Below are 57671 nucleotides of genomic sequence, written 5' to 3'. Positions count from 1 at the left end.
AATTAGACAAAGCGATCGAGAAAATGCTGGATGGTCTTCCCGGAGCYAAGTGCCTGAGATCCATTCCAGGCATCGATTTGGTCTATACTGCCGGTATTCTTTCAGAGATCGGCGACATTGAACGCTTCGATGACCAAGCCGCTGTGGCCAAGTATGCAGGCCTCACATGGCGTAGACACCAGTCTGGCCTTCCCAAGCACCAACACAAACGCGCCCTCGTCTTAACGGCAAGAAAACTTGTGCGTCTGGTCGATGTGCTGCTACGCAACGACCAACTTTATACGCCACGGAGGAAGGTGAACAACGCGAAGGGATAACGCCTCCTTTGTCAAAGTCCTTCATGGATTCCCAGTAAAATTCTGGTAAAAAATCGGATTTTAGGCTGGGTCTGATTTGATGCGTCCATTTTTCCTGACTGATCTACTTTACGGCCAAGAAAATTTCCAATTCGATTGAATCAGGGACTTGACATCATACCGCTGGACTTTTGAATGATCGGCTGCGCTTAACGAGCTCCCGGGAATCGTCAAAACAGCGTTCTATCCAGCACTTTCGCCCCTCTCAAGCTTTTGCCGCATCGACCTGCTTCGCCGTTTTTTGCGGCAGCTTCGCTTTTTTCAACGGCCAGTTCAACAGCAGCAGTCCGCCGATAAACATAAAGGTGCCGCAAATAATATAAACCGTGATCGGATCGCGGAAAAACAAATACGACCAAACAATTGTAAACAGCACGCCGCTGTTCCCGAAAATAACGAGCACGGAGAAGCTGACATGCTTCATCGCCTTCGCATACCAGTTAAAGCTGAGACCGGTGATAAGGCCGAGTAAAACCAGCGCCCCGAGCGACCATACATTGAACGGCCCGGTTGCATGAGCCTGAAATGGGAGCGGCAGCGCCAACAGCAGCGAGCACCAGAAAAAGATCGAAAAGTTCATATTTTCCGAGTCCATGGATTGGATCAGCACCTTTTGGCTTAAAATATGCAAGGTCGTGCCGATTGCGGAAATGACATACAGCAGTGTGGTCAAACCGTTGCTCGACAGCATCTGGCCCAGCGGCAGGCCATTCCAGCTGATGACGAGTACACCTGCGATGCAGATGGCGGCGGCAGCCCACCCCCGTTTGGAAACGTGCTCCTTCAAGAAGAAGGCGGACACAAGCAATAAAATGATCGTTTGAATCGGTCCGACCAATATGTTGCCGTACGAATAACCGATCGACAATGCTATGTTCTCCGTAAAATAATTGATGCTCTTGCCCAGCATGCCGATCCAAATCCATTTGTTGTTGAAATGGACGCGCAGCTTCTTATCTCTCCATAACAGCAAAATGCCCAAAAAAACAATGCCCAGCGAAAACCGGGCAAAGGTAATGGTCATGCTATCCACCGCAAGCGAAGCGGTTTTGACTAAAATTCCGACGAAACTCCATGATAAAATGGTCAGAAATAGCAGTGCGTATCCCACGATGTCTATGTTACCCCTTATGACGCGGCGAAAATCCCGACGATCGATTAACGTCTCGTTGTATATTTAGATGTGCGGTATGACAGCCGCAAAACGCGGCCCCAAAAACATAAAGCCATTGTAACATAGCTCATTGGGGAACTGTATGAAAAAATGAAAAGAGCAGCCGGCAACTTTTGTCGGAAAGCGGGCCAATCGCCAAAAAGCCTTGTCAGGACAGCCCTTAAGGACCGTGGCGGCAAGGCTCGAGCATCGGAAAGCCGGATGAGGGAGAGCCTCACGTCCGGTTTGATGAAGCTTTACTATGCGAACGCGGTGCAGCCGGTCGATCAAGCTTGTCCATGGCCGTGGAACACGGCACTTTGCTGTTCGGGAACAAACGGCGTATACCCCATGTCCGGCTCCGCTGCGCTCGCCTTGGCCGGACGGCTCGTCACACGGGCATTCGGCGCAACGACGGCGATCTCGTCTTCATGCCCTTCGACAACGGCCCCGTCCTCGATTACCGCGCCTTCTCCGACGATCGCATGGGCGATACGGGCATTGCGGCCAACCGTCACATTCGGCATAAGCACGCTGTCGTGAATGCGGCTGCCCGGATTCACCTGCACGCCGGCAAACAATACGGTGCGGTACAAGCCGCCCTTTACGTCGCAGCTGAGGTGAACCAGGCATTTCTTGATATGATGCTGCGGAAACGAGGAGCGCAACCCGTCCGTTCGGCGGGAACGGCTGTACATCGGCCAACCCGCCGTCTGCAGCCCGTTCGGAAGCGGGAGCCCGTCCAGCAGGTCCATATGTGCTTCCCACAAGCTGCTGACAGTGCCTACGTCGCGCCAATATCCGCTGAACCGGTAGGCATGCAGCTTACCGTTCAGACGAAGCATCCGCGGAATCAAATCTGTGCCGAAGTCATGACTGGAACGGGGGTTGCCGGCATCGTCCATCAGCTGCTCCCGCAAGTATGACCATCGGAACATATAAATACCCATGGAAGCGAGGTTGCTGTCCGGCATGGCGGGCTTTTCGACAAATGACGTAATACAGCCGTCCGCATCGGTCTGCATAATACCGAAACGGTGGGTCTCCGCCCATGGCACCTCCAGCACGGAGATCGTCGCATCCGCGTCATTGCTTTTATGTGTCTCCAGAAAAGAGCGGTAATCCATGCTGTAAATATGATCGCCCGACAAAATAAGCACATGCTCAGGGGCATATCGATCGATAAAGTCGATGTTTTTATAAATGGCGTCGGCTGTTCCCGAGTAAGGGCCTGTGCCGGCTGCTTCGGGCGACAGCAGAAAAATTCCGTTGTCGTCGCGGCTATTTCCGTGCAGCCCCCACGGCTCCCCGCCGCCGATATGCCGGTGAAGCGATTCAGATTCGTACTGAGTCAGCACGCCAACCGTACGGATGCCGGAATTGGCGCAATTGCTCAATGGAAAATCGATAATGCGGTACTGACCGCCAAACGGTACAGCCGGCTTGGCCAGCTTTTTCGTAAACGGGGATAATCTGCGGCCTTCTCCGCCAGCCAATACCATGGCAATGCATTCATTATTCATCATTTTGCGGTTGCCTCCCATCGTCCGTTGTACTCTATATTTAACCGCACGTGCCCGCAAATGAAACATTTTCCAATTGCACGCGCAGTTCTCCTCCTGCATCGCAGCCGAGGGGGAGACTGTTCAAAGCCCCGCTATCCCGGGTTCTTGCCCCCGATTTCGGCTAAACGGCAAAAAGACCTCCAGCTCCGTACAGAATACGGACTTGAAGGTCTTTCTTTGCTATACTTTAAACCGGCCTGCAGCCGATTTCAGCTGCTGGGCGGCTTCGCTCATCGTGCCGGACAGCGAGCCGGCTTCCTCCGCATCGCTCAGCTGCGCACGCGACGCTTCCGCCATGCGCCCCGCATGGTCCGACACCGTACCGGCGATCCGGGCCATTTCCTCGATACCGGCCGCCACCTCTTCGGTGCCTGCCGACATCTGCTCCGCTGCCGCCGATACTTCCTCCATCTGCCCGGATGCCTGATGCACCGAATCGAGCATCCGCTCAAGCGAGCTGCGCACGCGAGATACCTCCTGCACGCCATCCTTCACGTCCCGGCCGCCGGCCTGCATGGCCGCAACGGCCGCATTCATCGCCGTCTGAATGTCGCTTACCATCTCATTGATCCGTTGAGCGGACGCCTCGGACTGGTCGGCCAGCTTACGTACCTCGCTCGCTACGATCGCAAAGCCTTTTCCCTGCTCGCCGGCGCGCGCCGCCTCGATAGCCGCATTCAGCGCCAGCAGCCCGGTCTGCGATGCAATGCCCGATATCACCTGAGCCATTTCTCCTACCGTCTGCATCCCCGCCTCCAGCTTCTGGATTGCCGCTCCCGCTTCGCTGGCCGACTGGCTCAACGTAGCCATCTGATTCATCGCCTTCTCCGATGCCTCGTTTCCTTGCTCTACCTCCTGAACGAGATGCTGCGTCATTTCCATGACCTGGGCGGAGGCTGCGGCAATTCGCTGAATGCCGAGCGCCATCTCCTCGATCGCTTTGGCGCTGTCCCGCGCGCCTGTCGCCTGACTCTCCGCACCCGCTGCCATCTCCCCGACCGTTCGGGAAATGCCCGTTGCCGCAGCGGTCGAGCGCGCCGACTGTTCCGCCAAGCTTTGCGACGTATCGCCGACCTGGATGGACATCGCTTGAATCGAACCCATCATCGTTTGCAGGTGGCCGATGAACCGGTTGATCTCCTCGGACAGACCGGCTAATTCATCCTTGCCGCGGACGGGAATACGGTATGTTAAATCGGCCTCCCGCGAGTTTAAATTGACTGCGGCTTGCAGCACGAATCGAAGCTTTCTGGCCACAATCACACGGGAAAGTATGTACAGCATGACGAGCACGGCGATATACAAGAGAGCAAGCTCCAAGCCAATCTTCCAGCGCTGATTGGCAATCATCGCCTCCGAGGCTTGCTTGGACATCGCGATTCTCGCCGCTCCCCAATGCTTGCCGTCGATCATCAGCGGATAGGAGACGACCCAGCGCTCAATGACTTTGCCTTCGACAATTTGCGGATATTTTTGCAGCATCGCCTTCGACAAATCGGTGTTGGCTACGTCCGCATACCCTGTCGCATCGTTAAACACGCGTTTCCCGCGGTACTTTTGGCTCAACAGCCCCGTTGTCCCCCATGCATCCTTGGACGTCTCATCGGTTGCGCTGTACAACATATTGTGCGTGGCGACGTAACCGGCGAAATCCGGGTTATCCGAATAGGCCGCAGCTACAGAGAACACAATGCTATCGTCGGTCATGTAGCTGTCAATCACCTTCTGCCAGTGATCGTCCGTGTATATATCATAAGCGCTCGTATATTTTTGTTCGTACTGCGCTAACGGAATTTTCCGTCCGTCAAATAAAGTCTGCGTAGCTTGAGCATACGCTTGGTCCTGGGAGCGCTTCTTCAGTTCCTGCTCGCTGCCCGGCGCAGGCTGCAGCTTGTCGTTGAACAGATTGGCGCGCAGCTCGGCGCCGGTCCATTTGATTCCTCCCTTGATGAGAACGCCGTCGCGGATATCGTCCTCCGCTATGCTCTGCAGAGTCTTGGACATCGAAATAGCCAGGCTGCTGCCTTTTTGGTACAATTGATCCTCGGCATCCTTGCGGATTTCCTGCCACTGGTAGGCATAGATTCCGCCCATCAACACAAGCAGAACGAGGCCTGTAATCCACATAAATCTGACCGTAATCGAATGAATCCAACTGAACATCGAAAAGTGCCCCCCGCTTTGTAGGATAGTTTCAGCAGATTCATTATACACTGAAACCAACCGGACAGCTCCAGAATTATCCTCAAATTATGACAAATTCTTCTATAGATTCACAAAATCTGCACAAACCTGCTACAGCTTTATTAATGACGGCTCCCTATTGCCGTAGCAACAAGCGTAATCGCAATAATAATGCCGAGCACGATAAAAAAGGCTTTAAAAAAGCCGTACCAAAACGAGGGCTCCCCTCCGTCCGCAGGCGTTTTCCAAAAACGGTTATACAGCCATACCGCGGCAACCGTTCCCAAGGACAGCTTGATGGCGAAGCGCAGTACGGTCAATATATAGTCCCGCATCGGTACAGCCTCGATCGAATAACCGCCCCCGAAAGACGGATTCCTTATCGTATCCGGGCAAATCCAAATCGCAATAAACAGGCCTATGATAAAACCGTAAACCCCCGATTTGACCAGCAATCGTTCCATCGTTATGGTTAGCCCCTTTCGCGCCCTGGCGCCGGCAGCGGCTGCAGCTTATCGCCCAGCGCCCGCTCAAGGTACGGGTCCGCCTGCAAAAAGCTGCGGAATTCCACATAGCTGCGCGCCAATTCGGCCCGCTCCGCCGCATTGGGCTGCTTCCCTTTTACGGCACGGATCAGCACATTTTTCGGCGTATGCTCCATGTCAATAAACTCGAGCAGCTGCGTGCGGTAGCCGACGATGTCGAGCAGCTTCGCCCGGATCGCATCCGTCGCCAGCGCCGAGAAGCGCTCCTTCAATATGCCATGCTGCAGGAGCGGGGCAAGCACGTCGCTTTGGACCTGCCGGAACAGCTCATGCTGGCAGCAGGGCACCGACAAAATGACGTCCGCCTGCCAGCGGACCGCCTTCTCCAGCGCCGCATCCGTAGCCGTATCGCAAGCATGGAGGGTAACGACCATATCCACCTGCTGCAGCTCGTTGTAATCGGCGATATCGCCAACGAGAAACTGCAGCCGATCGTACCCGAAACGCTCGGCCAACGAGCTGCAGTGACGAATGACATCCTCCTTCAGATCCAAACCGGTGATCCGGATGTCCAGCCCCTGCAGCTCCTTCAAATAATAGTACAAGGCGAACGTCAAATACGATTTGCCGCAGCCGAAATCAACGATCTGGAGCGTCCGACCTTTTGGCAGGTACGGCACCACATCCGCAATCAGCTCGATAAACCGGTTGATCTGCTTAAACTTGTCGTATTTGGAAGCCAGCACCTTTCCTTCGGCATTCATGACGCCAAGCTCCACCAGAAACGGTACGGTCGTGCCTTCCTCTAGCAGGTAGTTTTTTTGGCGATTATGCGTCAGCACGGCAGGCCGTTTCTTCGTGGGCGGCTTTTTCAGAATACCCGCCTTGCCCTTCTTGCTGATCAGCACCTGATAGTCCGCTTCTTCCGACTGCAGCAGCGCCTGACGGAACGTATCCTCCAGCAGCCCGATCATCCGGGCGGCCGCTGCTTCCGGCAGCACATTATCGTGCAGCACCTTATTGCCGCAGAAGGAGCTGAATTGATAATGCAGCGTCCCCTTCAGCTCCAGCGGCTTGATCGTTACTTTGCTGCAGCCTTCGGGATCGCTGCGCCGCAGCTGGCTGAACGTCCCCTGAATTAATACTCCTTGACCGACCAAACCGTTTAACAGCGTATCCAATTCCAACGTTTGCATCCGTTACCATTCTCCGTTCCGTTTAGCTACTTGAAGGTCGGCTTCAGCCGGATCAACCGGTCATCCTCGGCTCCCGGCATCCCCCGGCCGTCGCGATTGTTGGTCATCATGTAAATCGAACCGTCCGGCCCTTCCGTCACATTGCGGATACGCCCCAGCTCGCCCTGAAACAACAGCTCAACCTGCTGAACCTTAGGCGGATCGCCGCTCAGGACTACCCTTTGCAGCTGTGTTCCCCGCAAATTCGCGATCAGCAGATTGCCCTGCCAAGGCCCTTTCGTGACAAATGCGATGCCCGACGGCGCCCAGGTCGTGCTGCCGCTGTGCAGCAGAGGCGCCTTCAGCGGGCCGGGCCCCTGCTTGCCGGCATCTTGAGACTTAATTTGCGTTTCGTCCCCTTGAACGAGCGGCCACCCGTAGTTTGCGCCAGGTTCTATCACATTCAGCTCATCGTGTGCGGATTGACCGTGCTCCGTGCTGAACAGCCGGCCTGTCGAGGGCTGCCAGGCCAAGCCCTGCGGATTGCGGTGGCCCAGGCTGTATACGGGCGAACCGGGAAACGGATTATCCGACGGTATCGTGCCATCCGTCTTGATTCGCAATATTTTGCCGCCCAGCTGTGCGGCATCCTGGGCGATCGACGATTGGGCCGCATCGCCGTTTGTAATATACAGCAGGCCGTCGGGGCCGATTTTCACCCGCCCGCCGTCGTGAATCCGGTCGCCGGGCAGCCGGTCCAGCAGTACCTTGTCCGGTTTCGCATAACCGCCGCTCTCCACCATGCGGATCAGCCGGTTGTAGGCTTGTCCGCCTTCCTGGTACGAATGATATACATACATGTAATGGTTGCTGCTAAAATCACGGTCCAGCGCGATACCCAGCAGGCCGGCCTCCGCTTCGTTGTACAGCGGCGGCTTCTCGAAGCGGAACACCGGCTCCTCGCGCAGCGCTCCCTTCTCAATGACGCGGATGGCACCGCCGCGCTCGGTGAAGAAGATACGGCCGTCCGGTGCAAAATCCATATCCCATGGGACGTCCAGCTTGGATGCGACCGTCTCCACGGTATAGGGAATCACACTTTTGGTCTCACCCGTCTCAGTCGCCTTGCCTTCGCTGCCGCGGCCAGGCGGTACATCGGGTGCCGGAGCCGTACCTTCGCCGACTGCGGCTGCCGGCGGGCTGCCGTTTTGCCCACTCTGCTTGCCGAAGCAGCCGGGAGCTGCAAACAGCAGGACGGCCGCGCCGGCAATGATCCATAGATTCAAGCCTGCCATAATCATCCTCCTCTATAATGGGTTCCGTATATGCGCCGTTTTCATGAACCGGTGAGCACACCCGAACGGACGGCGCTGAAAACAAAGTCATATGGACAATCGTTGTCCTCATTATACCTAATTCTCCGCGGCGAAAGCCAATTGCCGGCTCCAGAAAGCCGCGGTTCGGAGCCTCTTCAATGAAAATGCATGTGTAGTTTCAAAGACAGCATCCTTGAAACAAACCAAAGAAGCCGCATCATTCCAAACTGGCAATGATGCGGCTTTTACTCCGCTGCGACAGCCCGATTTGTCGGACCGCGGCCATATGGTCCCGGCGATCTGACCCTCGGTCCGCTTGACGGGCCTGGGGCTATGTAATCGCTGCGACGTCTTCGTCGGTGCGCTGATGCGATCCGCCGGTTACTTCGCTCTCTCTTTGAACAGGTCGACCAGCTGCTGCGCGACATCCGCACCCGGGCCTCCGCCCCTGGCTCCGCCTGGCGCCCCTTTGGCGCCTTCGTTTACGCCTCCGTTTGCGCTCTTGCCCGCGCTTCCGGCCACCGATCCATCGGCCGATCCCGAACTGCCGTTCTCGCCGCCCCTTCCTGCGCCGTTCGGACGGTTCTGGCCTTGCCCGCCGCCCTGCGCCGCGCGCTGCTCTTTCTGCTTATCCCGCTCTTCCTGAGTCATCGTTTTGGGCGCCCCGCCATCGGACGGGTTCATCCGCTGTTTCATTTGATCCGACCGGCTTTGATACTGCTTCGTCTGCTCCGGAGTAAGCAGCTTCAGCATGCTATCCTGCTGCTCCGCCGTCAGCTCCTTCTTCGCTACAGCCGCTTCCGCTAATGGCAGCAGCTGCTCGGCCTGCTGCTTCGTGAAGGCAAGACCTTCCCCCTTATCGATGGCGAGCAGCGATTGAGACAACATCCGCAGCCTTATTTCATTCTCGTTCATCTGCGGCCGATCCCCCCGTGCCTGCCGGCCGCCGGCCTGCGCATCGCCGCTCTGAGCCGATGCGGCTGACGACGACCCTTGCGTATTGGCAGCGGCCGCTTCATTGGCAGCCGGTTTGCTGCCGCAGCCGCTTAATAACAGCGGCACGAGAATAAGTCCCGCTACGAGCTGGTTACGTTTCATCGTAATCGTTACCTCCGTGATATTCCCCCGCAGGGAATCAAGCTGCGGACTGCTGCGTCACACAACACTCCACGCTCCTCCAGCATAAGGAAATAAAATGAAAAGTATCTGAAGATCACCTTAAAGATTACTGAAAATGAAAGCAGTTTTCGTTGCAATTCAAAGCGGGGCTTTGGCTTCGCTGCTTATTCCAGAAACTTTGCGGGAACCCCGTAAGCTAACTACATTACGAAAAAAGCCTCTGCCGCTTAATCACGACAGGGGCTTTTCCGTATGCATAAGGCGCAAGCTGCAGCCGCCCGGCCTCTCAAGGTATTTTTATCCCAGGAAGGAATTCAGCATCCATGTATGCTTGTCCAGACTGCCTTGAATAGCCAAGAACAGATCTCCGGTCGTTTCGTCGCCCGCTTTTTCGGCCAAGTCCATGCCTTCCTGCAGTTGGCCGCTAATCGTTTTGAAATCTTCCACGATCGCCCGCACCATATCTTCCGCTTTTTCGTTTCCGGCCGCTTCTTTAATCGCCGAATCTTTCAGCATTTGCTGCATCGTAGCGACCGGTTTGCCGCCCAAGGTGAGCATCCGTTCGGCCAACGCGTCCAAATGCAGCGTTATTTCATTATAAAGCTCCTCAAATTTAACATGGAGCGTAAAAAACTGGGAGCCTTTCACATACCAGTGAAAGTTATGTAGCTTGATGTACATCACGCCGAAATTAGCAACCTGCTGGTTCAATGCCGTATTTACTGCTGCCGACCGGTCCATTACTTTTGCCATAATCACGCACTCCCTTGTTTGATTTAATAAAAACGCACACCGCGGGCGTTCACCTGCCGGGGCCGATCTTCCGAACGGTCTCCCAGCTGTCGGTTTGCCATTGGAGCCCACTACTGTTTTACCCATATTTGCAGTAAATCAAACGGAAGATACCCGTTAATCGGAACGTCCCGTTCGGCCTGTGGACGCCTGGACGCCAGGAACGCCCGACCGGAATCGGGCCGCTTTCCGCACAGGTTTTCATATCCTAGCGATTGAAATACCGGTACCCTTTCCTCACCGCTGTGAGCATCCATTCCGGTATTTTCATTTTGCGAACTATCGGAAAATAAAAACAGTCGTACGCTTTTTTCAAATCATCCCACATGCGGCAAGGCTCCTGCTTCAAAAAGTCCGATACATCCACGACAACGCCGCGCCCGTCCTGCAGCATCACATTTTTGCCGTGAACATCGTGCGGATTCAATCCTTTGCTTCTCGCATAGCGAAGCGCGGCGTCGATATCGTCGATCACTTGTCGGGGGATGGAAATGCCCCGCAGCACACAATTGTACAGCGTAATCCCGCTCAGTCTGCGCAATATCAAGTACGAGCTTCCCGCATGGTAGCACTCCGAATAAGCCGGGTGCCGGCCCAAACGCCGGTACACCTCGACTTCTTCCTCCAGACCCTCCCGGCCCGGCGCATACACCTTCACCACCAGCCCGTCGTATTCGGGATGGCTGACGACGACGGCATAATTCCCGGTCCCGACCCGTTTCCAGGGCTTTGGTACAGCTTGCACCTCTATCGGATTGTGGGGGTTAACGCTCTCGATCCGGAGGAGGGGCAGCAGCTCCCGTTCAACCAAAACAATCAACTGACCGATCCGTTCACGGCTCATCGCTTTCCCGGCTAGCCCGCATAGAAGTGTGCCGGCAGGCCGGCCACGCCAGGCTTGATGCGGAAAACTCCACCCGCATGCGGCTGCTTCAGCATCGCTTCTTCGGACTGACCGATGCGCGCCGTCGTAATATACAGCTCATCCAGGTACGCCCCGCCGAAAGCGCAGGACGAGACTTGCGCCGCAGGCACCGGAACCGCCGCCAGCTGCTCGCCGGTGTGCGGATTCCAGCGCGATACCTGCCAGCCGCCCCACTGCGCCACCCACAGCATGCCTTCCGCATCCACCGTCATCCCGTCCGGCACGCCGCCGTCGGCCGGGATGACTACGACGGTGCGCGCATCGCCGAGCTGCCCGGTTTTGGCATCGAAGCTGTAAGCCCTCACCTCCTTGGTCGGCGAATCGATGAAATACATCGTCCGCCCATCCGGGCTCCAGCCGATGCCGTTCGAGGTCGTCACGCCGTCAATGACTTTGCGGACCGTCCCGCCGGCATCGAGACAGTACAAAGCGCCCGCCTGCTTCCGTCCTTTCCGGCTCAAAGTTCCCGCCCAGAAGCGCCCGCGCTCGTCGCACTTGCCATCGTTAAACCGGTTGTCCAGACCGCTCTCCGGGTCCTCGACCAAGGAGACGGTTCCCGTCTCCGGATCGAGCAAATAAAGGCCGTGCTCCATTGCGGCCACCATGCCGCCGGAAAGCCGCGGAACGGCGACTCCGACCATTTGGTCAAGCTGGATATACCGGTCCTCGCCCGTTAGCGGGTTATATGTATGAACCCTCATCCCGGCAATATCGACCCAGTGCAGCAGACCGCTGCGATGATCCCAGCACGGTCCTTCCCCTAACGCAGCCCTGGCGTCTACAATCAGCTCCACTTGCAGTTGTGCCATTCCGATTCCCCCATTCAGCCCTATGGCGAACATACCATCATTTCCTATTATTGTAGCATACGGACGACGGGATTAGCACAGGCAACCGGCGCGGAACCGATTGTTTTTATGTACCCGATCCGATGAGAAGGCCTGGTCAACGCCCCCGATCGGTCATGGGATAGAAAATAGACCTGCAGGACCACGGCATCGAGCGGTCGCTACAGGTCTTCTTGCATGAATGGCGCTCCGTTCGCCGGCCGGCATTCCGTTCACGCTTCTTAAACTATTCCAGGCTTTGCAAAGCGGCCTGATCCTCCTCAAGATCGGCGCGCGCCTGCTCGACGGCCATCTGATTTTCGCTCAGTCCCGCCTGCTCGACAGCCTGCTGCGCTCTGGCTACAGCCGTTTCCGCCTGCTCGATCAGCTGCTCGCTCGGGTGGCTTTGCGCCTGCGTTACGGCGTTGTGGGCGGTATTCACCGAATTTTGCGCCTGGGATATCGGATTTTGCGATTGTAAGCTGGAATCGGTCTTGCTCATTGCCATTCGCCTCCTTTCCTTCCATATCTCTGTTAATGTGGATGAAAAGGAAGCTTTTTATCCCTGCTCAGGAAGAAACCGACGACGTTTCCCTTGTTTCAAACCGCGAAGAATCATAGCCGAACCATTGCGGGTTCGAATAAAAGCCGATGATCTCCGCGATGCGTTTAGGCAGCGGCGGATGCGTGGCGATCAGTTCGTACCAGCCGATAAAGAAGCCCCGTTCCCGGTAGCTTTGATCCAAAAATTCCTTAATGTCAACTTTACGGTACAGCTGCTTGCCTACGGCCAGGATGGTAAGCGCATGAATTGCGGCATCGACGTTGCCGGTATAGGCCATGGCCATCCGGTCGCATGTATATTCGCATGCTCTCGAATAAGCTTTTCCGACAAAAGGAATCCATAAGGCAGGGAAAATGAGCATATGCTTGCTTACATGCTTGCGCTGGATATGAGCCAGCTCGTGCGCGATCACAAAGGACAGCTCCTCTTCGTTCCCCTGCTCGATCAGTTCGAAAATATCCGAATACAGCACCACGAAATTACGGCCGAAAAACCGGGTCGCGAACGCGTTCAGCACGCCGCCGGACTGGATAATATACACGTCGGGCACCTGCTGGATTTCCATTTGAGCGCTGAGCGCCCGCACTCTATCGTAAACTTGCGGGAACTGCCGTTCCGACAGCTTGACGCCGGAGCTGCGGATGCCCGCCACCATTAATCCATGCATCGCCAGCGCAAAGACAGCGCCGATGGCTATGTAAACAATGCCGATAATCGAGAAAATCAGGCTCAAATAAATCATCATACTGCAGACCAGACAAACCACGTACCAGGTTTGTTCGTTTTCATGTACAAGGCGGTTCTTCATTCGTTCTTCCTTTCTACACATGTGAATTAGAGGATCGGCGACAGCAGTCTTGCCATCGATTCCGCAGCACGGGTGATCAGCCATCGCTGCTCGAACTTTTCCGGCGTCAGCAGCTCGCTTTTTTTCATATCCTGTTCAAAAATCGCTTCAAGGCGCGCCGTCACCTCGGTTCCGTACAGGAAAGCGGTAATTTCAAAATTAAGCTCGAAGCTGCGGTGGTCCATATTGGCTGTTCCGACCGCGGCCGCTTGGCCGTCCACCATGATCGTTTTGGCGTGGAGAAACCCGTTATCGTACAAATAGCAGGCCGCCCCGACGCGCAGCAAATCGCCGATATAGGCGTGGGAAGCCCAGTGGACCAGCAGGTGGTCGCTTTTTTTCGGAATCATTATGCGCACGTCGATACCGGAAAGCGCCGCAATCCGCAAAGCGTTCAAAATACCGTCATCCGGCACAAAATAAGGCGTCTGCACATAAATGCTTTTTTTGGCTTCGAAAATAAGCTTGATATACCCGTTCTTAATCTGTTGTTTATCCGTATTGGGGCCGCTCGACACGATCTGTACCGCAGTTCTGTCCGCATCCTCCAGCCGGGGAAAATAAACGGGCTCGATCGTTAGCGTCTCGTTGGACGCGACTCCCCAGTCCAGTATAAACTGCACCTGCAGACGATGCACCGCATCCCCGCGCAGCATCAGATGCGTATCGCGCCAATAGCCGATTTGATGGTTGAGCCCCAAATATTCGTCGCCGATATTGAAGCCGCCGATAAATCCGTGTTCTCCGTCGATGACGGCGATTTTACGGTGATTCCGATAGTTGAGCCTGAAGTTGATGTAAGGAATTTTGGACGGAAAGAACGGACATACGATCCCTCCGGCGTCGACCAGCTCCCGGAACATTTTCTTGGTCACGCCGAGCGAGCCGATCCCGTCATAAAGCAAACGCACCTTCACGCCTTCCTGCGCCTTGCGGACGAGTGCCTTCAGCAGCCGGTGTCCCGTTGTGTCGTTGCCGATCTTGTAGTACAGCAGATGTATATGATCCTCCGCCAAAGCTATGCGCTCCAGCAGCGCCTCGAATTTTTTCACCCCGTCGATAAACAGCGTGACCTCGTTGTTTTGCGTCAGCGGGGAGGCGCTGCTCATAAGGTTCATGTAAATCAGATGCTCATACTGCTTTACATGCGCTTCACGGTAAGGGAACGTCCCTTCGTGAATCGTCTGCTCCTGCTCCCGCATTTCTTCCCGGACCCGCCGTTCCATCCTCGCGCGGATGCGATATACCTTCTGCCTGGCCAAATTTTGCCCGATAAAAATATATATGATAAAACCGAGCACCGGCAATAGCAGCAATAGCATCAGCCAAGCCCAGGTTACGCCTACGTTGCGTCTTTCGAGAAAAATAATGGCCGCCGCAAACAGCAAATTGATGATCGGGATCCAATTGTTTATCGCCTTCCATACGTCGACGATCCAATGAAGATTGACCGCTCTCCATATTTCCACAACCCATTGCTCCATAGCAGCCTCCATCCCGCGTTCTCCAGCCGTCTCATCGGCTTATGGATCCAGTATTGCCGTTTCCGAGTCTCCAAGAGCCGCAAGTATCCCAACCCCGAATCGTCTGCGGGCAGCTTGATGGCCCGGCCTTCGAATCCGGAGGAGCATGACCGAACCGCGGTCATCGCCAGGCCGTGCTCCCGGACTCTAATATGTTAACTATAAGTGTAAGAAGTTGCCAAATCAACTTTTTATCGTGTATCGAACGACCGGCGTAGTTATCGCTATTCGGCATGAAAGCAAAAACGAGGAGACCGCCCGTCAATCATCTGCGATGATTGGCAAGCAGTCCCCTCAATTAAAATGATCCCGGTACGTCAGCCGTACGCGCCAGAGTCATGTAACATTGTTAATGTAGCGGGCGGTGTGCGGCAACTCATATGACGGTATTATATGAAGTGGTGTGCACCTGATCATTTAAATGGATCTTCGAAGCCATGGTCCGTACAGCCGGCCGTATTTGCGCGAAACTTGCGCGTCTTGCTCCCCGCTCAGCTTGCCTTGGCCTCGTCGGCGCTATGGGACGGGGAAGGCGGCCCTGGGTCGATATAAAATGCAACGCCGCCGTGTTCGTTGCCGACCCTGATCCTGGCATGATGCGCCGTCAAAATTTGTTTGACGATCGCAAGGCCAAGCCCGAACTGGCCGTCCGGTCCGGTCTCGAACTGATCGAACATGCTGTCGATCAAAGCTTCGTCAATCGGTTCGCCGTCGTTCCATATCCGCAGCTCCGTCGTTACCGGCATTGCGCCGCCGGCCGCTGCCGCCGAAGCGCCGGGGGTGGCCTTATCGTCTCCATGAATCATCGTGATCGATATGCGCGTATTCGCATACCTCACCTGGTTATCGAGCAAATTTTCGATCGCTACGCCCCACTGCTCGGCGTCGCCCCCGATTTCGACCGTCGGCAGATCGACATGCCAATCGATCTCCGGCCGGCGGTAGCGCAGCCGTTCCACGCAATCGCGGACGACCGCCGACAAATCGAAGGGCAGCCGCTTTCGTTCCCGCACCGACATGTAATTCAGCTTGTTCAAATAAAGCAGATCGCGAATCCGCTTCTCCAGCCGCGTCGCCTCGCTCTTGATCGTTTCTACGCTGCCCGCAATCGTCCCTTTGGGATAAATGCCGTCCAGGATCGACTGCGCATAGCTCTGAATGACCATGACCGGCGTCTTCAGCTCATGAGAAATATTTTGCAGAAAAAATTGCTGCGCCTTATCCTGCCGCACCAGCCGCTGACGCATCGCTTCGAATGCCTGCGCCAAACGGCCCATCTCATCCTTGCGGTTCAATACAAAGGGCTGATGCCAGTCGCGCTCCGCTATTCTGCCGGCCTGCTGCTCCATCAGCACAAGCGGACGGGACAAGTAGCGGGCCAGCCACAGGCACGGAATCCAGCTGACCACGATGAGAACCATCATCAGCAGCACGAGCCGTTGAAACATCGTCATGACAAGATCGTTACGGTAGCTGCCCCAAGCATAAGAAACCATGAAGCCCGGCTTGCCTTCCAACTGCTCCTTGCGGATAACGTAAAACACCGTCCGGTCGTCAACTTCGCGCGAGTACGCCTGAATATCTTCCTTTTGATGCAGCGTATCCTGCCTGATCGCTTCTACAAACGGCCCCGGAACAGCGGGCTCGGTTTTGCTCACCATCCCTCCGTCCTGCATAATCAGGTGCTGAACGCCGGGGCCGTTAGCCGGCTTCAGCGTTAAAGCAAACGGCATGGCCTCGGTCCGAACGAACACCTTTTGCAGGATACCGTCCTGTGAGTCTGCTTTGATGCCAGGCTCCACTATGACACCGGCGGCTTCCGATCTGCCGACAGCTCCCGAAGTGGCGTCGACTCCCGGTTTGATCGCAGCTTCCGGTGAAACAGCTTGCGATTTACCCCCGATGTCCGGCTTGACGTTGTTCACTCCGCCATTTAACTGATTCGGCAGCTTGGTTCCCGGTTGCTTCCCGGCCGTTCCATTGGGCTGTACAGGAATATCCTGCTTCGCCCCTTCCTTAGGAGTCGACGTGATGTATTGGATACGTTCCACGGTGGCGGAGGGCTCGACCTGAGCGATGGATGTGAACGGTATGGCGCCGCTGCTTGGCACCGCCCTTTGCGAATCCAGCAATATATCGTAAATTTGCTCGGTAAAAAAACCTTTCAATGTCCATGGCAGCAAAAAGGCGAGCAGCGTAAAGAGGCACAATGTAATGGCGGTCATGACAAGCCATATTTTAAGGGCGAGCGGTACATTTTTCATCATTTCACCAACCTGTAGCCGTAGCCGTATACCGTCTCCAGACGTAGCTGCGGCAGTTTTCTCCGCAGCCGCCTGACCAAATCGTCAACGACGCGGTCCGAACCGTAATAATCATCGCCCCAGACGGAATCGAGCACCTGCCCCCGCTCCATAAGCTGACCCGCATGAGCGGCGAAGTACACCAGCAGATCGAATTCTTTGGACGTCAGCTCCATTTCACAGCTTTCCTGCTCGTCCAGCACCCTTCTCGCCTGCTCCTCGATCCGATATGGAGCTATCAGGTGTACCGGAGACGGCGCTGCGGCCTCAGCCTGCTCATGCCGGTCGCCGTAAATCCGCTCCAGCAGCTTGCGCGTCCGAATGACCAGCTCCCGCGGCAGGAAAGGCTTGGCCAAATAATCGTCGCTGCCCAGCTCCAATCCTACGACCCGGTCCATATCCGCATCGCGTGCGGAGATGAATATGACGGGCAGCTTTTCGCTGTCGGCTTTAATTTCCCGTATCAGCTGGTAACCGTCAACGCCCGGCAGCATAATGTCCAGGATCCACAGATGCGGACGACTGCCGATCGCCTTGCGGGCTTCCCCGCCGTCGCTGAACGCCTCCACTTCCCAGCCCTCATTGCGCAAATACGAGGCCAGAACCTGATTCAAATTCGGCTCGTCCTCCACCAAATAAATCCGATACACGCGCATCCTCCTCCTTACCCATCCTGCCATGGAAAAAAAGAGACGCAACCGTACGTTACGTCTCTTCGGCTTGCTTACTTCTGCTCTTGCTGCGCCTGTTCCTGTTTCGATTGGGCGGCTTCCAGCTTTTGCTTCATTTTCTCAGCCGCATCGGCCATTTGAACGGTTTGGCTCTTATAATCTTCCAACAGCTGCGGCAGCAGCTCTTTGATCGCCTTCGTATCGTCGGCTTCAACAGCCTTTGTAAAGTCGGCCTGACGTTTCACTGCCGGCGGAACCTCTTGATTTTGTCCCGCTTCCGCTGGTTTAAGTATACCACTGCTGGACGCTTCGCCCAATGGAAGAATTGTCAAGTCTTTAAACGGTACGCCATCGGCCGCTTTATCGATACGATATGCGAACGTTTTACCCTCCGCCTGTCCTTCTTCCCCGGACTTCACGACACCCTGCTCCGCGATTTCCTTAGAGATCAGCTTCGTCATAATTTTTTCCGCAGTCTGGCTATCCGTGCCGCCCTGCGCGGCCTCACCGGCAGCTTCCTTTTTATCAAGCTTGATGATGTCATCCTTGATGCTCACCGTGACGGACGGAGTCGCTTTGGGAAAGTTGGCTTCGGCCTGCTTGCGCGCCTCGAACGCCGCGAGCCAATCCGCTTCGCTCTCCGGGGTATACGTCTTCACGAGCAGCTTCAAGTAATTGCGTTCATGCGTCTCGTTCATCATCAGCCCGCCAATGCTCGTGCGGTACATAACCACAGGCTTTGCTCCCACTTTGGTTGCGGGCTGAACGCTGGCAGCGGGCGCCGTTTCCGTCACTTTTGCCGCATCGCCTGCGGTTTCAGCGGACGCTCCTCCGGTAAGCCCTAATGTTAGCGAAAGCAGCAGTGTGCCGGCCGTTACGTAATTCCATGATTTTTTCATTCGAAATCTCTCCTTTGCTCCTTGGAAATCGTGAAGGGCTGTCCCCTTTCACACCCTCATCCTACCAAAACATTGCGGGAGCAATATCGCAACTTTGTGGGAAATTATGTAACCGCCGCGACCGACCGCCGCCGGCTGCGCCCACCCGATTTTATTTGATGCTTCCGCACGGACATGCGGGAAACAGGTTTACAATCCGGCAAACCCGGCAAATCTAGTAAAAGCACTCTATCACTATCGAATTGAAAAAAGGAGGATACTAGACTATGCGTCAGCCCCGATTCATCGTTTGTCTATTTTGCCTGTTCACTGTAATTGTATCAGTTATGCCGGGCACAGCCCTGCAAGCCTACGCCTACGGGCTGCCCGAGGAAGCCTCCAATTGGAGCGATCCGACGGAATTGCCCATGTATTGCCCCTGCCGCGTGCCCGAGCCGGAGACGACGGACGAAGTCTCCCTTCCCGAGCCGCTGTACTACCAAGTCACCCCGGGAGACACGCTATCCAAAATCGCCCGCGATTTCAATATATCGCTTCCTTCCTTAATGGCGCTCAACGGCGTTGCCGATCCGAGACGGCTTACTATAGGCCAGCGGCTGCAAATCCCCGATGCGGTGGCGGCCATTCCGCTGCCCGACGGTCAGAGCAAAACGATCAAGCAGGTGCTGAGCTCTACGCTTACCGCCTATACTGCAGGCGTCGAATCGACGGGCAAGTCGGCTTCCCACCCTCAATACGGCATTACCTACAGCGGCAGCAAGGCCGAGGAAGGGCGGACGATTGCCGTCGATCCCGCAATTATTCCGCTTGGTTCAACCGTCTATATTGATGGTGTCGGCATCCGCACGGCCGAGGATACCGGTTCTGCCGTCCGCGGGGCAAGAATCGATGTTTTCATGGATGATGTAAGCCAAGCGATCCATTTCGGCGTGAAACGGAACGTTAAGGTGTACGTGCTGTCTGAAAATGCATAAATCACCCGTGCTGCCGCCCGTTTGACACGGTCTGAATCTGTCAAGACCATGCCTTCAGCCAAAAAATTCATAGATTCAGAGAGGGAACCATTATATTTCAAACCATTTTTGTGTATTATATGATAATAAACTATTACGCAAGAAAGGTTGATTATGTTGGAGAACCCGTCTGCATCATCTCATTTTATTAAAAACATCGTTGTGGAAGATTTGAAATCCGGCAAAGTCAATCAGGTCGTCACCCGCTTTCCGCCCGAGCCGAACGGCTATTTGCATATCGGGCATGCCAAGTCGATCTTGCTGAATTTCGAGTTGGCTGACGAGTTCAACGGCCGTACCCATCTGCGTTTCGACGATACGAATCCGGTGAAGGAGGATGTCGAATTTGTCGAATCGATTAAGGAAGACGTGCGCTGGCTCGGTTTCGAGTGGGACGGTTTATACTTCGCTTCGGATTATTTCGAGGAAATGTACCGGCGCGCCGTACTGTTGATCAAGAAGGGCAAAGCCTACGTCGACGATCAATCGGCCGAGGAAATGCGGATCAACCGCGGAACGTTAACCGAGCCGGGCCAAAACAGCCCTTATCGCGACCGCAGCGCAGAGGAGAATCTCGATCTGTTCGAGCGGATGCGCAGCGGCGAATTTAAAGATGGCGAACGGGTTTTGCGCGCCAAAATCGATATGGCATCTCCGAACATTAACTTGCGCGATCCCGCGCTGTATCGGATTTCTCATGCGACCCATCACAACACCGGCGACAAATGGTGCATTTACCCGATGTACACGTACGCTCATCCGCTTGAAGATGCGATTGAAGGCGTTACCCATTCGATCTGTACGCTCGAATTCGAGGACCAGCGCCCGTTTTATGACTGGGTCATTGAAGAATGCGAGATGGAAAACAAGCCGAAGCAGTATGAATTTGCACGGCTTAACATTACCAATACCGTGATGAGCAAACGATTTTTGAGGCAGATCGTTGAGGAATCGATCGTCGACGGATGGGACGACCCGCGGATGCCGACGATTTCCGGCCTGCGCCGCAAAGGCTATACTCCGGAATCGATCCGCACGTTCGTGCGCGAGACCGGCGTAGCCCGCAGCTACAGCGTCGCCGATGAAAAGATGCTGGAGTACTTTATCCGGGAGGACCTGAAGCTGAAAGCTCCAAGAACGATGGCCGTCCTTCGTCCGCTCAAGGTGGTCATTACGAATTATCCGGAAGGTCAGGCGGAAATGCTCGAAGCCGAGAACAATTCGGAAAATGCTGAGATGGGTTCCCGTCAAATCCCGTTTTCGCGCGAAATTTATATCGAGCAGGACGACTTTATGGAAAACCCGCCGAATAAATATTTCCGCCTGTTTCCCGGCAACGAGGTGCGCCTGAAAAACGCTTATTTTATCAAATGCAACGACATCGTGAAGGATGCCGACGGACGGGTAACGGAGGTACACTGCACGTACGATCCCGAAACTAAAAGCGGCAGCGGCTTTACCGGCCGCAAAGTGAAAGGAACGATCCACTGGGTCGAAGCTTCCCAAGCGCTGCCGGCCGAGTTCCGCTTATACGAGCCGCTCATTATGGATGACGCGAAGGAAGAGGGAGATTCGTTCCTCGATCGCATTAACCCGAACTCGCTGGAAGTGCTTCACGGATATGTCGAGCCGAATATGAAAGATGCGAAGCCTCATGACAAGCTGCAGCTGTTCCGGCACGGCTATTTTAATGTCGATCCGAAGCATACGGCCGGAGACAAGCGAGTGTACAACCGTATCGTTTCGCTGAAAAGCTCATTCGAACTGAAAAACTAAAAACGATGCGCGGCTGCAAGGATAAACGGTTTCGCCGTTCTTTGAGACGAGCGCGTTTGTCAAGGTTGTGCGAAGCAAAGTATAAAAAAACTTTTACTTTCAACAAAATTAGGCGGCCGTTTCCCGTTTGCGGGCAACGCCGTTTTTTTATGCGCCCATTTCGTGGAGAATGTGCGTGTCCATATATATTTAAAAAGCGTTTTAGGTACATTTTACCAATTCGGAGCATAGTATAATTTGTTAGGATTACGATTATTTGGAGGGATTCGTTGTGTTGGCAGCAGAACTATTGTGTGAAAAAGAACAAGTTATGTTGAAACTGCAAGACATGGGGCTCGATCAGATCGCAAACTGGATTAATGAGCTGCCGGAGAACAAATGGAAAGAAATGTTCGTCCTGCACTGGCCGACGTTAATCAGAGAGTGCGGCATTCGCGCATAGTACCGGCTACATAAGGCTTTACCAGCGGCTGCCGCTTGATCCCGGTTCGACCTATTGAGTGCCTTCATCGTCCGGACAATGAGACAGCGGCTTTCCCGATACAGGGGAAGCCGTTGTTTTCGTGTTCGGGTATTATCGATCATGCTCATTTAACAGTCCGCCATAGCTTTATTCCGGGTGAGCTCGATTCGACTCGCCGCGGTCGCCCCGCGTTTTCATTTGTTGTATTATAATGAATAAAAGCGTGCCCGACGGGTGGCGCCGCGTGATATATTATGAATTAAATGGGGCTGGAATCGATGGAAGTAGGAGCAACCATAAGAGCTATACGCAAAAAGAAAGGCATTACGATCGGACAGCTATGCGAGGCGACAGGGCTGTCGCAAGGGTTTTTGAGTCTCGTTGAAAACAATAAGACGTCTCCTTCCCTGTCCACGCTCGACGCTATCGCCGGCGTTTTACAGGTTCCGCTTGCCTTTTTGCTGTTAAAGCAGGAGGAACGGATGAAGGTGACGCGCAAGGACGAGCGCTCGTTCAGCATGTACAGGGACCGGCAAAAGGTCGAACATCTGGGCGAGGTTGGCGGCTTGCGCCTGATGTTGATTGAGGTTCCGCCGGGTCCTCCCTCCATCACGGACACCAATACGCATGAAGGGGTGGAAAGCCACCTTGTGCTGAAAGGAAAGCTGCTGGCCAGACAAGGGGAAGACGAGTACATGGTGGAGGAAGGCGATACGTTTTCATGGCAATCGTTTGTTCCGCACCAGGTCATAAATATCGGCGAGGAGCCGGCGGTTGTGCTGATCGCCAGCTACAATGGCAGCCGAATGGGCTAAAGCGCCCCGAAAAGTACCGGTAAGCCGGCTCATGCTTCATCAAGACAGCTCTGTTCTGCCTGCACAGGTGAATAGAGCTTTTTTGTTTAAAGGCGGTGTTTGCAAGGGCAGCGTCGGTAACAGAAATATAAGTAATAGATAAGTTATTTTTATTTTATAAATATTTTTCTTGACTGCGGTCGTTGTTCGTGATAAATTTTTATCAAAAGTAACTTACTTACTATATTAAAGTTGTGGAGGCAAAAAAAATGAATGCAGGAAGCAGTATCATTTATACAATTGTACGCATTCTATTAGGTGGCATGTTTATCGGACATGGGATTGCCAAGTTTCAGATGGGACTGGCCAATGTTGCGGGGTGGTTCGACAGTATCGGCCTGCCGGGCATGTTCGGCTATGTTGTCGCTTATTTGGAGCTGCTCGGCGGCGTGGCGCTCATCGTCGGCTTCGCCACCCGTTATATTTCGATCATTTATGTATTGTTGATGATCGGGGCCATTGTGGTCGTGAAGCTGCCGATGGGGCTGCTCGGCAACGCGCAGGCCGCCGGCTTCGAATTGGAGCTTGCCTATATGCTCGCGGCGCTATCGCTCACGGTTGAACCCGCCAGAGGCTGGGGCCTAGACCGTCTTCTGTTTTCGCGTCAGTCTTCGACCGTAAGCAAGTAAATAGCGCTTGAGATTGTGTATCTCTGCTGATCCCCTGCGAGGCTCAGCCTTGTAATAAACGGAATTGAAAAATTGACCCTAATATAATGAGGAGGCAATGAAAATGGGAGCATCTTTTTTCATTGGACATGGCTCGCCTATGCTGGCTATTCAAGATATTCCGTATACCCGGGATATACGCCGTCTGGGTGAAAAACTAGGCAAGCCGGAGGCGGTTATTTTGTTCAGCGCCCATTGGGTGAACCAGGAGCAATCCTTGACCTATACCGACAGCGCCTATGAAACGATCTACGATTTCGGCGGATTCCCGGATGAGCTGTTCCGTGTAACCTACCCGGCCCACGGCTCCAAAGCAATCGCCGACGAGGTTCGCGCCCAGTTCCAAGCTGCGGGAATCGCAGCTCAATTCAATTCGACCCGCGGCCTGGATCACGGCGCATGGGTGGTTCTGAAGCATTTGTTTCCGGGGGCGGACATTCCGGTCATTGCGTTGTCCGTCAATCCGCTGCTTTCACCGGAGCGGCAATACCGCATCGGTCAGGCGCTTGCGGAGCTTGTCGAGCAGCGCAGCCTCGTCGTAATCGGCAGCGGAGCCACAGTGCATAATTTCCGCAAGCTCGATTTGCGTTACCCCGACCGCGTTGACGGCTGGGCTAAGGAGTTCGATGACTGGATGATCCGGCATATTCAAAGCTGGGATACCGACGCCTTGTTCCAATACGGGCGTCTCGCCCCGCACTCGCAGGACGCCACACCGGATCAGGAACATTTCCTGCCGCTATTTATCGCTATGGGCGCCGGCGACAAGCACCGCAAGCCCGAGCTGGTTCATCAGAGCTACCAGTATGGCTCGCTTAGCAACATGATCCTGCAGTTTTAAAATACGCAATCGCAAGAAAGGCCGATCTCCTTTACGCCAGGGGGTTGGCCTTTCCGGTTTTCAGGCATGAACGGCATTAAACCTATAAAGATTTTAGATGCGGCCGTCCTACCCGGCAGAATCCGGACGATGTCCGGCTTCCGCCGACGGCGCCGCTTCACGCTCGGAAGCGATCCATAACGCCATCTGCAGCGACGCCGCATCCCGGAACACCTGTGGATCGCTGCCCGTCAGCTCCTTGATCCGCTTCAGCCGGTAAATCATCGTGTTCCTGTGCACGTACAGCGACTGAGCGGCCTCGTGGATGCTCATACCGCAGTCCAAATAAGCCTGCAGCGTCTCGACCAGTTGCTCGGGCAGTCCGCCGAGCAGCCGTTCCGCAAACCTCCGTTTGCAGAGCGATTCGGATTGAAATACAATCGCCCGCGGCTCCAGACCGGCATAAGCGGTCATCCCTACTTCCCTGCCGCCGAACAGCAGGGCATACCCCGCTTCGCGAAAGGCGGCAGGAATATCGCTAAGGTCCTGCGCCGGAAGGGAATAGCCCATGCGGTACGGGACTCGGGCATGCTCCAGCATCTCCGCCATCCGTACCCGCAGCCGAGCCGCTTTGTCTTCGGTCAGGCCATGCATCAGCACATAAATATGGAGACCGCGGCCGATTACGGCCAAAGCTTGTCCGGGACCGGCCGCATCCTCCAGCTTTTTGACAAGCTGCTCCTTATAGGCCAGCTCCTGATCGGTTTCCAAGATGAGGGCATAATAAGAAGGCGTCAATCGGAAATTTAGCCTCCGCAAGCGGTCGTCGGCCGCGGCAAAATCGGGACTGTCTTTGAGCAGCTCCTCCATAACGGCTTCTTTAGCCCGGTTGCGCCATTCCTGCTGCGACGCCAAAAGCGTCTGATTCAGCATAAGCTCGATCGTCATCTTTACGATTTCGCCGAATTCGGCAACCTCTTCGGGCCGGCCGGTAATTCCGACCGCACCGACCGTTTGCCCGAGAAAAAGGATGGGCACATTAATCCCGCATTGGCTCCCCTTCCAATGCGGCCGGTCCGTCTCGTGGACGACGACCGGCTTACCGGTGCGAATGGCTTCCAGCGCCCCTTCATGGCGCTCCCCCAGTCGTGTGCTGTCACCCGAAGCGATGATCCGCCCGTCGATGTCCATCATATTAATATTCCGGTGCAGGCGATGCATCGTCTCTCGGACAATGCTTTCGGCAATATCTTTTGTAATCACGCTGACAGCTCCTTTCCCGTAAGAGCGAATATTTGTGCCTTGTGCATATAAAACTACAAGCTGCGCAGTGCATTTTTATATATCATAACTAATTATTTCACGTTTGTCCTCCTATATAATAGCCTTATATCGGATAGCTTCGGTTCGAAGCGGAATTAAGCCCTGCAAACCCGGGGCAAGCCGCATAGCACTTTATGGGCGAGCCGGGATAATAGCCTGAGGCAGTCGACAACCGACCGACATTTCAATCCATTCATGGAAGGACGCGTTGCACTTGAAAATTGTTATTGCTCCCGATTCCTTTAAAGGCAGTATCAGCGCTGCGGATGCCGCAGCAGCTATCGAGCAAGGTATCAAGCGGTATTGGCCGCAGGCCGAAACCGTGAAGGTGCCTGTCGCCGACGGCGGAGAAGGCACGCTGGACAGCCTCATCCATGCCGCAGGCGGCCAAAAGGTGGCCGCCATTGTAACCGGACCGCTCGGCCAGCCCGTCGAAGCGGCGTACGGCTTGATCGGGCAGGACCGGCTTGCCGCGGTCATCGAAATGGCCAGCGCATCCGGCCTGTACCTGATCGCCCCCGAGCAGCGCGATCCGCTCGCCGCCACCACCTACGGCACCGGCGAGCTCATCAAGCAGGCGCTGGACGCCGGCTGCCGCGAATTTATTTTGGCGCTGGGCGGAAGCGCCACGAATGACGGCGGCGCCGGCATGCTGCAGGCGCTCGGGATGAAGCTGCTGGACGCCTCGGGCGGCCAGGTCGGCTGGGGCGGCGGCGCGCTGGGCGGGATCGCCGCGATTGACGATAGCGCGTGGGATCGGCGCATTGCCGAATCCCGCTTTCTGATCGCCTCGGATGTGCAGAATCCTTTTATCGGCCCGAAGGGAGCTTCCCATGTGTATGGCCCGCAAAAGGGCGCCACTCCCGATATCGTGCAGGAGCTCGAGCGGAATATGACCGTTTGGGCCGATGTCATTGAGGCGAAAACCGGCACTCGTGTACATGAACTGCCGGGAGCCGGAGCGGCGGGCGGGATCGGCGGGGCGTTTCTCGCTTTCTTCCCGACCACGATCAAGCCCGGCATCGAAGTCGTGATCCACTATTCGGGGCTGCGCGAGCATTTGCAGGGCGCCGATCTGGTCATTACCGGCGAAGGCCAGATCGATTTCCAAACCGCTTTCGGCAAAACGCCGATGGGCATCGCGCTCGAAGCCAAAAAGCATAACATTCCGACCGTGGCGCTCGCCGGTTCGGTGGGCAAAGGCATTGAATCGCTGCACAGTCTCGGCATTACGAGCGTCCACAGCATCGTGAACGGTCCGATGGCGCTGCAGGAAGCGATGGACCGGGCCGCGGAGCTGCTGGAGCTGGCGGCCGAACAGGTCGTGCGTACGTTCATGGCTGCCAATCCGCAGCCCCGCGCCAAAGGCTAACCATAGGAGAGTGAATCCAATGAAAACAAATTTGCTGTACGGCAAGCACGGGTTGACGGTGGAAGTGCCCGATCACGCCGTGCTCGTAGAACCGCACGATCTGTCGGGAGCGGCCGACGAGGAGCGGCTTGTGCTGGAAGCACTGCGCCAGCCTATCGGGACGCCTCCGCTGCGGGAGATGGTCAAAGCGACGGACCGCATCGTTATCGTCATCAGCGATATTACCCGGCCGACGCCGAATCACAAGCTCGTGCCGTGGCTCCTGAAGGAGCTCCCCCACGTGCCTCTCGAGCAGATTACAATCGTCAACGGCACCGGCACGCATCGCGACCAAACCCGCGAGGAGTTTGTCCAAATGCTTGGAGCGTCGGTCGTCGATCAAGTGAAGGTCATCAACCATCATTGCCAGGAGCCTGCCGAGCTAGTCAAGGTCGGGCGCAGCTCCTTCGGCTGCGACGCTTATTTGAACAAAACGTATGTAGAAGCCGATTTCCGGATTGTGACCGGATTTATCGAGCCCCACTTTTTTGCAGGCTTCTCGGGCGGCTGCAAAGGCATTATGCCGGGCATCGCCGGGCTGGAAACGATTATGACGTTCCATAATGCGAGAATGATCGGCAATCCGCTGTCCACCTGGGGCAACATGGTTAACAATCCGCTGCAGCAGATGGCCCGCGAAGTCAATCTGATGTGCAAGCCCGAGTTTATGCTGAACGTGACGCTCAATGGGGAGAAGCAGATCACCGGCGTCTTTGCCGGCGAGCTGTTCGCCGCGCATGCCGAAGGCTGCGCCTATGCGAAGCAGCATGCCATGGTGCGCTGCGACCAGCGGTTCGACGTCGTGATTACGTCCAACTCCGGCTACCCGCTCGATCAAAATTTGTATCAGGCGGTTAAAGGCATGAGCGCCGCGCATAAAATCGTCAAGCAGGGCGGAGCCATTCTGTGCGCGGCCGAATGCTCGGACGGCATCCCGAATCATGGCAACTATGCGAAAATATTGCAGATGGCGGATACCCCGCAGCAGCTGCTGGACATGATTGAGAATCCCGAATTCCGGATGTTCGACCAGTGGCAGGTTCAGAAGCAGGCGGTCATACAAGTATGGGCCGACGTATATGTGCAGTCGAGCCTGCCGGATGACGAAATCCGGCAGGCGATGCTCAAGCCGATGCGCAGCATAGAGGAAACACTCGGCGAGCTAAAGCGTAAATACGGCGAAAACATGAGCGTAGCCGTACTGCCGCAGGGCCCTCTGACGATACCGTATGTAGAAGAATAACACCGGCATTTATACCGCCACAACAATAAAGGACAGGAGCGCGCGCTGCACGCAGCCACGCTTACCTGTCCTTTATGTATCAATCGCGGGCCCTTGCACTCAGCACGAATGCCTGTACTCGCCTGTTTCAGCCATCTGTAACCCCGTATGTTCCCTCAAGCGATTGCTTTTTGCTTAATCAGCCGCACAGTCCGCTCCCGCCGGCGAAGAAGCCGCCGGTCCGACGAGCTTACTTATCGATAATTTTGTACAGTGCCTGCGTGCCGCTGTTTTCCTCGCCGATCGCGGCGAGCTGCTCGTACAACGACTTGGCCAGCGACAAGCCCGGCATGTCGAGCTTCATCTCTTCCGCCGCCTGCAGGGCGATGCCCATATCTTTAATAAAATGCTTCACGTAGAAGCCCGGAGCAAAGTTGTCGTTGATGATGCGCGGAGCCAGATTGCTGAGCGACCAGCTTCCCGCTGCGCCGGATTCGATACTTTTCAATACGGTAGTCGGGTCCAGACCCGCTTTTTTCGCATAAACAAGCGCTTCGCATACCCCGATCATATTGCTCGCAATAGCAATCTGATTGCACATCTTCGTATGCTGGCCGGCACCGGCCTGGCCTTGGTACACAATATTTTTACCGATGATTTCGAACAGCGGCAGCACGGCGTCGAACGCCTCTTTGTCTCCGCCTACCATAATCGACAATCTCGCTTCCTTCGCACCTACGTCTCCGCCGGAAACCGGCGCATCCAGGGACACCATTTGATGCTCGCGCGCCGCATCGTAGATTTTTTTGGCCAGCGCCGGGCTGGACGTGGTCATATCGATCAGGAAGCTGTTCGGTTTGGCGTTGCGTAAAATTCCGCTCTCGCCCAAGTACACTTCCTCCACATCGCTTGGAAAGCCTACCATCGTAATAATCACATTGCAATGCTTGGCCAACTCGCCGGGAGAATCCTGCCAACGGGCTCCCTGCTCCAGAAGGTCTTCGGCTTTCGATTTTGTCCGGTTGTAGACATGCACCTCGTAGCCCGCTTTAATGAAATGTCCGGCCATGCTTTTTCCCATCACGCCGGTTCCAACCAGGCCAATCACTGTCTTCTCTTTATTCAGCTCCACTATCATTACCACCTTTCATAAAGTCCAACTCTCATTATATATAATCATAATCTGGCACAAAACAGACAATTTTTGATGTATCTCCAGTATAACAATATTTGTCCGGAAAGCGACACCGACTATCCTTTTTTTTAGCCATCCTGTCCGCTTCAAGCAATTATATTTATGTCATAAGACATATTGAAATTCCATTCGCTTAACATTATGGTATAATCTGGATTACACGGAGGCATATTGGACTCTGCTTATTTTAACCAAGCTATTTATAACGATAAGGGGGATACAAATGTGGGATCGAAAGGGCCTTAAAGCAAGGGCCAAAGATGTGCTGAGAACATCCTATTGGAAAGCATTTTTGATGAGTCTTATTATTGCGTTTGTCGGAGGCTCCGGCGGCGGCGGGTCTATAAATTTCAATTATAATTTTGGAGATTTCCCGTCCAGCTTCATGCCTTCGAAATGGGATGGCGACGGAATTGCATTCATTTTCATCATTATTCTCATCCTCATCTTTTTGGTCGTCATCTTATTCGCGCTGGCATTCCGCATTTTTCTCGGATTTCCGCTTGAAGTGGGCGGACGCCGATACTTCGTACAAGCGGCCCAAGACGATGTGAACATGAATTATTTGGGCTACGCTTTTTCCAAAGCCAAGTATCTGGACATTATCAAGGCTATGCTGTGGCGCGGCTTCCTTCTCTTCCTATGGTTTCTGCTGCTTATTATTCCGGGCATTATCAAAACGTACGCTTACAGTTTAGTACCTTATATTTTGGCGGATAATCCGAATATCGGGTACAAGCGGGCCGTTGAACTGAGCAAACATATGACGGCCGGGCAAAAATTCGATATGTTCGTCCTGGACCTGTCATTTCTCGGCTGGTATTTGCTTGGATTTATTGCCTTTTTCGTCGGTGTGCTGTTCGTCATGCCTTATGACAATGCCACCAAAGCGGAATTGTATTTGGCGCTGCGCCGAAATGCGCTGGATCAGGGCATCTGCAGCTATGAGGAGCTGCGACTGGACCGCGTTGTGTAGCAGCGCGGTTCATAATCGACTCGATCGGCCTGTCACTCCTTCCCGTTACGTAACAATTCACCCGACTCCGGCCAGAAGCACGCCGACACTAGTCAATCCAAGCAATATAGGACAAGCTGTCGACGAAATCGAGCTGTTCTTTAGCCCGCTGCCGACTTGCCACCCCGTATAAGATGAGCTTACTCTCGCCAGCTCTTTTCCTTCATTCGCTTCGGAAATCGGCGTCTGCTCTCCTGCTGCCCGCCGGTCATCGGTTTCCCCAGCTTGTCGTACAGCTGAAAATAGACCGTTTCCGAGTTGGATATGCCGCCAATTAACTGTTCAATCGTATCCATGTTTACATAGTCCACCCGAGATCCTTTACTTAATCGTATAGAACTAGCCCTTATTTCTCAAATAAATTTCGGTAATCGTTGCGTCCATTCCTGCAAAAAAGGTAAAAAATACATTTCTTGAGCCATGGCGAAAACCTTGCCCTCATGTTTACTTTTTACCTGATTCCGCTAACTCACAGTTGACGGCTCCGGCAACAAATGGTAAATATATAATTAGTCGACTAATTAATTTTAAGGGGGAAAGCCAAATGAACACTCACACCCCGGACTCTTTGCACGCGGTGTTCATGCTTGTGCTGAGATCGCATCGGCGGGCCATGCACAATCTGCTGCAGGATCAAGAAGTGCATCCGGGGCAGCCACCTCTCCTTATCGCTCTATCCGAGCAAAACGGTCAAAGCCAGAAAGAGCTCGCCGAACGGCTGAGGATCACACCCGCTACCTTAACCGTTATGCTGAACCGAACCGAAAAAAACGGGCTCGTGGAGCGGCGTCCGGATGAGAAGGATCAACGAATGACCCGGGTATACCTGACCGAGAAAGGCGAAGGCATCCACAACGAGGTTGTGAAAGCGCTTCAATTGATGGAAGCGCTCTGTTTCGAACATTTTAGCGGAGAAGAACAAGAAACGCTGCGCCGGCTGCTGCTGAAGATGTTCGATAATCTTCAACGAGGCAGCCATTTGACGGACCCGGACCAAGAGCAGGAAGAGGATGAACGCCGGTCCCGAAGACATCATAAGCGGTGCGGACACCGCAAGTCCCGGCATTAATTTCTTCTCTCCGCGAGCAGCCGAACTGTTTTTTGGCGATTTTGCGATTTAATTGAAATGAGGTGTTCAACATGTGGAAATTGGCACGATTTTTGAAGCCCTATTGGCTGGCTGCAACGCTCGCCCCGCTGTGTATGCTGCTGGAGGTATGCATGGATCTGCTGCAGCCGAAATATATGGCCAGCATCGTGAATGACGGCATTCAAACCGGCAACCTGGCTCATATTCAACATACCGGTCTGCTCATGGTAGGCACGGCTATGATCGGCCTCATAGGCGGTATGGGCTGCACCCTCTTCTCCAGCAGCGCTTCGCAGAGCTTCGGCGCGGATTTGCGAAAAGCGTTGTTCGTCAAGGTGCAGTCATTCTCCTTTCGTATGCTTGATACGTTCAATTCCGGGTCGCTCGTTACCCGTCTGACAAACGATGTCGTGCAGGTACAGAACGTCGTTCTGATGACGCTGCGCATTTTGGTCAGAGCCCCGCTGCTGTCGGTCGGCAGTCTGATTATGGCCATCCTCATCAGTCCAATGCTCGCTCTGGTGCTGGTAGCCGTCATACCGATTTTGTTGGCGGTACTGACGTTCGTCATTCGCAAGGCGTTTCCGCTGTTTGCCAACGTGCAAAAAAGGCTCGACAGCGTGAACAACGTTATGCAGGAAAATTTGACCGGCATCCGGGTCGTCAAAGCTTTCGTCCGGGCGGATTTTGAGAATAACCGGTTCGGGCGCTCCAATGAAGCGTTAATGGATATCGCTACCAAAGCAACGCGGATCGTCGCCCTGATCATGCCGCTGATGATGCTGATTATGAACGCCGGCGTAGCGGTCGTGCTCTGGTTTGGCGGGCAGCATGTCTGGAATCATTCCATTCAGGTCGGCGATCTGGTCGCGTTTATCAATTATGTGACGCAAATGCTGTTTTCGCTGCTGATGGTCAGCATGGTGCTGATGAACGTTTCGCGTGCCAAAGCTTCCGCCGAACGGATGAATGAGGTACTGGATACCGACTCTGAAACTTCAAACGATGCCCCTGCGACAACAAGCGTTATCCGGCACGGCGAAATCGTGTTCGACCGCGTGTCGTTTGCTTATCATGCGGACAATGAAGGCGGCCGCAGCGGCGGCGATATCAGTAGCGCTTCGGACTCGCTCGTGCTGAAAAATGTCAGCTTTACAGTTCAACCGGGCACAACGGTAGCGATCTTGGGCGCAACCGGATCAGGCAAAAGCAGCCTGGTCCACCTAATTCCGCGGCTGTACGACACGACGGCGGGACGCATTCTGATCGACGGAACCGACATCAGACGGATCGACCGGAAGCATCTGCGCACCCGGATCGGCATGGTGCTGCAGGAAGCGATCCTGTTTACCGGGACGATCCGCGACAATATCAGCTTCGGCAAGCCCGATGCGACCCAGGAGGAGGTCGAGGCGGCGGCCAAGGCGGCGCAAGCCCATGACTTCATCATGGCCATGCCGGACGGCTATCAGACGCTCGTCGGCCAACGGGGGGTTAACCTGTCCGGCGGCCAAAAACAGCGGATATCGATTGCGCGGGCGATTCTGGTCAAGCCGCCGATCCTCATTCTCGACGACAGCACCAGCGCCGTCGACCTGGGAACCGAGGCGCGCATTCAGCAAGCGCTGAAGGAGCAGTCCGCCTCCAGCACGCGGATCGTCATCGCCCAGCGCATATCTTCCGTGCTGGAAGCCGACACGATTATCGTGCTGGAGGACGGAGCTGTCGTTGCCGAGGGCAACCACGAGGAACTGTTCCGTTCCAGCGCCGTTTACCAGGATATATATAAGTCGCAATTAGGCGAGGAGGCTGTTGTTCATGGCTAACGGCAAAAGCGCGGCCGGATCGGCTGCTCATGAAAGACAGGCAGCGGCTCCTCCCATCATGATGGGCCCCGGCGGCGGCATGGGTCCCGGCCGGGGAATGATGGGCAAGGTCAGCAAAGCCAAAAATACGAAGGCGACGCTGTACAGGCTGTGGCAATATTTGCGCCGGCAGCGCGCAAGCTTGATCACTGTAGTCCTGCTGACGGCGCTCAGTACGCTGTCCACCCTGCTCGGCCCTTATTTGATCGGAGTATCGATCGACCGGTATATTATTCCCGGAGATTACAGCGGTCTGCTCTGGCTCTGTATCGCCCTGCTGGCCGTCTATGTTATCGGTGCGGCGATGTCTTGGATTCAAGCCTACGTCATCACCGGACTGACGCAGCGTACCGTCTTCGATCTGCGTCACGATTTGTTCGAGCATTTGCAGAAGCTGCCGCTTCCCTACTTCGACAGCAAAACGCATGGCGAGCTGATGAGCCGGACGACCAACGATATCGAGAACGTGACGAACACGCTGAATCAGAGCGTGACCCAGCTGTTGACCAGCGTTCTGACCGTTGTCGGCGCCATCGTGATGATGCTCAGCCTCAATCTATGGTTAACGCTGCTCAGTCTGCTGATCATCCCGGCGGCGATGGGTGTAACCGGACAAATCGCGAAGCGAACGCGCAAATTTTTCAGCGCGCAGCAGCAAAGTCTGGGCGAGCTCAACGGCTTCATCGAGGAAACGATTGCCGGGCAAAAAGTGGTCAAATCGTTTCACCGCGAAGACAAAGCGATCGAGGAATTCCACACGATCAACCGGAAGCTGCGTGACGTCGGCAACAAAGCGCAGATTTTTTCCGGCATGATCGGGCCGGCTATGAACGTGATCAACCATACGAGCTATGCTTTAATCGCAGCCGCAGGCGGCTGGATGGCGCTTCAGGGACTGACGACCGTAGGCGTGATCGTCGCTTTCCTGAACTATTCCAAGCAATTCGGGCGGCCGATCAATGAGCTGGCCAACCAGTTCAATATGATTCAGTCGGCGATCGCCGGAGCGGAGCGGGTGTTCGAGGTGATGGACGTCAAGCCGGAATATACGAGCGGCGCAAGCGAGGACGGCGAACGGGAGCTGCGGCAAATGCGCGGCGAGGTCGTCTTCGACAGTGTCAGCTTCAGCTACAACAAGTCAACGCCGACCTTGAAGAACGTTTCGCTGGCCGCGAAGCCGGGCGAAACGATCGCGCTGGTTGGGCCTACCGGCGCCGGGAAAACGACCATCGTCAATCTGCTCACCCGCTTCTACGATATTGACAGCGGGGTGATCGCCATCGACGGCGCCGACATCCGCACGCTGGAGAAAACAAGCCTGCGGCGGCAGCTCGGCATCGTGCTGCAGGATGCGTACCTGTTCTCCGATACGATTCGGGAGAACATACGATACGGCCGGCTCGACGCAACGGACGAGGAGGTTGAAGCAGCGGCGAAGCTGGCGAACGCCGACGGATTTATCCGTAAGCTGCCGCAAGGCTATGACGCCCAGCTGACCGCAGAGGGCGGCAATTTGAGCCAAGGGCAGCGCCAGCTGCTGACGATCGCCCGGGCCATTCTGGCCGATCCGGCGATCCTGATCCTCGACGAAGCGACCAGCTCCGTCGATACGCGAACGGAAATGCACATTCAGGAAGCGATGACGAAGCTGATGCAAGGGCGTACCAGCTTCGTCATCGCCCACCGGCTGAGCACGATCCGCGAAGCCGATCAGATTCTCGTCCTGAACGGCGGCGAGATTATCGAACGCGGCAGCCACCAGGAGCTGCTGGCGGCACGAGGCTTCTACCACAATCTATACACGAGCCAGTTTAACCGGGCCGCCGTATAGGCGCAAGCGGCAAAGCAGCATATAACCCGCAAAGGCAAGCCATATGCAAGGGGATTTCCCTCGCATGGCTTGCCCTTTTCTTTTCCTCCTGCTCCGGCCCCAGCGCAAACCCGCTCAAGACATAGCGGCCTGGGAGTCTGTCCGATCGAGGTGACATGAATATGGAGTGCCCTCCCTTTTCCGGAATAACTACAGGACAGGATTGAATACATATTCGCGAATTTCCTCCCGCCGGACAGACTCCTAGATCAGTACATAGATTTGCTCCCCGTCGACCTCCACCTCGTAACCGCGCAGCCTGACTGCGCGATCCGTCAAGTGGCTGCCGTCCGTCAAATCGAACTCCCAGCCGTGCCAGGGGCAGCGCAATATTTCCCGGTCCTTGCCGTACTTGTATTCATATACCATCGACGGCAGCCGCGTGCCGCAGACGGGGCCTTCGCAGACCGGAGCGGCAGCATGGGGACATACGTTTCTCCAGGCGTAATAGCCGCCGTTCACATGAAAGATTCCGAGCTCCATCCCTTTGACTTCGACGATTTTCCGCCCCCCTGCCGCCAATTCCCCGGTCAAGGCAACCGCATGCCGCGTTCTGGTTTTCCCTTCATTCACCGGACCTGGCCCTCCTTACCTGCTGCCGCCTGCGGCTTCGTATGCAAGCCGTACAGGCTTATAGCGTTATCGGCAAGAATTCGCTGCCGCAGCTCTTTGCGGATCGGCTGCAGCGCGATTCGCGGATTGTCGAAGTCCCAGTGCGGGTAATCGGAGGAAAACAGCACCATGTCGTCCGCGCCGATCATCTCGAAGATTTGGTTCAAATGCGCCGGATGCGCCGGCTCCTCGATCGGCTGCGTCGTCAGCCGGATATGCTCCCTGATGTAGTCCGACGGCAGCCTCTTCAGCCATGGAACGAGATCGCGCAAGCCTTTATAGTTTTTGTCCATCCGCCACATCAAGTGGGGCAGCCAGGCGATGCCGCCTTCAATGGCGACGAACTTGAGCTTCGGGAATTTCTCGAATACGCCTTCGCAGACCAGACTGTTGATATGGGCCATATAGTTGGTTGGAAGTATATTATGCCATTCCAAATACGTCGTCGGATAGCCGGACGGCGTCGGCGCTCCCGCAATTCCTCTTCCTTCCGTCCCCGGATGAATGGCGACAGGCAGACCGTTGCGTTCCGCCGCCTCATAGATCGGGTGATAAAACCGTTGGCCGTACAGCATTCGCGCACCGCTGCACATAATGACCTGCACCATATCCGGATGCTTCGCCATCCGGTCGATTTCCTTGGCCGCCGCCTGCGGGTCGGCGTGATTGATGAGAATCGAGCCCTTGAAAACCGGGCTTGCCTTCAGCCATGTTTCAGCCAGCCAATCGTTATAGGCGCTTGCGACTACGCTGCCGTAATCGGGATTCGGGTTCAAGGAAATGCCCAGCACCCCCGAGCCGGTTAAAATACCGTAATCGATGCCGTACTTGTTAAAATGATGCTTCAGCATATGCTGCGGGTCGCTGCCGGGAATCCCTCCGCCGTCAGGGACGGCGTCCTTGCGCATCACACCGAGCGGCGAATACCAGCCCCCTGCATAACCCGGCCCCGCGGACAACCAATATTCATGCCAAGCTCTGGGCAAAAAGGGCAGCAGATCGGCAGGCTTGGCAATCGCATTATGAACGTCGGCATCAATCATATTCGGCTTGCTACTCATATCTCGATTCCCCTACCTTCATCGTTATTTGGCTTTATACGCCTCGTTCGTTTCCTGGATAATTTTTTGAAACTGCGGATCGGTTTTCAGCTTGGCGATATAGTCGTCCCATGCGGCCAACGTTTCTTTACCTATAATCACTTTGATTTTCATATCCTGCACCTTTTTGTACAAATCGGGGCCGACCGTCAAGGCCGTCTGGGAAATGAGTCCGTAGCCAAGGTCGGGCTTGCTGAAGGCGCTCCGGTCGTCGACCAGCTTCTTGTTGCGCTCGTAGTACTCTTTCGGAATACCGTTGTAATAAGCCCGTTGATACTTATCGTACATTTGGAAAATTTGCAGCAGATTGTTCGTAATGTCGGGAATGTTATCCGTCTTGGCCTGTTCGGTCGCAATTTTGAAGCCGTCCTTCACCGTGTAATGCTTGTCGGCCAAGCCGAATTGTGAAATAGTCGATATTTCTTCGCCGTTTCCTTGATCGACGAAGGCGAGAATTTTTTTCAGCTTCGCTTCCGGAACCGTTTTCGGAATGACGTACATGCCGAATACGCCCGAATCTTTGGCGGCGAACTTGCCTTCCGGCCCGATGATGTAGGTCAGCGGATACGAATCCGCCTTCGGATCGATTTTGCGCAGCGCGTCGGTGTACAGCCACTGCGGATTCAGCGCCGAGCCGAACACGCCGGCCTTGTTGGCCATATACATTTCCCGGGCCTGCGTCGATTTCATCACGGCAAAGTCGGGAGCGAGCACCTTTTCGTCATATGCTTTTTTGAGCCATTCCAATGCTTGCCTTTGACCGGGATCAAACAGCACCGGCACAAGCTGTCCGTCCTTTAATTTCCATTTGCCCAAGGATCCGGTAAAGACGTTCTCGACCCAGCCGAAAGCGCCCATCCCGTCGGAATCGACATGTCCGGTCAGCCCGAACGTGTCCGCTTTCCCGTTGCCGTCCGGGTCTTTTTCCGCGAACGCTTTGGCCACCGCATAAATGTCATCCATCGTCTCCGGAACCTTAAGCCCGAGCTTATCCAGCCAATCCTTGCGGACATGGACGCCCCAGCCGCCTTCCAACGGACGCGGGCGCGGGATGCCGTAGTTTTTTCCCTGAATTTTGGCGTTATCCCATATTTCTTTAGGCCAGGCACTCAAGTTCTTATAATCTTTTATATAAGGAGTGATATCCCAGAACGCCCCGGATGCGGCCATCTGCACCACCTGCGAATCGTACACATTGCCGACGAAGGTCAGGTCGGACAAGTCGCCGGAAGCGAGCGCCACCTTCGTTTTCTCGTTGATCGAGTTGAAGGGTACCCATGTAATGTTCAGCTTCGTATTCGTTTTCTGTTCAATGGCCTGCAGCAGCTCATTGCTCGAATCCACCGCCTGCGCGCCCTGCTGGTTGGCAAAGATTGAAATTTCCGTCGGCTTGTTGGACGCAGTATCTCCTTGCTCCCCCGGATTTTTGGACCCGCCGCCGGCGCAAGCCGTCAGCAGCGCGGGTACCGCAAGCGATGCCGCACAAGCTAAAGCGATCTTTCTCTTTCTATTCATACTTAAACCTCCCTGTTAATTGTAATGTAGCGCAGCCGCTCCGTCATTTCAAATTCATGCGCCGGTCTCTCCCCCTGCCATCGGGCAAGAGCCGCCATCCCATCACCCCTTGATCGAGCCTACCATAACCCCCTTGGCAAAATGCTTCTGCAAAAACGGATAAACGAGCAAAATCGGTACTGTGGAGATGACGACCGCCGCCATTTTCAGCGTATCGGTCGGAATCGCGATCTCACTGCTCATCTGGTTGGCGATTTCTCCCGAGGACGAGCTTGACGAGTCGATCAGCAGCATTTGCAGTACGACCTGCAGCGGCCTCAGATCCGCTTTATTGATATACAAAATGGCCGAAAAGAACGTGTTCCAATAAGCCACTGCATAAAATAGCCCGAAGGCCGCCAACGATGGAAGCGACAACGGCAGTATAATCCGCGTAAACACTCCGATATCCGACGCCCCGTCGATTTTTCCCGCTTCCTCCAGCTCGTCGGGAATGCTCTCGAAAAAGCCTCTCATCAGAATGACGTACCAGCCGCTCGTTAATACGGGAATAATGAGCGACCAAATGCTGTTCATCAAGCCGAGCTCCCGGACAACCAGGTAAGGCGGAACTATGCCGGGATTAAACAGTGTCGTCAGCAAAATAAGAATGAGCAGCATGCGGCGCCCGTGCAGCCTTTTGCGCGACAAAGTGTATGCGCCCGCAGAGGTTACGATCAGGCTGAGCACCGTCCCGACGACGGCGAGAAACGTGCTGACCCCGGCGGCTTTTACGAACACGTTGTTGGCGAGCAAATATTTGTACGAGGTCAATGTCCATTCGCTCGGCAGCAGCACCAGCCCTTTCCGCAAATATTCGACCGGCGATGTAAACGAAACGACGAACACATAATAGAACGGAAACAGCATCAGCAGCGCAACGATAGTCAAAATCGTCATCACCGCCGTTTGAAACAGCTTGTCGGCGACATTTTGGTTCATGGATTTGTTCCTCCCTTCTTCGAATGTATGGAACCGCGACGTCTATTCGGGGATTCCTCCAAAAGTATTCGGTGTCCACTTCAGTGCTTCGCGTCACTTTCGGGGGCTCCCCCAAAAGTATTCGGAATCCGCTTCAGAGCTTTGCGTCACTTTCGGGGGTTTGGCTTAATACACGCCTTCCTCGCCGAACTTTTTGGCCAGCCGGTTGGTCACCACGACAAGTACAACGCCTACGATCGACTTGAACAGCCCGACTGCGGTACTGTAGCTGAACTGCGCCTGCTGAATCCCGCTGCGGTACACATACGTATCGAACACATCGGCTACATCGGACACGGCTCCATTCATCATCAGGTATACCTGCTCGAAGCCGACATCCATCATATGGCCGACCCGCAAAATAAGCAAAATGACGATCACATTGCGGATAGCCGGAAGGGTGATATGCCATATTTGGCGAAGACGCCCGGCTCCGTCCATTTTGGCGGCCTCGTACAGCTGTGTGTCTACAGAAGCAATGGCGGCCAGGAAAATAACCGTCCCCCAACCGGCTTCCTTCCATATGGACTGAAACGTCAGCAGCAGCCAGAACAGGTCCGGCGTCGTCAGAAACGGGTATTTGTCAAAGCCGAGTGCGAACAGCATTTTGTTGATCACGCCTTCGGACGTGGACAGCATCAGAAACGTAATGCCGGCAATGACCACCCAGGACAAAAAGTGCGGCAAATAAATAACCGACTGCATCGTCCGTTTCACCCATTCTATGCGGACCTCGTTCAGCATCACGGACAGTAAAATCGGCAGCGGGAAAAAGAGCGCCAGATTCAACACATTGATCGCGAGCGTATTGCGCAGCAAAATTACAAAATCTTCATTTGCGAAAAAACGTTCGAAATGCGCCAGACCTACCCAAGGGCTGTCCCAAAAACCGACGTAGGGCGTATAATTTTTGAACGCGATCAATACCCCCCACATCGGTACATATTTAAAGACGAGAAAATAAACGAGCATCGGCAGTGCAAGCAAGTACAAATATTTGTCTCTCACGACCCCGCGCCATACGGTTCGGATATGCAGCGAACGATGTTTCCGGGATGCCGTGCTCCATTTCCCCGCTTCAATCGACAGCTGCTTTTGTTCGCTCATGGCTATCACCACTCTCCTTGTTGTTCTTTGATCTCACTATAGGAGCCGCCTCCGTTTCCTGCAATTGAACTCTTATTCTGCGGCATTTCCGCCGATTGAACTCCTATTCCCGCTTATTTCCGGCGATTGCACATTCATTCCAGAGCCCGAAACCTATGGCTTTATGGCGGAAGTTTGTATTAAGATTAAGCGTACGGGGGGATGACGACATGTGGAAAAATAAGCACTACCGGCATACATTTCTCATAGCGGCTATCAGTGCTTGCCTGCCTGCGGCCATTATCGGGCTGTTCGTCTACATCCTCGGAACGGCCAATATTGAGGCCGAAGCCAAAAGAACCCATCAACAGCAGGTCGCTTACGCGACGGAAAGGATCGACAGCAATCTGGCCCATCTGGAAACGGTTCTCGCCCAATGGTCGTTCAATCTTAACCTGAGCAACACATACGGCAATCTGGATGTGGAAAAAGATTTTTACAATATTCAGCAAGTAATTTTCAAATCGCTGACATGGATCAAGTCGTCCGACCAGCTCATTGAGGACGTAAGCCTTTATCTCGATAAACAAGAAGTGCTGATCAAGGAAAACAAGGGCATTTTGAGATTCGATTCGCGCGACGCGCTTGAGGCTTACCGTTCGCTCATCTCGTACCAGCGCGATATTTTTTGGACCGATACGATTTCCAAAAACGCCAATTCCGCTCCTTACATGCTTGTCGTTCGTTTATCCGGGGGCGTAGGGCCGACCGAAGCAGCGCTGATCGTAGAGATCAACGCCAAGCAGTTGAACCGCTTGATCGGAGAGCTGGAGCCGGGCGGCGGCGGATCGAAGCTGCTGATGCAGCAGGACGGCAAATATATTTCGCTTGGTCGTGACGGGTCGGCTGCACCGAGCGAATTGGATTTATTTGTAACGGAGGTCGTCAAGGGACAAGGACAGGACCGCGATTCGGTCATCGAAAGCTGGAAAGGGCAAACCTTCTCCGTCTCGTTCGGCAAAATGAAGCGGATCGGGCATATTTGGACGGTTGCCACGGCTACCCCGCTGGAGCAGCTGACCGAGCCGGTCAGGCTGCTGTCAAGGGTCGTATTTTATGCCGGATGCGCCGGGCTGCTGCTGGCATTAGGCTTGTCGTGGCTGGCATCGCGACAGCTGTACCGACCGATCCGCAGGCTTGTCCTGTTGCTGCGATCGGGAAAACGCAGCGCCGAGGGAACGGATGAAATCGATTATATTGCAAGCGAATGGAAGCATTTGTCGCGCGAAAGCCAAATTTTGCAGGAGCGGCTCGATACGCAGCTGCCTTCGCTGCGCGAAAATTTCCTGCTTCAGCTTGTTCAGGGGCATCTGTATTTTCTCAACGATGGGGAAATCGCCGATCGGATGGAGCAGTACGGCTGGGATGTACAGGATAAGCTGCATGCCGTAATGGTTGTGCAGCTGCACGGTCTGTATCATTCGGAAGGGAAATTTTCACCCGGCGACGAGCAGCTTGTTACCTTTGCCGCCGCCAACATGGTGGAGGAAATAACGAGCGGTAAAGCATTGGAAGCAAGCGTCATCAATTATCAGGATATGACCGTCGGTCTGCTTGTCCGTTTCCGGCACGACCACGCCATGGAAGATGTCAAAGCGGCGCTGTACAATTTGGCCGAAGAGCTGGCCGCCACGCTGTACAGCCTGTTGAAGGTGCATACCGCCGTTTGCGTCGGCAAGAGCACCGTATCGTTGCGCAGCATACCGGACCTGTTCGATGACACGCGAAAGGCGCTCAGCCATAAAAGGCTGAACGAGCAGCGGCAAATCTTGTATTTGGACGAAATGATGCCCGAAGGCCAGCACCATATCACGTATCCTATGGAAACGGAAAAGGAGATCATTCATGCGCTGCGGATGGGAATGGAAGCCGAGCTGTACCGGGCGATGGACGACTTCCTGGCCGTTCTTCAGCGCCAGTCGGTGAAAGAACTTCAGGTACGCCAAGGTTTGCTGCAGCTGTACGGCAATCTGCGGAATGCGATCATGTTGGCGGGATTCAATCCGCAGCAGCTCGATGACGGCGAGATGCAGTGGGAGCAGCTGATTCAGCTGCAGGATCCTGACGCCGTGCTGCAGAGCATCAAACGGCAGCTCATCCTCCCTTACATCCGCGAGCTTCACGTCACACAGGATGTGCAGCTCAAGCAGCTCGTGGAAAAGGTACTGATCACGATTCATGAAATGTATATGAAAGATATTTCATTAGAGTACTGCGCCGATCTGCACGGCACGTACCCGAAAAAACTGAGCCTCGGCTTCAAGCAGGTGACCGGCAGCACGTTTATCGACTATTTGACGAACTACCGATTGGACACCGCGAAGCGGCTGCTGGTGGAAACGGATGAGAAGATCAACGATATCGCCGTTCAGGTCGGCTATCAGCCGCCGTATTTCAACCGGATATTCAAGAAAAACGAGGGAATCACGCCGGGGCAGTACAGAGAGAAGCAGAACGGGGCGCAGACTACGGTTTTTTAAGTCTGCGCCCTCGCGTTTACAAAGCCAGAACCTGCTTCCAAATGGACGGCTCGACGGGAATGCCCTGCTCAAGATTAGCCTGCCTTCTGCGCAGCGTTTCCTTGCCCGGCTCCCTTACCACGTATAATCCAGAACGATGACATCGGCGAAATGCTTGTTCACTTGGCCGATCAGCGATTTATGACGTTCGCTCGGCAAATAGGCGTCCAGCGAAGCCTGATCTTTGAAGCCGATCCGCATCCCTACCTCGAATCCTTTGCTTTTGCCCTCCCGGGAATGGTTCAAGCCAACCGAAAATTCGGCGATGCCGGGAATTTCCTTCAAGCCCTGCAGCGTATCGACGACTTTTTGTTTATCCGCCTCGCTTGTTCCTTCATGCAGCTTAAATAATACGAGATGCTCAACCATAGTCATTTCCCGCCTTCTTCATTATTTGGGTATTTGGGGTTGACAGCGTTTTCAGCTATCGTCTATTGTAGCACACCGGCTCAAGTCGCTGCATTAGCCGCCGATCACCGTCAGCAGACGGTCGGCAGCGGTTCTCGGCTGTGCCGCAGGAATTGCCGCCGGATACCCGACATGCAGGCTGCCAACCACCTTTTCCCCCGGACCGATGCCCAATGCTTCGCGGAAAGCTGGTTCGTGCATAAGCGGGTAGCTCTCCCATACCATACCGATTCCATGCTCCCAGGCGAGCAGGCTGAATACGGTAGGCGCATGGAAGCTCACATCCTTATGTCGGTTCGTTATTCTTATTTAATTGAAAATGATTATCATTGTCAACAAAATCGTTTCAGTTCGCTTCCTGACAACCGGTCTTTTGTGCAGCCCGCTGCTGGAGTTGACGGAAAATAAGTAGTATAATAGCTCCCGTACCAAATCGTTCCATCCCGATGTCCATCCGCAGCAGTCCATTATGAATGTATTTCCGACGGAGCCGCTTCAACGTTGCGGTTCATCATTCTTCACTATAATCAAATTTCAAGAAGGAGACTGTATGCATACTTCCCCTGCCGCCGAAAAATTGATTCGGGTATTGGCCTTCACTCTCATCCTATCCGTCATGAACGCGACCATGTTCAACGTTGCCCTGCCCGCCATTGGAGCGCAGTTCCAGCTTTCCGCCTCGCAAGTCAGCTGGGTGGTTACGGCTTATATTATTGTGTACGCCATCGGCTCCATTACATATGGCAAGCTGGCCGACAAATACCGCTTGAAGGATTTGTTGACGATCGGACTTTCTTTCTTTGCGGTAGGCTCTCTGCTTGGCTTCGCCGCATCGCACTATTGGATGATTATCGCCGGGCGCATTCTGCAATCCATCGGAGCGTCCGTCATCCCGGCTACGGCGATGATTATTCCCGTGCGTTATTTCCCGCCGGAGAGCCGCGGACGCGCCTTGGGCATCACCTCGTCCGGCCTGGCGCTCGGCACGGCCATCGGTCCGATCATCGCGGGCTTCGTAACGAGCATGGCCAGCTGGCGTTATTTATTTCTGTTATCCGTACTGGCCCTGCTTACGTTGCCTTATTACCGCAAATATTTGGACGACCACAAAGGTACGGCCGGCAAAACGGATCTGCCCGGCGGCTCCTTGTTGGCCGTGACGATCGCGGTCTTCCTGCTCGGCATTACCAATAGCTCATGGCCGCTATTTGCCGCAGGCGCCGTGCTGCTAGCGCTGTTTATCCTTTATATTCACCGTACGGAGCAGCCGTTTATTCAGCCCGCCATTTTCAAGAACAGAAATTATTCCATTGGCATTCTGGTATCGTTCATCGGAAGCGGCCTCGGCTTCGGCATTCCGTTCCTGCTGCCGCAGATGCTGACGCAAATGAACCATTTGTCCCCTGCGGTAGTCGGGTTTGTCATGTTCCCCGGCGCTATCGCCGCATCGCTGCTCAGCCGCGCGGGCGGCAGGCTGGCGGACCGGAAAGGCAATGTATTCCTCGTCCTGATCGCCGTCGCCTTCCAGTTCGTTTCCTTTGCGCTGCTGTCGATCACGGCCGGGATCCAGCCGTCGATCCTGTGGGTCTTTCTCATCTTCGGTAATATTGGCGCGACCTTTCTCGGCATCGGCCTGTCCAATACCGTATCCCGGACATTGCCGCGGGAGCAAACCGGCGTCGGTATGGGCCTGTTCATGATGGTTAACTTTATCGCCGGAGCCATCGCCACCTCGCTGATCGGCAAAATGCTCGATTCCGGAGCATCCGCACCGCCGCTCAATCCGCTGCTGCTCAACCCGTCAGCAGCCGTGTTCAGCAACATTTTTCTCGCGCTCAGCCTGCTTATCCTTGTCAATACGGCGCTGTTCTACTTCCAATTCATCCGCAGACGCAACCGGGACGGTATCGATCAAGCCGGGCATCCCGCGCCGGAGAAAAACCCTGCATGACCGACGGCGTTATGGCAGGATGCGCCGCTGCCCTACAGAAGCGGATCGAGCGCCTTCGGAGGTCAGCCGGCTTCCTGCCTAATCGGCACATGCAAAAAAGCATCCTGCATTCCTCTTCAGCGTCTGCTTGCCAAGCGGCGGCAAGCAGACGCTAATGAAGATCAGATCAGGATGCTTTATTTGGTTCCGACCGCATACGGACGCGATACGATCCGTTCCGCGGAGCTATTCTTTCCAGGGTCTGCACGGCTACGCTTTGGCGTCCATGCCCATCGCAATCCATTCTTCCTTTGAAGGGCCGTAAACGCCTGCGATAGGAAGCCCCGCCTGGCGCATCAGAACGGTCAGTTGGCCGCGGTGGTGAATTTCATGCCGGACAAAAACTTGCAGTGTCAAGCCATTTGTCCAGACCTGACCAAACATGTTCACGGTTTCCTGCAGCTTGGCGTCGGTCCATTGCGTCTGGACCGCCTCAAGCAGCGATTCGACCGTCTTTGTATACGTTTGAGCGATCGTGGATGCCGATGCCGGCGGTTCGGCATCCTCCGGAGGGGCATCGAACTTCAGGCCGGTAGGCTGAAGCAGGCCGCCGCTCGGAATAAGATGCCAGGCCAAATGCCCGAGCGTCCGATAACCCGAGGCTGTCTCCAGCTTGAGCGATTCGTCGGTCAGCGTATCGAGCAGCTTTTGCGTCGATGCCGACTCATTCCGGTAATCTTGAATAAAGCTTTGGATGGATGGATACATAGGTTAAACCCTCCCATGGTTTCGGTATTTCGTTTCCGTACCTGCTTCTCCATAATACATCAGTTACCTTGACAACAGTTTGTCAGCATTCATCCCGACTTATACGGACAGCGCAATTAATTGTGCGGGTGTTGCTCCAAATATGCCCGCAATACCCGAACTACCAATTCGTGGTCGTCCTTCTCCGGAAGGCCGGACACCGTCACACTGCCGATTACGCCGACCCCTCGGATGATGAGCGGAAACGCGCCGCCGTTCGGTGCGTAATCGATGATCGGTATGGCGGGATTATCCTCGAGCCTTTTCCCTTGGCTGCGCAACCCGGTACCGAACCGGTAGGAGCTGATGCCGAAACGCCGGACCACATTGTTCTTACGCCGGATCCAATCGGCATTGTTGGATGATGTCCCGTCCATCGCATGGTGAAACAAGCATTGACCATTCCGGGTAATGTCCACTGTAATCGCTTTGCCTGTCCGCTTCACTTCCTCCACGAGCCGCATACCGATTTCCAGCGCCTCCGCATTCGAAAAGCGGGTGAATTGAATTTCCTCCTCCTGCCTTTGCAGCTCGGCCAATTGTTCCTGATACGATTCGGTTTCCATCTCCGGCACCTCTTCCCCATTTTCATATGCAAGCCCGCCTGGCTTGAAATAGACGAAATTTACTCCTATGTAAAATCAACCGTCCGCCGCTCCCGGCCGCTCAGCACCGCGCATTCGATCACCCGAATGACGGCACGCGCTTCCTCCGCCGAAACCGGAGGCTTATGACCCGACCGGATCGACGCGGCCAACTCCTCATAATAGTCTGAGTAACGCCCCGGCATCGTTTCAACGACGGCCTGCAGCGACAGCCCGCCGATCGTTGTCGTCAGCTGTCCGTATCGTTCGGGATCGTCCATGCCCCAATCGGGCGCACCCGGCCGCTCCCCCTGCTTCAACCGGTTTTCCTGCGGGTCCAGTCCGTACTTCGTGAAGCTCCCTTTGTCCCCGTGCAGCGCAAACCGCGCGCCTGCATGTTTCACCAGCGAGCCGGAATGAAGAATCACCCTCAGCCGATCGTAACCGAGCATCAGGTGAAAATAATCGGTAGCTGCCGCATCCTGCCGCTCTGCGCGCAAATCGGCCGTCACGGTCTGCGGCTTGCCGAACAGGCACAAAGCCTGATCGATCAGATGCGAGCCCAAATCATACAAAATGCCCGAGCCCGGCAAATCCTGCTCGCGCCAACGCTGCTGCACCTCGGGCCGAAACCGGTCGAAATGCGATTCAAAGGTCGATAAGTGACCTAGCAGATTCGCATCGAGCAGGCTTCGGACCGTTAGAAAGTCGCCGTCCCATCTGCGGTTATGGTAAACCGACAACGCGACTTTATGGTTCCGGGCCAGCGCGATCAGCTCATCCGCCTCAGCGGACGATACGGTGAACGGATTTCGACGACGACATGCTTGCCGGCCTGAATCGCCCTACGGGCATAAGAAAAATGAGTCGTATTCGGACTGGCAATGACAACGAGCTGAACGGTCTTGTCCTGCAAAAGAGTATCGAAATCGGAAAATACGTGTACGCCGGGATAATCCCGGAGCACTTTGGCCTCGTCGGAGGATACGACCGCGTGCAAGCGGAGACTCTCTACTTTTTCGATAAGCGGAGCGTGAAAAACCGAGCCTGACAAGCCATAACCGACTAAGCCGACATGGATCGCAATCATCGTCCCCCCCTTTGCGTGGAAATGGTTAATTTTGACATGTGGGCTTGAACATGTTTAGTATATCACTTCGTTTTTATTTATCCTATGGCCTCCATGGAAAAAACAGTACAAGCTCGCCGTTCCCCGCGCCTTGGACCATCCGGCATTTTGGAAGGGGATGTCGCACGCGGTTTATCGCCTGCAACTTTTTCCTTGTCCGGCAAGTCTATGAGAAGAGGATACGAAAGGTCGTGAACCTGTGAAACAGCTGCTTATCGTTGCATTTAGCCTAACGGCACTTATGCTGTTCGTGCTGGCCGGCTGCGGAAAGCCGGAGTCCGGCAGCAGTCATGGCGGACAGTCCATCCGTTTGGAAGCGGAGCACGTTACATCCATAACCGTAAAAAAAGCCGGCGGCCAGCCAGCCGAAGTTACGGATACGGAAGCACGCAGCCGCTTCGTGCAAGCTCTCCACGCCGCGGCCTATGATCGGGGGAAGCTGGATATCACCGCTCCGGATTATGTTGCTGTCGTGAAGCTGGACACCGGTACGGAGCTGTCATTCTCGTTCTGGATCGAGAAGGCCGAATACACCGGCCTATTGCAGCAGTCCGGGCGGGACGGCCATTTCCGGCTGCCCGATTCGGCCCGCAGCGATCTGCTGAAGCTGTTTCAGGAAGCGGCCATGGGCAACTGAGCGGCCGCGGGCGGCAAGCATGAAGAGGCCTCCGGCAGCAACCGTGAACCGTTTGACGGTTCGCGATCGTTATCGGAGGCCATATAAACCGCGCGTAGAGTTGAGCGTGAAAGCCGGCTCTAGGCGGCGCTTGCAGCCGGTGCCGCAGCGAGCGCGAGCGCATGGGGCACGTGTGTCGCGAGGCCGCAGCGGAAGCCGGATATGGCCCGCGCATAATCCTAGGAGTCTGCCCGACGGATAGGTTGTTAAGGTTACGTCTTCCATTATGTTTAGTTTTTTCCAATTTTCGGTTGTCGTATTGGGTTAAATGCCGGATTCTCCTTGTCATTTTTGCCCTTTATGCTGCGTTATTCCGTTTTTGGGCAGACTTCTCCCGTTTGTAGTTTGTAGCCGGTTTGGGATATTTCGCGGAGTGGGGCTTGCGGGTCACTTTCGGAACGGGTAATCGTGCATTTGCCCGCCAATAGCCGCATCCGCGCTAGCCTTCTCTGGCATACGGCCGGAATGGTCTTGAATGGATTCGAGCACGCGCGCTCTTTCTGTCAAGGTTCGACGGTTTTCCGCGGGAAGAATTGTCTAAAAGGAAGCATCAAGCCCAGGAGAGATATGACAATAAAAAGAACTTGATGGATATGATCATTCCCTGGCGGCAGACCGCCCGCCAAATGTAATGTCCAGAAGATGGGGTAATACCAGAGAATAAACCATGCCCATCTTTCTTTTCTTCTGTATGACTTGAGAGTGATCACGGTACCGAAAAACCCCATTCCTGTCGTTGCAATGCCGAGCGCTCGCAGCAATCCCAAATCATAAGAACCTGCAATCTGTGGAAACGCGGCAACTAATATTCCAAAGCTCAGGATCCCGACTCCTGTAAAAAGAAGGAACATCCAGCTAATTCTGAGAAGCACAGTCTGCTCTTTGAATTTTGCCATATCCGCACCGCCCTTTACTCGTTTACTAAGATTTACTATTCTTATTCGTGGCGAGAGTGGTATATCCCTACGCTCCCTGCACCCCATTTCGTCGGACGGACTCCCAGCGATGCGGACAGCCTAGCCTCACTGCGGTAGAGCCCATACGAGCATCGCTTGCCGGGGCTTGCCATTTGCAGCGGGTGGCGCCATCCGCCAGCTGCCAGCCTGGAGGCGGCTACATCAGCTGCCTCTCCAGCCACGTAAAGGCGCGCGCCCCGTGCACCTCGTGGCCGCCCTCGAACAGGTCGGCGTCCAGCGCCTCCGGGACGCCCGCCGCCGCATAAACGGCCTGCAGCACGCGCAGCGCCTGCTCGGTGCCGTGCAGCGGAAACAGCTTATCCGCCCGGCCCGCCTCGATAAACAGCGGCCTTGGCGCGATAAGGCCGATCAGATCCGGCATCTCCGCATAGCGCAGCACATTCGGGATGTAATTATCGATGCAGTGGCGCATGCTCAAAATGCTGTCGCGAAACGTATTCGTATAGCAGCTGACGACCGCAGCGCGAATCCGCTGGTCCAAAGCAGCGGTGAATGCCGCTACCAGCCCGCCGCCGGACAGCCCGAAGATGCCGATGCGCGAAGCGTCCAGTTCGCCGCGTCCGGCGATGTAATCGATCGCGGCCATCGTTTCCTGGATGCGTACGCCGGCGATCGTTTTGCCGAGCATCAGCAGGAACACGCCGATCTGGAAGCACGAGTTCGTATCGCGGTTTACGATTACTTCCTGCTCCAGCTTCCGGTCCCCGAAGCCGATCAGCTCCGGTACGACGACCGCAAAGCCGCGCTTCACCAGGTCTATGCCGAAGCCGCGATGGACATCGGCATCGGACGCCGCTTCACTGCCGTCGGGCAGCAGCCCGACAACCGACCGGCTGCCGTATCCGTGGCCGTGACAACCTACGACGACCGGCAGCTTGCCCTGCTTCCTCTTCAGGAGAAGCACATATACCGGCATGCGCAGTGCTTCCGCGGTCGTAATTTCAATCCGCTCGCGGATATAATCGCCGCAATCGACGCGTTCCAGCTTCCTCGGCTGCAAATCCGGCGCAGCCGCCTCCAGTCCGCCCAAAGCATCCAAAAATTTTTCCGTCAGCGCGCCCCGCCAGTCGAGCCACTCCTCGCGATTATGCGCCTGGAAGGAAAGCTGACCGGCCTTTGCTGCATACAGACGCCGCAAATATTCGTCCGGATTCCACATGCTCGTATCCCTCCCCGCTTATTGTACGGAAGCCGTCGCTTCGATCTCCAGGCAGGCCATGACAAACGGCGCGAACCCCTTCGGATCGTCCTTGCGGGTCGGTTCGCTGATATAGTAAGCAAACGAGCCGTCGCGGTAAGGCTTGTTGCCCAATCCGGCCACGCTGCAAATTTTATCCAAATGATACGTTCCGTCCGATTCCTGGCCAACGCACAGCTCCAGCAATCCTTGATGGCCCCGTCTCGCGGCGAGCAAAGCGTCTTTGCCTAAATAACCCATGCGGTATCCTTTCGCCAAAGCGCAAGTAAACATCGCCGAGCCGGACGCCTCCAAATAGTTGCCCTTTCGCGTGCCCTGATTCAGCACTTGGTACCATAAGCCGGAGTCCTCGTCCTGCACCTTTAGAATCGCTTGCACGAGCCGATAAAAAATACCGATAATTTGCCCGCGTTTCGGATGATCGAGCGGCAGGAAATCCAACGTATCGACAACCGCCATCACATACCAGCCCAAAGCGCGGCCCCAGAAATGCGGTGAGCAGCCGGTCTCCTTGTCGGCCCAGCGTTCTTCCCGCGATTCGTCCCAACCGTGGTAGAGCAGCCCGGTCTTCGGATCTCGCGCCACTTTTTCCATCAGCAAAATTTCGTTGGCCACATCGTCATACCATTCGTGATCGTTGAATTGCTGTCCGTAAGCCGCCAAAAAAGGCGAGGTCATGTATACGCCGTCAAGCCACATTTGAAACGGGTATATTTTTTTATGCCACAAGCCGCCTTCGCTCGTGCGGGGATGTCCCTTCAGCTGGGCGACGAGCAGCTCGATCGCTTTTTTGTATTTATCCTTGCCCGTTTTACCGTACAGCAGAAACAAGCTTTTGCCTTGATTGATCATGTCCACGTTATACTCATTCAGGTTGTAAGTCGCGATGCCGCCATCCTCTTGAATAAACAAATCCATATTCATTTGGATATAGTCAAAGTAACGTTCATCCCCCGTTTGATGATAAACCCGCTCCAATGCGGTCATTATACAGCCGTTTTCATAGTTCCAGCATCTTCTTTTCTGAAAAGGCATATCGGATACAATCGGATATCGTTTCATAAAAGAATCGGCCATGGCCGTCGACCAAATCTTATTCATGCCCTGTTCCTCCTCGTATACTAGTTCCGGGCCCTCGATCCCGTCGTTTCGGCGAAGCGGGCGGTCCTTGCTCTCCAGCGATCCGCACACCATCCGTCTCTGCACACTTATTATTACTTTAAAACGATCGACAGTTCAAGGCCCGGACATATGCCGTTTTTAACTTTTTTCTGCCGAAACGCTCTAATTTTTTTAAAAAAGCCGGCGCATGCCCGACTGCAACCCGTTATCGCAGCTTGCGGGCAAGCTGCCGCCGATGATCGCCATCGGCAGCAATGCCTTGCACCCGACGTTCGGCAAGCCCGAAAAGCCCGTTCGCGGACCGGCCGCTGACGGACTTTTTTTGAGTTGACGGATGAACCGCGAATATCGCCATAAAAACCCATACATAAATTTCCAATTACCGCCATGATGTGCCAAAAGTTAAAATCTGTATATTCCATGCGATGATCGAATCGAGTAAACTTGTATTCCAAGGAGGGATTGTTACCGTGTGCATAGAAGACAAAATCGAACTTCTGAGGACCAAATTAATAACGATGGTCGAACATACCGGCAATTTAATCGATGCCGGCGTTATATCGCTCAGCCAGGAGCTGGATGAGGTTCTAATAGAATTTGAGAAACGACGGCAACCGCGCAGCGGCGTCGCTTAAAATATCACTGCATGCAGTTGAAGGGCTGGTCGGTGCGCCTCCGGGCGACGGACCAGCCCTGTTCATTTATAGATTCGCCGGACGGTAGGCCCGGTAATCGAGCTTCGTCCGCTTTGCGGCGGTTGCCGCCATCCGGTCTGCAGCCAGCTGCGCGCGGAAGGCGATCCGCTCTTCGTCCGCGCCGGCCAAACGGCCGTTCTCCACGACGACCCGACCGCCTACGATCGTCATGTCCGCCTGGTACGCCCCTACCGTAACGGGCAGCGCCGCATCGTCGAACAGCGCTCCTGCGAAGCCAAGCTGCGCCGCATCGAGCATAAACAAATCGGCGGCTTTCCCCGCTTCGAGCGACCCGATCGCGTCTTCCCAGCCAAGTACACGCGCAGAGCCGCGCGTCGCCAAGGAAAGCGTCTCATTCGCCGTGAGCGAATCGCCGTTCAGCTGTTTGTGCAGCAAATAAGCCATCCGCACATCCCACAGCATGTTTGAAGCGTCATTCGAAGCCGATCCGTCAACTCCCAGTCCTACCTTGACGCCTGCTTGGAGCAGCTTCCTTACGGGAATCGTCCCCGATGACAGCTTCATGTTGCTGGAGGGGCAGTGCGCCACACCGCAGCCGCACGCGCCCAGCCGTTTGATTTCCGCGTCGTTAAACCAGATGCCGTGAGCAAACCAGACATCGTCGCCGGTCCAACCGGTTTCCTCCATGTACGCGAGCGGGCGCATTCCGACCTTCTCCAGGCAGTACTGCTCCTCGTCCATCGTTTCGGCCAGATGGGTATGCATACGCACGCCATAGCTGCGGGCCAAATCGGCCGACTCCTTCAGCAAATGGCGGGTCACTGAAAACGGGGAACACGGCGCCACCCCGATCCGCAGCATCGAAAAGCGGGAAGGATCGTGAAATTGCTCAATGACTCTCCGGGTATCGCGCAATATATCGTCCTCACTCTGGCATACTTCATCGGGGGGAAGCCCGCCGTTTGACCGCCCCAGACTCATCGACCCGCGGGTCGGATAAAACCGGATACCAAGCTCGGCGGCGGCGCGGATCTCCTCATCGATCAGTTCGGTCGATATGCCGCTCGGAAAGCAGTAAAAATGATCCGAGGATGTCGTGCAGCCGCTTTTCAACAGCTCCCCAAGCCCGACCATAGCGCTTAGGTAAATATCTTCGGGCTCCAGATGACGCCAAATTTCGTAAAGCGTCAGCAGCCAGTCGAACAGCGAACAGTCCTGCGCCAGCGGAATGTTGCGGGTTAACGTCTGGTACAAGTGATGATGCGTGTTGATGAGGCCGGGGTAGACGATTTTGTTCCGGGCGTCGATGACCGCGTCCGCGGTTTCATAAGGAAGATTGTCGCCAATCGCGATAATTTGCTGTCCCACCGCATACAGGCTGCCGTTCTTGATAACGCGGTTCTCCCCGTCCATCGTCACGATGCTTCGCGCGTTTTTGATCAGCAAAGACTTCTCTTCCAATCCTTCCGCCTCCTTCGGCTTCTTACCACCGCTATTTTTACTATACTTATCACGGGAGAGCCGGGCTGTAAATATGGAGCATGCAGTTTTGTCCCGGATTCCAAAAATCGTCTCGCATCTTAGGCGGCCTTACAAAAAAAGAGGCCGATCTTCTATAAGAAGTACGCCCCTTGGTATTACGATTTTACCACTGCCTTCATGTCGTGCGTTCCGTTCCCGCGACGCGGCTTGCTCGGCAGCTTTCCTGAAGCCACGCATCAGCGTACAGGAACGATCAATCAGTCTTGTTCCGACTCCCCGGCCAAATCCTGTTTTAAAAAATGAATCAGTTCTTTTTCTCGCCGCTTGTTCATCGCCTGAGATGTTTGCTGATCCCAATCGTAGAACCCTTTGCCTGTTTTCAGGCCGTAGTTTCCGCTCTCCGCCAGCCTGCTCATAGGCTCGTAGGACCCGTCCGCCTTGCTCAGATCGGCAAACAAATACGACGAAATCGAATGAAACACATCCAAACCGCCCATATCCGCCGTCATGAACGGACCCGTTACAGGCAGCCTGCGCCCCAAGCTGTAGGTTACGGCCGCATCGATATCTTCCATGCTCGCAACGCCCTGCTCCAAAATATATTGCGCTTCGCGGAATATCGCATATTGAATCCGGTTGCCGACCGAGCCGAGAATGTCTTTCTTCACCTCGATCGGCCGCTTGTTCATCATCTTCAGAAAATCAAGCGCGCGCTTCACGGTCGGGTCGTCCGTCTGCTCGCCGCGCACCACCTCGACCAAAGGAATCAGATGCGCCGGGTTCCAAAAATGCGTCACGACCATCCGCTGCGGACGTTTCATCTGCGATGCGATCGCCGTCGGGCTCAAGCCCGAAGTATTGCTGGCCAGCAGCACCTCCGGAGCGCACAGCTCATCAAGCCGCCGGAAGAAAGCAATCTTCAGCTCCAGCTGTTCGGGAATCGCTTCGATGACAAAGGTCGCACCCCGAATGGCCTCCTCGATGCTGACCGTCGTATGAATCCGGCCGCAAATCTGCTCTATTTCTTGCTCGCGAATCAAGCCATGCTCCTGCAAAACGGCCAGCTTCTCGCGGATCCCTTGCTCCGCCCGGCCGATATCTGCGTCATCAACCCCCTGCAACGCTACATCGATACCCGCCCATGCTGCGGTCAAGGCTATGGAATGCCCCATCAAGCCTGCGCCCAGAACGGCTAAATTCTCCATATGAAAGCGCCTCCTTCAATAATGGTTATGGTTAGTGTAACCGTTTATGGGCAGCTCGGCAATATTGGCGCGGCTGGCTCCCGTATCCGGCCTGCTTTTCCGGCACAGCCGGCGCTTCGACTCTGGGTATGCAAGACCTGCAAACGATTCCGCGCCGGCCCGGTGAGCCGGCCAACCGGTGGACCCCACATTAATGGACAGGTCGTCCTGGCAGCTCGGCTGCCGCCCTTTACGTATACTCTTCCGGCACAGCCGCCGCCTCACCCCGCAGCGCCGTGTAGTGCCGCCACTCCTCCGGCAGCAGCCGCTGATAGCGGGGCTGCAAATAACGGTCATCGACCAGCAGCAGCAAGCCGCTGTCCCGCTCGGAGCGGATTAACCGTCCGCCGGCCTGCAGCACCTTGTTCATGCCCGGGTACACATAGGCGTAATCAAAGCCATTCTTGCCGGCGTCGTCGAAATAGCTTTTGATCAGATTGCGCTCCAGACCGATTTGGGGCAGGCCGACGCCAACTACCGCCACTCCGGTCAACCGGTCCCCAACCAGGTCGATCCCTTCGGAAAAAATACCGCCCATCACCGCAAATCCGGCTAATGTCCCGTTATTTCCAGCCTCAAAAGCCTGCAGAAACCGCTCTCGCTCGTCCTCCGCCATATCCGCCTGCTGCAGCAGCGTCTTCACGCCCCGCTCCTCCGTTCGAAACGCCTCGTATACGCCGTTCATATACGCATAAGAGGGAAAGAAAAACAAGTAATTGCCCGGCCGTTCGTCCGTCAGCCTTTGGAGCAGCCGGGCAAGCGGCCGCATCGTCCGCTCGCGGTCCTGATACCGGGTCGATAATGGCTGAATGTCTACCTCCAGCTGCGTGCTGGAGAACGGCGAAGGAACCGAAACCGTGTAGTCCTCCGGGCCCGCTCCCAGCATGTCCATATAATAACCGGACGGAGACAGCGTCGCCGAGAAATAAATATGCGACCGGTAGCCCTTGCCCGCCTGCCGCAGCAAATAGGAAGGGTTGAGGCAGAACAGCTTGACCCGCACCTCGCTTTTCGAAAGCTCCCAGTACGTGATATAGCGTTCGTCATACAGCTTCCATATGCGCATAAAGCTTTGACAGGCAAAATAGACGTCCAGCAGCAGCGGCGACGCCGGTATGGCGCCTGCGCCCGCCAATGCCCGCTCCGCCTGGACGAGGAAAGCCTCAAGCAGCCCCGCAAGCTCCGGCGGCGGCTCTTGTTCCGTCCGGTACCCCGAGCGGCTGACCGGGCTAATACCCGAGCCGTCGCTCAATCCGGCGCTCACACTTGTCCCCGAATCTGCGGCATCCCGGCTGCCGCCGCCGTTTCGGGATTCCGCGAACCGTTTGCGGACCGATATAAAATAATCGTTAACGGCCTTGGACGCCTTATACACGTCGGGGTATGCCGATTTGCATTCGCGCTGCAGCGCCAAAAATGGCGATTTCTGCAAAGCGGCCGAATACATGTCTCTCGCCCGATCCACCAGATTATGCGCTTCATCGATGAGCAGTACAGTTTGCTTCCTTTGCTCGGCGAGCAGCCGTTTCAAATTGACGCGCGGATCGAAGACATAGTTATAATCGCATATAACCGCGTCGGCGGCATAAGACGCATCGAGTGACAGCTCGAACGGACAAAGCCGGTGCTTGCGGGCATACCGCTCGATAACGCCGCGGGTCATCAGCGTTTCATGCGACAGCATATCAAGCAGCGCCTCATTCACCCGGTCGTAATAGCCGTCGGCAAACTCACAAGCCTCTTTCGTGCAGCGCACTTCCTCCTGGAAGCAAATTTTCTCCTTCGCGGTAAGCGTCACCGCATGCAGCCGGAGCCCCTTGTTCCGCATGAGCGACAAAGCCTCCTCGGCCGCCGTTCTCGTCAACGTCTTCGCCGTCAAGTAGAACATCCGCTGCAGCAGCCCGGCTCCGATCGCTTTGACCGCGGGGAACGTAACGGACATCGTTTTGCCGATGCCGGTGGGCGCTTTGGCGAACAGCCCGGCCCCCTGCTTGATCGTCTTGTAAACCGCTCCCGCCAGCTTCCGCTGCCCGGCCCGATACGCAGGGAACGGAAACGGCAGCCCGGCGATACTGGCGTCCCTCAACCGCTTATGCCGCTGCTGCATAAGGGCGTAGGGAGCATACTGTTCGACAAGTCCGGTCACGAAGAACGCCAGCTCTCCGAGCGAGGCTTCCTGCACGAATTTTTTTTGTGCTTCCGTATCGGTCTGCACATACGTCAGTTGAATGCGCATCCGACTGATGCCATGAGCTT

At 55.1% G+C, this 57671-nt stretch carries 52 protein-coding genes and 1 pseudogene (2 of these 53 only partly in view); 18 read left to right on the top strand and 35 right to left on the bottom strand.

Annotated features, from left to right (window positions below; all coding sequences use genetic code 11):
• Nucleotides 1-317 carry the 3' portion of an IS110 family RNA-guided transposase gene (locus E1757_RS24265; RefSeq protein ID WP_133232994.1) on the top strand. Its footprint begins 793 nt before the window's first position, so the window shows 317 of its 1110 coding nt (coding positions 794-1110); its start codon lies off the left edge, out of view; it ends in the stop codon at nt 315-317.
• A gap of 244 nt (nt 318-561) precedes the next feature.
• Here the strand turns inward: E1757_RS24265 and E1757_RS24260 are convergent, their stop codons facing one another.
• The 16 genes from E1757_RS24260 to E1757_RS24185 all read right to left on the bottom strand — a co-directional run bounded on the left by E1757_RS24260 (nt 562) and on the right by E1757_RS24185 (nt 18705).
• Entirely contained in the window at nt 562-1467 is a 906-nt protein-coding gene (locus tag E1757_RS24260; RefSeq protein ID WP_133232992.1) for a DMT family transporter, read from the bottom strand.
• Between the two features lie 329 nt (nt 1468-1796).
• The gene (locus tag E1757_RS24255; protein WP_133232989.1) at nt 1797-3035 is read right to left on the bottom strand and encodes a glucose-1-phosphate adenylyltransferase; all 1239 of its coding nucleotides are present in this window, start codon (nt 3033-3035) and stop codon (nt 1797-1799) included.
• 219 nt (nt 3036-3254) lie between these two features.
• A complete protein-coding gene (locus E1757_RS24250) occupies nt 3255-5237 on the bottom strand; it encodes a methyl-accepting chemotaxis protein (RefSeq protein WP_133232985.1) in 1983 nt (660 codons plus the stop codon).
• A gap of 143 nt (nt 5238-5380) precedes the next feature.
• On the bottom strand, nt 5381-5722 hold the full coding sequence (locus E1757_RS24245) for a hypothetical protein (RefSeq protein WP_133232982.1): 342 nt from the start codon (nt 5720-5722) through the stop codon (nt 5381-5383).
• Between the two features lie 8 nt (nt 5723-5730).
• Entirely contained in the window at nt 5731-6939 is a 1209-nt protein-coding gene (locus tag E1757_RS24240) for a class I SAM-dependent methyltransferase (RefSeq protein WP_133232979.1), read from the bottom strand.
• A gap of 26 nt (nt 6940-6965) precedes the next feature.
• On the bottom strand, nt 6966-8213 hold the full coding sequence (locus E1757_RS24235; RefSeq protein WP_133232977.1) for a PQQ-dependent sugar dehydrogenase: 1248 nt from the start codon (nt 8211-8213) through the stop codon (nt 6966-6968).
• A gap of 402 nt (nt 8214-8615) precedes the next feature.
• Nucleotides 8616-9332: a hypothetical protein gene (locus E1757_RS24230; protein ID WP_133232974.1), complete on the bottom strand. Its 717-nt coding sequence runs from the start codon at nt 9330-9332 to the stop codon at nt 8616-8618.
• Between the two features lie 318 nt (nt 9333-9650).
• Nucleotides 9651-10106: a Dps family protein gene (locus E1757_RS24225; RefSeq protein ID WP_246079452.1), complete on the bottom strand. Its 456-nt coding sequence runs from the start codon at nt 10104-10106 to the stop codon at nt 9651-9653.
• 247 nt (nt 10107-10353) lie between these two features.
• On the bottom strand, nt 10354-10989 hold the full coding sequence (locus tag E1757_RS24220) for a protein kinase family protein (protein ID WP_133232971.1): 636 nt from the start codon (nt 10987-10989) through the stop codon (nt 10354-10356).
• Between the two features lie 11 nt (nt 10990-11000).
• Nucleotides 11001-11879 carry an SMP-30/gluconolactonase/LRE family protein gene (locus E1757_RS24215; RefSeq protein WP_342774594.1) on the bottom strand — a complete coding sequence of 293 codons (879 nt, stop codon included), beginning with the start codon at nt 11877-11879 and terminating at the stop codon, nt 11001-11003.
• Nucleotides 11880-12144: 265 nt separating this feature from the next.
• Entirely contained in the window at nt 12145-12399 is a 255-nt protein-coding gene (locus E1757_RS24210; RefSeq protein WP_133232968.1) for a hypothetical protein, read from the bottom strand.
• A 67-nt stretch (nt 12400-12466) separates the two neighbouring features.
• Nucleotides 12467-13270, bottom strand: coding sequence for a M48 family metallopeptidase (locus tag E1757_RS24205; protein ID WP_181956685.1), 804 nt, complete (start codon nt 13268-13270; stop codon nt 12467-12469).
• 26 nt (nt 13271-13296) lie between these two features.
• Nucleotides 13297-14805 (bottom strand): cardiolipin synthase, encoded by a 1509-nt coding sequence (gene cls / locus E1757_RS24200; protein ID WP_246079450.1) that lies wholly within the window; start codon nt 14803-14805, stop codon nt 13297-13299.
• 518 nt (nt 14806-15323) lie between these two features.
• Entirely contained in the window at nt 15324-17099 is a 1776-nt protein-coding gene (locus E1757_RS24195; protein WP_133232963.1) for a HAMP domain-containing sensor histidine kinase, read from the bottom strand.
• On the bottom strand, nt 17096-17785 hold the full coding sequence (locus E1757_RS24190) for a response regulator transcription factor (protein WP_133232960.1): 690 nt from the start codon (nt 17783-17785) through the stop codon (nt 17096-17098). Before E1757_RS24190 ends, E1757_RS24195 begins: the two co-directional genes overlap by 4 nt.
• A gap of 74 nt (nt 17786-17859) precedes the next feature.
• Nucleotides 17860-18705, bottom strand: a complete 846-nt coding sequence (locus E1757_RS24185) for a hypothetical protein (RefSeq protein WP_133232958.1) — start codon at nt 18703-18705, stop codon at nt 17860-17862.
• A gap of 266 nt (nt 18706-18971) precedes the next feature.
• On the opposite strand from E1757_RS24185, the gene E1757_RS24180 reads away from it, so the two are divergent.
• The 6 genes from E1757_RS24180 to E1757_RS24160 all read left to right on the top strand — a co-directional run bounded on the left by E1757_RS24180 (nt 18972) and on the right by E1757_RS24160 (nt 24320).
• Complete coding sequence (locus E1757_RS24180) at nt 18972-19679, top strand: 3D domain-containing protein (RefSeq protein WP_181956683.1); 708 nt, start codon at nt 18972-18974, stop codon at nt 19677-19679.
• 156 nt (nt 19680-19835) lie between these two features.
• Nucleotides 19836-21494, top strand: coding sequence for a glutamine--tRNA ligase/YqeY domain fusion protein (locus E1757_RS24175; protein WP_133233032.1), 1659 nt, complete (start codon nt 19836-19838; stop codon nt 21492-21494).
• 271 nt (nt 21495-21765) lie between these two features.
• Complete coding sequence (locus E1757_RS35970) at nt 21766-21936, top strand: hypothetical protein (RefSeq protein ID WP_165972263.1); 171 nt, start codon at nt 21766-21768, stop codon at nt 21934-21936.
• A gap of 299 nt (nt 21937-22235) precedes the next feature.
• Nucleotides 22236-22772, top strand: a complete 537-nt coding sequence (locus tag E1757_RS24170; RefSeq protein WP_133232955.1) for a helix-turn-helix domain-containing protein — start codon at nt 22236-22238, stop codon at nt 22770-22772.
• 248 nt (nt 22773-23020) lie between these two features.
• The gene (locus E1757_RS24165; protein WP_133232953.1) at nt 23021-23440 is read left to right on the top strand and encodes a DoxX family protein; all 420 of its coding nucleotides are present in this window, start codon (nt 23021-23023) and stop codon (nt 23438-23440) included.
• A 103-nt stretch (nt 23441-23543) separates the two neighbouring features.
• A complete protein-coding gene (locus tag E1757_RS24160; protein WP_133232950.1) occupies nt 23544-24320 on the top strand; it encodes a DODA-type extradiol aromatic ring-opening family dioxygenase in 777 nt (258 codons plus the stop codon).
• Between the two features lie 108 nt (nt 24321-24428).
• Here E1757_RS24160 and E1757_RS24155 read toward each other — a convergent pair whose 3' ends face one another.
• On the bottom strand, nt 24429-25562 hold the full coding sequence (locus tag E1757_RS24155; protein WP_133232948.1) for a CdaR family transcriptional regulator: 1134 nt from the start codon (nt 25560-25562) through the stop codon (nt 24429-24431).
• 274 nt (nt 25563-25836) lie between these two features.
• Between E1757_RS24155 and E1757_RS24150 the strand changes: the two genes are divergently transcribed.
• Together E1757_RS24150 and larA are read left to right on the top strand one after the other, a co-directional pair.
• A complete protein-coding gene (locus tag E1757_RS24150) occupies nt 25837-26994 on the top strand; it encodes a glycerate kinase family protein (RefSeq protein ID WP_133232946.1) in 1158 nt (385 codons plus the stop codon).
• 19 nt (nt 26995-27013) lie between these two features.
• Complete coding sequence (larA, locus tag E1757_RS24145) at nt 27014-28276, top strand: nickel-dependent lactate racemase (RefSeq protein ID WP_133232944.1); 1263 nt, start codon at nt 27014-27016, stop codon at nt 28274-28276.
• Between the two features lie 229 nt (nt 28277-28505).
• Here larA and E1757_RS24140 read toward each other — a convergent pair whose 3' ends face one another.
• Nucleotides 28506-29393, bottom strand: coding sequence for an NAD(P)-dependent oxidoreductase (locus tag E1757_RS24140; RefSeq protein ID WP_133232942.1), 888 nt, complete (start codon nt 29391-29393; stop codon nt 28506-28508).
• A 280-nt stretch (nt 29394-29673) separates the two neighbouring features.
• Here E1757_RS24140 and E1757_RS24135 point away from each other — a divergent pair, with 280 nt between their 5' ends.
• The gene (locus E1757_RS24135) at nt 29674-30426 is read left to right on the top strand and encodes a DUF975 family protein (RefSeq protein WP_133232937.1); all 753 of its coding nucleotides are present in this window, start codon (nt 29674-29676) and stop codon (nt 30424-30426) included.
• 179 nt (nt 30427-30605) lie between these two features.
• Here E1757_RS24135 and E1757_RS35965 read toward each other — a convergent pair whose 3' ends face one another.
• Nucleotides 30606-30761, bottom strand: coding sequence for a hypothetical protein (locus E1757_RS35965; RefSeq protein WP_165972262.1), 156 nt, complete (start codon nt 30759-30761; stop codon nt 30606-30608).
• Between the two features lie 248 nt (nt 30762-31009).
• On the opposite strand from E1757_RS35965, the gene E1757_RS24130 reads away from it, so the two are divergent.
• The 3 genes from E1757_RS24130 to E1757_RS24120 all read left to right on the top strand — a co-directional run bounded on the left by E1757_RS24130 (nt 31010) and on the right by E1757_RS24120 (nt 35251).
• Nucleotides 31010-31534 carry a MarR family winged helix-turn-helix transcriptional regulator gene (locus E1757_RS24130; RefSeq protein WP_133232935.1) on the top strand — a complete coding sequence of 175 codons (525 nt, stop codon included), beginning with the start codon at nt 31010-31012 and terminating at the stop codon, nt 31532-31534.
• 71 nt (nt 31535-31605) lie between these two features.
• Nucleotides 31606-33381, top strand: coding sequence for an ABC transporter ATP-binding protein (locus E1757_RS24125; RefSeq protein ID WP_133232933.1), 1776 nt, complete (start codon nt 31606-31608; stop codon nt 33379-33381).
• A complete protein-coding gene (locus E1757_RS24120; RefSeq protein WP_133232931.1) occupies nt 33374-35251 on the top strand; it encodes an ABC transporter ATP-binding protein in 1878 nt (625 codons plus the stop codon). The genes E1757_RS24125 and E1757_RS24120 overlap by 8 nt, the downstream gene beginning before the upstream one ends.
• 243 nt (nt 35252-35494) lie before the next feature.
• On the opposite strand, the gene E1757_RS24115 is transcribed toward E1757_RS24120, so the two are convergent.
• The 5 genes from E1757_RS24115 to E1757_RS24095 all read right to left on the bottom strand — a co-directional run bounded on the left by E1757_RS24115 (nt 35495) and on the right by E1757_RS24095 (nt 40644).
• On the bottom strand, nt 35495-35863 hold the full coding sequence (locus E1757_RS24115; protein WP_133232929.1) for a Rieske (2Fe-2S) protein: 369 nt from the start codon (nt 35861-35863) through the stop codon (nt 35495-35497).
• Entirely contained in the window at nt 35860-36963 is a 1104-nt protein-coding gene (locus E1757_RS24110) for an amidohydrolase family protein (RefSeq protein ID WP_133232927.1), read from the bottom strand. The genes E1757_RS24115 and E1757_RS24110 overlap by 4 nt, the downstream gene beginning before the upstream one ends.
• A 24-nt stretch (nt 36964-36987) precedes the next feature.
• Nucleotides 36988-38517, bottom strand: a complete 1530-nt coding sequence (locus E1757_RS24105; protein ID WP_133232925.1) for an extracellular solute-binding protein — start codon at nt 38515-38517, stop codon at nt 36988-36990.
• Nucleotides 38518-38619: 102 nt separating this feature from the next.
• Nucleotides 38620-39498 carry a carbohydrate ABC transporter permease gene (locus E1757_RS24100; protein ID WP_133232923.1) on the bottom strand — a complete coding sequence of 293 codons (879 nt, stop codon included), beginning with the start codon at nt 39496-39498 and terminating at the stop codon, nt 38620-38622.
• 165 nt (nt 39499-39663) lie between these two features.
• Nucleotides 39664-40644, bottom strand: coding sequence for an ABC transporter permease (locus tag E1757_RS24095; RefSeq protein ID WP_133232921.1), 981 nt, complete (start codon nt 40642-40644; stop codon nt 39664-39666).
• 209 nt (nt 40645-40853) lie between these two features.
• Here E1757_RS24095 and E1757_RS24090 point away from each other — a divergent pair, with 209 nt between their 5' ends.
• Nucleotides 40854-43163 carry a helix-turn-helix transcriptional regulator gene (locus tag E1757_RS24090; RefSeq protein ID WP_133232919.1) on the top strand — a complete coding sequence of 770 codons (2310 nt, stop codon included), beginning with the start codon at nt 40854-40856 and terminating at the stop codon, nt 43161-43163.
• A gap of 114 nt (nt 43164-43277) precedes the next feature.
• Here E1757_RS24090 and E1757_RS24085 read toward each other — a convergent pair whose 3' ends face one another.
• Together E1757_RS24085 and E1757_RS36950 are read right to left on the bottom strand one after the other, a co-directional pair.
• On the bottom strand, nt 43278-43577 hold the full coding sequence (locus tag E1757_RS24085) for a Dabb family protein (protein ID WP_133232917.1): 300 nt from the start codon (nt 43575-43577) through the stop codon (nt 43278-43280).
• Between the two features lie 87 nt (nt 43578-43664).
• On the bottom strand, nt 43665-43892 hold the full coding sequence (locus E1757_RS36950; RefSeq protein ID WP_281282531.1) for a nitroreductase family protein: 228 nt from the start codon (nt 43890-43892) through the stop codon (nt 43665-43667).
• A 268-nt stretch (nt 43893-44160) separates the two neighbouring features.
• Here E1757_RS36950 and E1757_RS24075 point away from each other — a divergent pair, with 268 nt between their 5' ends.
• On the top strand, nt 44161-45561 hold the full coding sequence (locus tag E1757_RS24075; RefSeq protein WP_133232915.1) for an MFS transporter: 1401 nt from the start codon (nt 44161-44163) through the stop codon (nt 45559-45561).
• 249 nt (nt 45562-45810) lie between these two features.
• Here E1757_RS24075 and E1757_RS24070 read toward each other — a convergent pair whose 3' ends face one another.
• The 3 genes and pseudogenes from E1757_RS24070 to E1757_RS24060 all read right to left on the bottom strand — a co-directional run bounded on the left by E1757_RS24070 (nt 45811) and on the right by E1757_RS24060 (nt 48021).
• Nucleotides 45811-46308 carry a DinB family protein gene (locus tag E1757_RS24070; RefSeq protein ID WP_133232913.1) on the bottom strand — a complete coding sequence of 166 codons (498 nt, stop codon included), beginning with the start codon at nt 46306-46308 and terminating at the stop codon, nt 45811-45813.
• A gap of 116 nt (nt 46309-46424) precedes the next feature.
• On the bottom strand, nt 46425-46913 hold the full coding sequence (locus E1757_RS24065; RefSeq protein WP_133232911.1) for a heme-degrading domain-containing protein: 489 nt from the start codon (nt 46911-46913) through the stop codon (nt 46425-46427).
• Between the two features lie 65 nt (nt 46914-46978).
• A pseudogene (locus E1757_RS24060) lies at nt 46979-48021 on the bottom strand (oxidoreductase).
• Between the two features lie 238 nt (nt 48022-48259).
• Here E1757_RS24060 and E1757_RS24055 point away from each other — a divergent pair.
• Nucleotides 48260-48697: a YhfM domain-containing protein gene (locus E1757_RS24055; protein WP_133232909.1), complete on the top strand. Its 438-nt coding sequence runs from the start codon at nt 48260-48262 to the stop codon at nt 48695-48697.
• Nucleotides 48698-49239: 542 nt separating this feature from the next.
• Here the strand turns inward: E1757_RS24055 and E1757_RS24050 are convergent.
• The 3 genes from E1757_RS24050 to E1757_RS24040 all read right to left on the bottom strand — a co-directional run bounded on the left by E1757_RS24050 (nt 49240) and on the right by E1757_RS24040 (nt 52012).
• Entirely contained in the window at nt 49240-49632 is a 393-nt protein-coding gene (locus E1757_RS24050; RefSeq protein ID WP_220446527.1) for a hypothetical protein, read from the bottom strand.
• A 217-nt stretch (nt 49633-49849) separates the two neighbouring features.
• Entirely contained in the window at nt 49850-50872 is a 1023-nt protein-coding gene (locus E1757_RS24045) for an alpha/beta hydrolase family protein (protein WP_133232907.1), read from the bottom strand.
• A gap of 18 nt (nt 50873-50890) precedes the next feature.
• Entirely contained in the window at nt 50891-52012 is a 1122-nt protein-coding gene (locus tag E1757_RS24040; protein ID WP_133232905.1) for a glycoside hydrolase family 88/105 protein, read from the bottom strand.
• Between the two features lie 208 nt (nt 52013-52220).
• On the opposite strand from E1757_RS24040, the gene E1757_RS35960 reads away from it, so the two are divergent.
• Nucleotides 52221-52364: a hypothetical protein gene (locus E1757_RS35960; protein WP_165972261.1), complete on the top strand. Its 144-nt coding sequence runs from the start codon at nt 52221-52223 to the stop codon at nt 52362-52364.
• Between the two features lie 139 nt (nt 52365-52503).
• A complete protein-coding gene (locus tag E1757_RS24035) occupies nt 52504-52668 on the top strand; it encodes an aspartyl-phosphate phosphatase Spo0E family protein (RefSeq protein WP_165972260.1) in 165 nt (54 codons plus the stop codon).
• 66 nt (nt 52669-52734) lie between these two features.
• Here E1757_RS24035 and E1757_RS24030 read toward each other — a convergent pair whose 3' ends face one another.
• The 3 genes from E1757_RS24030 to E1757_RS24020 all read right to left on the bottom strand — a co-directional run.
• Nucleotides 52735-54150: an 8-oxoguanine deaminase gene (locus E1757_RS24030; RefSeq protein ID WP_246079446.1), complete on the bottom strand. Its 1416-nt coding sequence runs from the start codon at nt 54148-54150 to the stop codon at nt 52735-52737.
• A gap of 278 nt (nt 54151-54428) precedes the next feature.
• Nucleotides 54429-55376 (bottom strand): 3-hydroxyacyl-CoA dehydrogenase family protein, encoded by a 948-nt coding sequence (locus tag E1757_RS24025; RefSeq protein WP_133232901.1) that lies wholly within the window; start codon nt 55374-55376, stop codon nt 54429-54431.
• Nucleotides 55377-55605: 229 nt separating this feature from the next.
• Nucleotides 55606-57671, bottom strand: partial view of an ATP-dependent DNA helicase gene (locus tag E1757_RS24020; protein ID WP_133232899.1) — the 3' portion only. The gene runs 355 nt beyond the window's last position; only the last 2066 of its 2421 coding nucleotides appear in the window; its start codon lies beyond the right edge, outside the window — the gene reads right to left on this strand; the stop codon is at nt 55606-55608.

Source organism: Paenibacillus piri, assembly GCF_004354045.1.
GTDB lineage: Bacteria > Bacillota > Bacilli > Paenibacillales > NBRC-103111 > Paenibacillus_S > Paenibacillus_S piri.
The sequence above is the reverse complement of the archived record's forward strand: the minus strand, read 5'-3'. Positions and strand labels throughout refer to the sequence as shown.

What these genes read in the sequence shown, in the direction of transcription:
- E1757_RS24195 (WP_133232963.1), bottom strand. Translation starts at nt 17,099, where the DNA reads ATGATGAAAAATGTACCGCTCGCCCTTAAAATATGGCTTGTCATGACC.
- E1757_RS24165 (WP_133232953.1), top strand. Translation starts at nt 23,021, where the DNA reads ATGAATGCAGGAAGCAGTATCATTTATACAATTGTACGCATTCTATTA.
- cls (WP_246079450.1), bottom strand. Translation starts at nt 14,805, where the DNA reads ATGGAGGCTGCTATGGAGCAATGGGTTGTGGAAATATGGAGAGCGGTC.
- E1757_RS24210 (WP_133232968.1), bottom strand. Translation starts at nt 12,399, where the DNA reads ATGAGCAAGACCGATTCCAGCTTACAATCGCAAAATCCGATATCCCAG.
- E1757_RS24105 (WP_133232925.1), bottom strand. Translation starts at nt 38,517, where the DNA reads ATGAATAGAAAGAGAAAGATCGCTTTAGCTTGTGCGGCATCGCTTGCG.
- E1757_RS24130 (WP_133232935.1), top strand. Translation starts at nt 31,010, where the DNA reads ATGAACACTCACACCCCGGACTCTTTGCACGCGGTGTTCATGCTTGTG.
- E1757_RS24205 (WP_181956685.1), bottom strand. Translation starts at nt 13,270, where the DNA reads ATGAAGAACCGCCTTGTACATGAAAACGAACAAACCTGGTACGTGGTT.
- E1757_RS24235 (WP_133232977.1), bottom strand. Translation starts at nt 8,213, where the DNA reads ATGGCAGGCTTGAATCTATGGATCATTGCCGGCGCGGCCGTCCTGCTG.
- E1757_RS24240 (WP_133232979.1), bottom strand. Translation starts at nt 6,939, where the DNA reads ATGCAAACGTTGGAATTGGATACGCTGTTAAACGGTTTGGTCGGTCAA.
- E1757_RS35965 (WP_165972262.1), bottom strand. Translation starts at nt 30,761, where the DNA reads ATGGATACGATTGAACAGTTAATTGGCGGCATATCCAACTCGGAAACG.
- E1757_RS24140 (WP_133232942.1), bottom strand. Translation starts at nt 29,393, where the DNA reads ATGATAGTGGAGCTGAATAAAGAGAAGACAGTGATTGGCCTGGTTGGA.
- E1757_RS24120 (WP_133232931.1), top strand. Translation starts at nt 33,374, where the DNA reads ATGGCTAACGGCAAAAGCGCGGCCGGATCGGCTGCTCATGAAAGACAG.
- E1757_RS24225 (WP_246079452.1), bottom strand. Translation starts at nt 10,106, where the DNA reads ATGGCAAAAGTAATGGACCGGTCGGCAGCAGTAAATACGGCATTGAAC.
- E1757_RS24100 (WP_133232923.1), bottom strand. Translation starts at nt 39,498, where the DNA reads ATGAACCAAAATGTCGCCGACAAGCTGTTTCAAACGGCGGTGATGACG.
- E1757_RS24160 (WP_133232950.1), top strand. Translation starts at nt 23,544, where the DNA reads ATGGGAGCATCTTTTTTCATTGGACATGGCTCGCCTATGCTGGCTATT.
- E1757_RS24075 (WP_133232915.1), top strand. Translation starts at nt 44,161, where the DNA reads ATGCATACTTCCCCTGCCGCCGAAAAATTGATTCGGGTATTGGCCTTC.
- E1757_RS24250 (WP_133232985.1), bottom strand. Translation starts at nt 5,237, where the DNA reads ATGTTCAGTTGGATTCATTCGATTACGGTCAGATTTATGTGGATTACA.
- E1757_RS24025 (WP_133232901.1), bottom strand. Translation starts at nt 55,376, where the DNA reads ATGGAGAATTTAGCCGTTCTGGGCGCAGGCTTGATGGGGCATTCCATA.
- E1757_RS24095 (WP_133232921.1), bottom strand. Translation starts at nt 40,644, where the DNA reads ATGAGCGAACAAAAGCAGCTGTCGATTGAAGCGGGGAAATGGAGCACG.
- E1757_RS24185 (WP_133232958.1), bottom strand. Translation starts at nt 18,705, where the DNA reads ATGAAAAAATCATGGAATTACGTAACGGCCGGCACACTGCTGCTTTCG.
- E1757_RS24125 (WP_133232933.1), top strand. Translation starts at nt 31,606, where the DNA reads ATGTGGAAATTGGCACGATTTTTGAAGCCCTATTGGCTGGCTGCAACG.
- E1757_RS24135 (WP_133232937.1), top strand. Translation starts at nt 29,674, where the DNA reads ATGTGGGATCGAAAGGGCCTTAAAGCAAGGGCCAAAGATGTGCTGAGA.
- E1757_RS24230 (WP_133232974.1), bottom strand. Translation starts at nt 9,332, where the DNA reads ATGAAACGTAACCAGCTCGTAGCGGGACTTATTCTCGTGCCGCTGTTA.
- E1757_RS24180 (WP_181956683.1), top strand. Translation starts at nt 18,972, where the DNA reads ATGCGTCAGCCCCGATTCATCGTTTGTCTATTTTGCCTGTTCACTGTA.
- E1757_RS24255 (WP_133232989.1), bottom strand. Translation starts at nt 3,035, where the DNA reads ATGATGAATAATGAATGCATTGCCATGGTATTGGCTGGCGGAGAAGGC.
- E1757_RS35960 (WP_165972261.1), top strand. Translation starts at nt 52,221, where the DNA reads ATGCCCGACTGCAACCCGTTATCGCAGCTTGCGGGCAAGCTGCCGCCG.
- E1757_RS24045 (WP_133232907.1), bottom strand. Translation starts at nt 50,872, where the DNA reads ATGTGGAATCCGGACGAATATTTGCGGCGTCTGTATGCAGCAAAGGCC.
- E1757_RS24220 (WP_133232971.1), bottom strand. Translation starts at nt 10,989, where the DNA reads ATGAGCCGTGAACGGATCGGTCAGTTGATTGTTTTGGTTGAACGGGAG.
- E1757_RS24085 (WP_133232917.1), bottom strand. Translation starts at nt 43,577, where the DNA reads ATGACTATGGTTGAGCATCTCGTATTATTTAAGCTGCATGAAGGAACA.
- E1757_RS24065 (WP_133232911.1), bottom strand. Translation starts at nt 46,913, where the DNA reads ATGGAAACCGAATCGTATCAGGAACAATTGGCCGAGCTGCAAAGGCAG.
- E1757_RS24070 (WP_133232913.1), bottom strand. Translation starts at nt 46,308, where the DNA reads ATGTATCCATCCATCCAAAGCTTTATTCAAGATTACCGGAATGAGTCG.
- E1757_RS24090 (WP_133232919.1), top strand. Translation starts at nt 40,854, where the DNA reads ATGTGGAAAAATAAGCACTACCGGCATACATTTCTCATAGCGGCTATC.
- E1757_RS24110 (WP_133232927.1), bottom strand. Translation starts at nt 36,963, where the DNA reads ATGAGTAGCAAGCCGAATATGATTGATGCCGACGTTCATAATGCGATT.
- E1757_RS24245 (WP_133232982.1), bottom strand. Translation starts at nt 5,722, where the DNA reads ATGGAACGATTGCTGGTCAAATCGGGGGTTTACGGTTTTATCATAGGC.
- larA (WP_133232944.1), top strand. Translation starts at nt 27,014, where the DNA reads ATGAAAACAAATTTGCTGTACGGCAAGCACGGGTTGACGGTGGAAGTG.
- E1757_RS24215 (WP_342774594.1), bottom strand. Translation starts at nt 11,879, where the DNA reads ATGGCACAACTGCAAGTGGAGCTGATTGTAGACGCCAGGGCTGCGTTA.
- E1757_RS24050 (WP_220446527.1), bottom strand. Translation starts at nt 49,632, where the DNA reads ATGGCAAAATTCAAAGAGCAGACTGTGCTTCTCAGAATTAGCTGGATG.
- E1757_RS24170 (WP_133232955.1), top strand. Translation starts at nt 22,236, where the DNA reads ATGGAAGTAGGAGCAACCATAAGAGCTATACGCAAAAAGAAAGGCATT.
- E1757_RS24040 (WP_133232905.1), bottom strand. Translation starts at nt 52,012, where the DNA reads ATGAATAAGATTTGGTCGACGGCCATGGCCGATTCTTTTATGAAACGA.